54 protein-coding genes and 1 pseudogene (2 of these 55 running past the window's edge) are annotated in these 56,885 nt (G+C 56.6%); 20 read left to right on the top strand and 35 right to left on the bottom strand.

All coding sequences use genetic code 11. The features are described 5' to 3' along the window. Window positions 1-1,228: the 3' portion of an NAD(P)/FAD-dependent oxidoreductase gene (locus AC07UK_RS18860; RefSeq protein WP_494686150.1), read on the top strand. 83 nt of this gene lie to the left of the window's left edge; the window shows 1,228 of its 1,311 coding nt (coding positions 84-1,311); its start codon lies off the left edge, out of view; the stop codon is at window positions 1,226-1,228. A gap of 70 nt (window positions 1,229-1,298) precedes the next feature. Next, window positions 1,299-2,474, top strand: a complete 1,176-nt coding sequence (gene metC, locus AC07UK_RS18855; protein WP_464227476.1) for a cystathionine beta-lyase — start codon at window positions 1,299-1,301, stop codon at window positions 2,472-2,474. Between the two features lie 50 nt (window positions 2,475-2,524). On the opposite strand, the gene AC07UK_RS18850 is transcribed toward metC, so the two are convergent. Beyond that, a complete protein-coding gene (locus AC07UK_RS18850; RefSeq protein ID WP_494686149.1) occupies window positions 2,525-4,150 on the bottom strand; it encodes a 3-(methylthio)propionyl-CoA ligase in 1,626 nt (541 codons plus the stop codon). 249 nt (window positions 4,151-4,399) lie between these two features. On the opposite strand from AC07UK_RS18850, the gene AC07UK_RS18845 reads away from it, so the two are divergent. Further along, window positions 4,400-4,618 (top strand): tautomerase family protein, encoded by a 219-nt coding sequence (locus AC07UK_RS18845; RefSeq protein ID WP_111516981.1) that lies wholly within the window; start codon window positions 4,400-4,402, stop codon window positions 4,616-4,618. Window positions 4,619-4,876: 258 nt separating this feature from the next. On the opposite strand, the gene AC07UK_RS18840 is transcribed toward AC07UK_RS18845, so the two are convergent. From AC07UK_RS18840 to AC07UK_RS18795, 10 genes are all read right to left on the bottom strand, one after another. After that, window positions 4,877-5,266, bottom strand: coding sequence for a DUF779 domain-containing protein (locus AC07UK_RS18840; protein ID WP_464227478.1), 390 nt, complete (start codon window positions 5,264-5,266; stop codon window positions 4,877-4,879). 84 nt (window positions 5,267-5,350) lie between these two features. Next, window positions 5,351-6,694, bottom strand: a complete 1,344-nt coding sequence (locus AC07UK_RS18835) for an MFS transporter (RefSeq protein WP_464227479.1) — start codon at window positions 6,692-6,694, stop codon at window positions 5,351-5,353. A 196-nt stretch (window positions 6,695-6,890) separates the two neighbouring features. Continuing rightward, on the bottom strand, window positions 6,891-9,215 hold the full coding sequence (locus AC07UK_RS18830) for a molybdopterin-dependent oxidoreductase (protein ID WP_494686148.1): 2,325 nt from the start codon (window positions 9,213-9,215) through the stop codon (window positions 6,891-6,893). Window positions 9,216-9,322: 107 nt separating this feature from the next. Continuing rightward, window positions 9,323-10,843 carry an aldehyde dehydrogenase gene (adh, locus tag AC07UK_RS18825; RefSeq protein ID WP_494686147.1) on the bottom strand — a complete coding sequence of 507 codons (1,521 nt, stop codon included), beginning with the start codon at window positions 10,841-10,843 and terminating at the stop codon, window positions 9,323-9,325. Between the two features lie 91 nt (window positions 10,844-10,934). Further along, window positions 10,935-12,611: a cation/acetate symporter gene (locus tag AC07UK_RS18820; RefSeq protein WP_494686146.1), complete on the bottom strand. Its 1,677-nt coding sequence runs from the start codon at window positions 12,609-12,611 to the stop codon at window positions 10,935-10,937. Next, window positions 12,611-12,919 carry a DUF485 domain-containing protein gene (locus AC07UK_RS18815; protein WP_494686145.1) on the bottom strand — a complete coding sequence of 103 codons (309 nt, stop codon included), beginning with the start codon at window positions 12,917-12,919 and terminating at the stop codon, window positions 12,611-12,613. Before AC07UK_RS18815 ends, AC07UK_RS18820 begins: the two co-directional genes overlap by 1 nt. A 38-nt stretch (window positions 12,920-12,957) precedes the next feature. Continuing rightward, complete coding sequence (locus tag AC07UK_RS18810) at window positions 12,958-13,401, bottom strand: OsmC family protein (protein ID WP_494686144.1); 444 nt, start codon at window positions 13,399-13,401, stop codon at window positions 12,958-12,960. Window positions 13,402-13,927: 526 nt separating this feature from the next. Then, window positions 13,928-14,260, bottom strand: a complete 333-nt coding sequence (locus AC07UK_RS18805; RefSeq protein WP_494686143.1) for a carboxymuconolactone decarboxylase family protein — start codon at window positions 14,258-14,260, stop codon at window positions 13,928-13,930. 83 nt (window positions 14,261-14,343) lie between these two features. Continuing rightward, entirely contained in the window at window positions 14,344-14,679 is a 336-nt protein-coding gene (locus AC07UK_RS18800) for a carboxymuconolactone decarboxylase family protein (RefSeq protein ID WP_494686142.1), read from the bottom strand. Between the two features lie 33 nt (window positions 14,680-14,712). Then, window positions 14,713-15,507, bottom strand: a complete 795-nt coding sequence (locus AC07UK_RS18795) for an SDR family NAD(P)-dependent oxidoreductase (protein WP_494686141.1) — start codon at window positions 15,505-15,507, stop codon at window positions 14,713-14,715. A gap of 550 nt (window positions 15,508-16,057) precedes the next feature. Between AC07UK_RS18795 and AC07UK_RS18790 the strand changes: the two genes are divergently transcribed. After that, window positions 16,058-16,876: a sulfite exporter TauE/SafE family protein gene (locus AC07UK_RS18790; RefSeq protein ID WP_464227487.1), complete on the top strand. Its 819-nt coding sequence runs from the start codon at window positions 16,058-16,060 to the stop codon at window positions 16,874-16,876. Window positions 16,877-17,106: 230 nt separating this feature from the next. On the opposite strand, the gene AC07UK_RS18785 is transcribed toward AC07UK_RS18790, so the two are convergent. Beyond that, window positions 17,107-17,673: a TetR/AcrR family transcriptional regulator gene (locus tag AC07UK_RS18785; protein ID WP_494686140.1), complete on the bottom strand. Its 567-nt coding sequence runs from the start codon at window positions 17,671-17,673 to the stop codon at window positions 17,107-17,109. Between the two features lie 179 nt (window positions 17,674-17,852). On the opposite strand from AC07UK_RS18785, the gene AC07UK_RS18780 reads away from it, so the two are divergent. Further along, the gene (locus tag AC07UK_RS18780) at window positions 17,853-18,080 is read left to right on the top strand and encodes a hypothetical protein (protein ID WP_494686139.1); all 228 of its coding nucleotides are present in this window, start codon (window positions 17,853-17,855) and stop codon (window positions 18,078-18,080) included. A 237-nt stretch (window positions 18,081-18,317) separates the two neighbouring features. Here the strand turns inward: AC07UK_RS18780 and AC07UK_RS18775 are convergent, their stop codons facing one another. Continuing rightward, entirely contained in the window at window positions 18,318-19,055 is a 738-nt protein-coding gene (locus AC07UK_RS18775; protein ID WP_494686138.1) for an SDR family oxidoreductase, read from the bottom strand. 140 nt (window positions 19,056-19,195) lie between these two features. Between AC07UK_RS18775 and AC07UK_RS18770 the strand changes: the two genes are divergently transcribed. The 3 genes from AC07UK_RS18770 to AC07UK_RS18760 all read left to right on the top strand — a co-directional run bounded on the left by AC07UK_RS18770 (window position 19,196) and on the right by AC07UK_RS18760 (window position 22,053). After that, window positions 19,196-20,125, top strand: coding sequence for an AraC family transcriptional regulator (locus AC07UK_RS18770; protein ID WP_494686137.1), 930 nt, complete (start codon window positions 19,196-19,198; stop codon window positions 20,123-20,125). Between the two features lie 630 nt (window positions 20,126-20,755). Next, complete coding sequence (locus tag AC07UK_RS18765; protein ID WP_494686136.1) at window positions 20,756-21,007, top strand: hypothetical protein; 252 nt, start codon at window positions 20,756-20,758, stop codon at window positions 21,005-21,007. Between the two features lie 719 nt (window positions 21,008-21,726). Beyond that, window positions 21,727-22,053, top strand: a complete 327-nt coding sequence (locus AC07UK_RS18760; RefSeq protein ID WP_494686135.1) for a hypothetical protein — start codon at window positions 21,727-21,729, stop codon at window positions 22,051-22,053. A 330-nt stretch (window positions 22,054-22,383) separates the two neighbouring features. Here AC07UK_RS18760 and AC07UK_RS18755 read toward each other — a convergent pair whose 3' ends face one another. The 4 genes from AC07UK_RS18755 to AC07UK_RS18740 form a co-directional block, all read right to left on the bottom strand. Further along, the gene (locus AC07UK_RS18755; RefSeq protein ID WP_494686134.1) at window positions 22,384-23,112 is read right to left on the bottom strand and encodes a hypothetical protein; all 729 of its coding nucleotides are present in this window, start codon (window positions 23,110-23,112) and stop codon (window positions 22,384-22,386) included. 200 nt (window positions 23,113-23,312) lie between these two features. Continuing rightward, window positions 23,313-23,705 carry a hypothetical protein gene (locus AC07UK_RS18750; protein ID WP_494686133.1) on the bottom strand — a complete coding sequence of 131 codons (393 nt, stop codon included), beginning with the start codon at window positions 23,703-23,705 and terminating at the stop codon, window positions 23,313-23,315. Window positions 23,706-23,803: 98 nt separating this feature from the next. Beyond that, window positions 23,804-24,127 carry a hypothetical protein gene (locus AC07UK_RS18745; RefSeq protein ID WP_494686132.1) on the bottom strand — a complete coding sequence of 108 codons (324 nt, stop codon included), beginning with the start codon at window positions 24,125-24,127 and terminating at the stop codon, window positions 23,804-23,806. A gap of 5 nt (window positions 24,128-24,132) precedes the next feature. Next, window positions 24,133-24,663: an HAD domain-containing protein gene (locus AC07UK_RS18740; RefSeq protein ID WP_494686131.1), complete on the bottom strand. Its 531-nt coding sequence runs from the start codon at window positions 24,661-24,663 to the stop codon at window positions 24,133-24,135. 162 nt (window positions 24,664-24,825) lie between these two features. Between AC07UK_RS18740 and AC07UK_RS18735 the strand changes: the two genes are divergently transcribed. The 3 genes from AC07UK_RS18735 to AC07UK_RS18725 all read left to right on the top strand — a co-directional run bounded on the left by AC07UK_RS18735 (window position 24,826) and on the right by AC07UK_RS18725 (window position 26,839). Beyond that, window positions 24,826-25,065 carry a helix-turn-helix domain-containing protein gene (locus AC07UK_RS18735; protein ID WP_414215188.1) on the top strand — a complete coding sequence of 80 codons (240 nt, stop codon included), beginning with the start codon at window positions 24,826-24,828 and terminating at the stop codon, window positions 25,063-25,065. 465 nt (window positions 25,066-25,530) lie between these two features. After that, window positions 25,531-26,370: a hypothetical protein gene (locus AC07UK_RS18730; RefSeq protein ID WP_494686130.1), complete on the top strand. Its 840-nt coding sequence runs from the start codon at window positions 25,531-25,533 to the stop codon at window positions 26,368-26,370. A gap of 94 nt (window positions 26,371-26,464) precedes the next feature. Further along, window positions 26,465-26,839 carry a helix-turn-helix domain-containing protein gene (locus AC07UK_RS18725; RefSeq protein ID WP_494686129.1) on the top strand — a complete coding sequence of 125 codons (375 nt, stop codon included), beginning with the start codon at window positions 26,465-26,467 and terminating at the stop codon, window positions 26,837-26,839. Between the two features lie 178 nt (window positions 26,840-27,017). Here AC07UK_RS18725 and AC07UK_RS18720 read toward each other — a convergent pair whose 3' ends face one another. From AC07UK_RS18720 to AC07UK_RS18670, 11 genes and pseudogenes are all read right to left on the bottom strand, one after another. Beyond that, window positions 27,018-27,224, bottom strand: a complete 207-nt coding sequence (locus AC07UK_RS18720) for a hypothetical protein (RefSeq protein WP_494686128.1) — start codon at window positions 27,222-27,224, stop codon at window positions 27,018-27,020. Further along, window positions 27,199-28,794, bottom strand: a complete 1,596-nt coding sequence (locus AC07UK_RS18715; protein WP_494686127.1) for an anti-phage dCTP deaminase — start codon at window positions 28,792-28,794, stop codon at window positions 27,199-27,201. Before AC07UK_RS18715 ends, AC07UK_RS18720 begins: the two co-directional genes overlap by 26 nt. A gap of 307 nt (window positions 28,795-29,101) precedes the next feature. Then, complete coding sequence (locus AC07UK_RS18710; RefSeq protein WP_494686126.1) at window positions 29,102-29,605, bottom strand: 3'-5' exonuclease family protein; 504 nt, start codon at window positions 29,603-29,605, stop codon at window positions 29,102-29,104. A gap of 1,520 nt (window positions 29,606-31,125) precedes the next feature. After that, complete coding sequence (locus AC07UK_RS18705; RefSeq protein WP_494686125.1) at window positions 31,126-33,471, bottom strand: TnsB C-terminal domain-containing protein; 2,346 nt, start codon at window positions 33,469-33,471, stop codon at window positions 31,126-31,128. Next, window positions 33,446-34,264 carry a PDDEXK family nuclease gene (locus tag AC07UK_RS18700; protein ID WP_494686124.1) on the bottom strand — a complete coding sequence of 273 codons (819 nt, stop codon included), beginning with the start codon at window positions 34,262-34,264 and terminating at the stop codon, window positions 33,446-33,448. Before AC07UK_RS18700 ends, AC07UK_RS18705 begins: the two co-directional genes overlap by 26 nt. A 312-nt stretch (window positions 34,265-34,576) precedes the next feature. After that, entirely contained in the window at window positions 34,577-35,485 is a 909-nt protein-coding gene (locus AC07UK_RS18695) for a hypothetical protein (RefSeq protein ID WP_494686201.1), read from the bottom strand. A gap of 126 nt (window positions 35,486-35,611) precedes the next feature. After that, window positions 35,612-36,046, bottom strand: a pseudogene (locus tag AC07UK_RS18690) (hypothetical protein); the annotation flags it as partial. Between the two features lie 53 nt (window positions 36,047-36,099). Then, window positions 36,100-36,810: a TnsD family Tn7-like transposition protein gene (locus tag AC07UK_RS18685; protein WP_494686200.1), complete on the bottom strand. Its 711-nt coding sequence runs from the start codon at window positions 36,808-36,810 to the stop codon at window positions 36,100-36,102. 866 nt (window positions 36,811-37,676) lie between these two features. After that, window positions 37,677-38,921: a hypothetical protein gene (locus AC07UK_RS18680; protein WP_494686123.1), complete on the bottom strand. Its 1,245-nt coding sequence runs from the start codon at window positions 38,919-38,921 to the stop codon at window positions 37,677-37,679. 162 nt (window positions 38,922-39,083) lie between these two features. Then, window positions 39,084-39,437, bottom strand: coding sequence for a DDE-type integrase/transposase/recombinase (locus AC07UK_RS18675; RefSeq protein ID WP_494686199.1), 354 nt, complete (start codon window positions 39,435-39,437; stop codon window positions 39,084-39,086). A gap of 1,502 nt (window positions 39,438-40,939) precedes the next feature. Next, entirely contained in the window at window positions 40,940-41,482 is a 543-nt protein-coding gene (locus AC07UK_RS18670; protein ID WP_494686122.1) for an HAD domain-containing protein, read from the bottom strand. A 197-nt stretch (window positions 41,483-41,679) separates the two neighbouring features. Here AC07UK_RS18670 and AC07UK_RS18665 point away from each other — a divergent pair, with 197 nt between their 5' ends. Next, window positions 41,680-42,192 carry a DUF6471 domain-containing protein gene (locus AC07UK_RS18665; RefSeq protein ID WP_494686121.1) on the top strand — a complete coding sequence of 171 codons (513 nt, stop codon included), beginning with the start codon at window positions 41,680-41,682 and terminating at the stop codon, window positions 42,190-42,192. Window positions 42,193-42,446: 254 nt separating this feature from the next. On the opposite strand, the gene AC07UK_RS18660 is transcribed toward AC07UK_RS18665, so the two are convergent. From AC07UK_RS18660 to AC07UK_RS18640, 5 genes are all read right to left on the bottom strand, one after another. Then, window positions 42,447-43,094, bottom strand: a complete 648-nt coding sequence (locus tag AC07UK_RS18660; protein ID WP_494686120.1) for a MarR family winged helix-turn-helix transcriptional regulator — start codon at window positions 43,092-43,094, stop codon at window positions 42,447-42,449. Between the two features lie 402 nt (window positions 43,095-43,496). Then, entirely contained in the window at window positions 43,497-44,855 is a 1,359-nt protein-coding gene (locus AC07UK_RS18655; protein WP_494686119.1) for an MFS transporter, read from the bottom strand. A 94-nt stretch (window positions 44,856-44,949) separates the two neighbouring features. Next, window positions 44,950-45,897 carry a zinc-dependent alcohol dehydrogenase gene (locus AC07UK_RS18650; RefSeq protein ID WP_494686118.1) on the bottom strand — a complete coding sequence of 316 codons (948 nt, stop codon included), beginning with the start codon at window positions 45,895-45,897 and terminating at the stop codon, window positions 44,950-44,952. A gap of 13 nt (window positions 45,898-45,910) precedes the next feature. Beyond that, complete coding sequence (locus AC07UK_RS18645) at window positions 45,911-46,708, bottom strand: SDR family NAD(P)-dependent oxidoreductase (protein WP_494686117.1); 798 nt, start codon at window positions 46,706-46,708, stop codon at window positions 45,911-45,913. A 2-nt stretch (window positions 46,709-46,710) separates the two neighbouring features. Continuing rightward, window positions 46,711-48,447 (bottom strand): thiamine pyrophosphate-binding protein, encoded by a 1,737-nt coding sequence (locus tag AC07UK_RS18640; protein ID WP_494686116.1) that lies wholly within the window; start codon window positions 48,445-48,447, stop codon window positions 46,711-46,713. A gap of 523 nt (window positions 48,448-48,970) precedes the next feature. Here AC07UK_RS18640 and AC07UK_RS18635 point away from each other — a divergent pair. From AC07UK_RS18635 to AC07UK_RS18625, 3 genes are all read left to right on the top strand, one after another. Continuing rightward, a complete protein-coding gene (locus AC07UK_RS18635) occupies window positions 48,971-49,816 on the top strand; it encodes an alpha/beta fold hydrolase (protein ID WP_494686115.1) in 846 nt (281 codons plus the stop codon). Window positions 49,817-50,028: 212 nt separating this feature from the next. After that, entirely contained in the window at window positions 50,029-50,472 is a 444-nt protein-coding gene (locus AC07UK_RS18630; RefSeq protein ID WP_494686114.1) for a MerR family DNA-binding transcriptional regulator, read from the top strand. After that, window positions 50,469-51,770 carry an NAD(P)/FAD-dependent oxidoreductase gene (locus tag AC07UK_RS18625; RefSeq protein WP_494686113.1) on the top strand — a complete coding sequence of 434 codons (1,302 nt, stop codon included), beginning with the start codon at window positions 50,469-50,471 and terminating at the stop codon, window positions 51,768-51,770. The genes AC07UK_RS18630 and AC07UK_RS18625 overlap by 4 nt, the downstream gene beginning before the upstream one ends. 91 nt (window positions 51,771-51,861) lie before the next feature. On the opposite strand, the gene AC07UK_RS18620 is transcribed toward AC07UK_RS18625, so the two are convergent. Both AC07UK_RS18620 and AC07UK_RS18615 read right to left on the bottom strand, forming a co-directional pair. Beyond that, entirely contained in the window at window positions 51,862-52,074 is a 213-nt protein-coding gene (locus tag AC07UK_RS18620) for a hypothetical protein (RefSeq protein WP_494686112.1), read from the bottom strand. 201 nt (window positions 52,075-52,275) lie between these two features. Next, on the bottom strand, window positions 52,276-52,773 hold the full coding sequence (locus AC07UK_RS18615) for a hypothetical protein (protein ID WP_494686111.1): 498 nt from the start codon (window positions 52,771-52,773) through the stop codon (window positions 52,276-52,278). Window positions 52,774-53,168: 395 nt separating this feature from the next. Here AC07UK_RS18615 and AC07UK_RS18610 point away from each other — a divergent pair, with 395 nt between their 5' ends. The 5 genes from AC07UK_RS18610 to AC07UK_RS18590 form a co-directional block, all read left to right on the top strand. Beyond that, a complete protein-coding gene (locus AC07UK_RS18610) occupies window positions 53,169-53,948 on the top strand; it encodes a flagellar brake protein (protein ID WP_494686110.1) in 780 nt (259 codons plus the stop codon). 544 nt (window positions 53,949-54,492) lie between these two features. Further along, window positions 54,493-55,728 (top strand): SpoIIE family protein phosphatase, encoded by a 1,236-nt coding sequence (locus AC07UK_RS18605; protein WP_494686109.1) that lies wholly within the window; start codon window positions 54,493-54,495, stop codon window positions 55,726-55,728. Between the two features lie 33 nt (window positions 55,729-55,761). Beyond that, complete coding sequence (locus tag AC07UK_RS18600; protein ID WP_494686108.1) at window positions 55,762-56,334, top strand: SiaB family protein kinase; 573 nt, start codon at window positions 55,762-55,764, stop codon at window positions 56,332-56,334. 21 nt (window positions 56,335-56,355) lie between these two features. Continuing rightward, on the top strand, window positions 56,356-56,745 hold the full coding sequence (locus tag AC07UK_RS18595) for a DUF1987 domain-containing protein (protein WP_494686107.1): 390 nt from the start codon (window positions 56,356-56,358) through the stop codon (window positions 56,743-56,745). Window positions 56,746-56,757: 12 nt separating this feature from the next. Continuing rightward, window positions 56,758-56,885 carry the beginning of a GGDEF domain-containing protein gene (locus AC07UK_RS18590; RefSeq protein ID WP_494686106.1) on the top strand. Its footprint extends 589 nt past the window's final position, so 128 of the gene's 717 nt are visible here — the first part of the coding sequence; it begins with the start codon at window positions 56,758-56,760; its stop codon lies beyond the right edge, outside the window.

Raw genomic sequence — 56,885 nt, 5'->3', positions numbered from 1 at the left:
GGACAGCCATACCATCGTGATTGTCGGCGCCGGTGCGGCGGGCATTGCAGTCGCAGCAAGCTTGCGTTCGCGAAACCCATCGCTCGATATTGCTTTGATTGACCCTGCCTCCACTCACTACTACCAACCAGGCTGGACGATGGTGGGCGGCGGGGTTTTCAACGCGGCTGATACCGCGCGAGACATGTCAGCCTGCATCCCCCCCAACGTCTCATGGGTACGAGCGGCGGTTTCAGCGTTCGAGCCGGAGCGCAACGAAATCCTCCTGGATAGCGGCCGTCGGATCCGATATGAGCGCCTGGTGGTCTGTCCAGGTCTCAAACTGAATTGGCAAGGCGTCGATGGGCTACAGGAGACACTGGGGCGCAATGGCGTTACCTCGAACTATCGGTTCGATCTCGCCCCATATACCTGGAAGCTGGTCAACACCCTGCGTGGAGGCAATGCAGTCTTCACTCAGCCTCCCATGCCGATTAAGTGCGCAGGCGCGCCGCAAAAGGCCATGTATCTCGCGTGCGATGCCTGGCGACGGTCAGGAATGCTGCAAGACATGAACGTCAGCTTCTTCAATGCCGGGGCGGTGCTGTTTGGCGTGCCCGACTACGTCCCAGCACTGATGTCGTACGTTGAGGCATATGGCATTGCTTTGCGCTTCCAGCACAGGCTGGTCTCAATCGACGGACCCACGAAGCTGGCTCGCTTCGTGCGGACTTTGCCTGACGGAACGACCGACACCGTCGAGCAAGGCTTTGACATGATTCATGTGGTACCGCCACAGACGGCACCAGACTTCATCAAGTTCAGCCCATTGGCCGACTCTGCTGGCTGGGTGGATGTCCATGCTGGCACGCTGCGCCATACAGCATTCGACAACATCTGGGCACTTGGTGACGTCGCCAATACCACCAATGCCAAGACCGCCGCGGCAGCGCGCAAGCAAGCACCCATCGTCGCACACAACGTGCTGGCCAGTCTCGGCCAGGAATACGGAACAGCGTGTTATGACGGGTATGGCTCCTGTCCGCTCACGGTCGAGCGCGGCAAGATCGTCCTCGCCGAGTTCCTATATGGCGGAAAAGTGAGCCCGACCCTTCCCACGTGGCTCATCGACGGCACGCGTCCCTCCCGCGCTGCTTGGGTGCTCAAGGCCAACGTATTACCGGCGTTGTATTGGGAGGCAATGCTCAAAGGCCGGGAGTGGTTGGCGCGGCCAGCTATTAGCCGATAACCATTGCCGGCAGGGACTGCGCTTCGTTTCCCTGTCACCACCCTCATCCAACTCAGTCAACGTCGTACATATGCAGAGCAAAACTTGTCCAACCGGAATCGATACCATCCTGAGCCACGCCGGTAGCTCCCCAGATGACCACCATGGCTTTGTGAACCCGCCGGTCTATCGCGGCTCGACTGTTGTCTTTCCTGACGTTGAAACGATGACCCGCGGCGCGCAGCGCTATCAGTATGGGCGCCTGGGCAATCCGAACACCGCGGCACTGTGCGATGCGATCTCCACGCTTGAAGGGGCCGAAGGAAGCGTCCTGTGCCCATCAGGCCTTTCCGCCTGCATCACCGCCATTCTCACGGCCGTTGGAGCGAACGGCCACATCCTGATGCCGGATAGCGTCTACGGACCGGTGCGCCATTTCTGCAATACAGCCGCCCACCGGTTCGGAATCGAAACAACCTACTATGACCCCCGCATCGGCGTCGGCATCGAGTCGCTATTCCGGCCCAATACCATGGCGGTCTATACCGAATCTCCGGGCTCGCACACCCTTGAGTTGCAGGATATACCGGTTATCGCCGAAGTCGCCCATCGCCGCGGTGCTCTGGTAATCATGGATAACACGTGGGCAACTCCTTTGTACTTTAAGGCCGTCGCCCACGGCGTCGATCTTTCGGTGATGGCTGCAACAAAGTACATCACTGGCCATTCAGATACCTTGCTGGGGACCATTGCAGCGTCAAGCCGTGCTTGGGACAGACTCAAGGACTTTCACTTTCAGATGGGGCAATATGCTGGCCCGGACGATGTCGCGCTCGTGTTGCGAGGCCTTCGCACGCTCGGTGTACGGCTACCCCGGCACCAGGAAAGCGCTCTGAAAATCGCAAAATGGCTCGAGAGTCGCGAGGAAGTTGCAAGGGTCATCCACCCCGGGCTGCCTTCACATCGCGACCACGCAATCTGGCTCAGAGATTTTTCCGGTGCCAGCGGCCTGTTCTCCTTCGTGACAAAGCCGGCGCCGGTGGAGGCCGTTCACGATATGCTTAACGACCTGACCTACTTTTCGCTCGGCTACTCATGGGGAGGCTTCGAAAGCCTTGCGATGACCATGGATCCAAAGACTGTGCGTACCGCCACCGACTGGGATGACCAAGGGCACCTGGTACGGCTGCATATTGGGTTGGAGGATCCGCGTGACTTGATCGCAGATCTGGAGGAAGGCTTCAAGCGCTTCCGGGCAAAGCACTGAAGGCCGCAGTGGCCGCACCACGTATCGCGGTGCGGCCCTACCACCCTCCATCAGTCAACGCATGCCGCCTTGACACCGCTTTCTGCAAGCATTTCTCGCAACCGCATCTTCTGGATCTTCCCCGTGGCATTGATGGGCATCGCGTCGATGAAAATCACGTCGTCGGGAATCGACCACTTTGCGATCCTTCCCGAATAGAAGGAGAGCATCTCATCTCGCGATACCTTGCTTTCCGGCCGTCTGACAACGAAGACCACGGGCCGCTCGCCCCATTTCGGATGCGGCAGAGAGACACATGCTGCCATAGAGACCCCAGGATGCGAGGCAGCAATATTCTCGATGTCGATTGACGAAATCCACTCGCCCCCGGACTTAATAACGTCTTTCAGGCGGTCCGTGATCTGCAGATAACCATCTGCGTCAATTGTCGCGACGTCACCAGTTGGAAACCATCCGCTCTCAAGTGCTGTTTCAGCTTGACCAAAGTACTCGCCTACGACCCAGTGACCGCGCACCATCAGTTCACCGCATGACTCACCGTCCCATGGCTGCTCGGTGCCTTTCCCGGCGGAGATCTTCATATCGATCCCGAACAAGGCCCTGCCTTGCTTGTCCAACACACGCTCCCTGGCTTCTTCCAGCAAGTCCTGGTGACGTGCAAGCAGCGTTCCACAGGTGCCCACGGGCGAGGTCTCGGTCATGCCCCAGGCCGGGAACGCGTGGATCCCTGCGATTCGGCAAGACTCTCGTAGAACCGGCGGCGTTGTGGCACCACCAATTACGATACGCCTCAAGGAGGAGAACTTCGCACCGGTGTCCTCTACATACCGTAGCATGTCAATCCACACCGTCGGCACGCCGGCGGCAAAGGTCACACGCTCCTCCTCCAGCAAAGCATAAAGCGATTCGCTGTCATTGTTAGGCCCCGGTAGAACGAGCTTCGCCCCAACCATGGCGGCAATATATGGGAAGCCCCAAGCGTTGACGTGGAACATGGGAACCACCGGCATGATCACGTCTTTAGCGGAACAGTTGAGCGAATCCGGCATAGCCGCTGCGTAACAGTGCAGCAGTGTTGAGCGGTGCGTATACATCACGCCCTTGGGATTACCAGTCGATCCAGATGTATAGCAAAGCGCCGAAGGACTACGCTCGTCAAACGTCGGCCAGGTCGAGATTGGCGAGACGGACGCCATCAAGTCTTCATAGCACAGCAAGTCGAGCTTCGATGAAGCTGGCATTGCAGCTCGCTCGGCCAGGGCAACCCACTTCTCTACCCTTGGACAGTGCTGCGCAAGCTGCTCTACCAGAGGAAGGAAGGTTAGGTCGAAGAAGACGACACGGTCGTTTGCGTGGTTGACGATGTAGGCGATCTGATCCAAATGCAGTCGTGGATTGACCGTGTGGCAAACCGCTCCGCTACCAGACGTGCCGAAGTAGATCTCCAGGTGTCGGTACGTATTCCATGCAAGCGTTCCGACCCTGTCACCGAATTTGACATCGAGCTTTCCCAGCATACTGGCTAGCTGACGGGAGCGCCGTTCGCAATCACGGTAGGTGTACCGATGCAGTCCGCCCTCGACACAGCGCGTTACGATCTCCGTTCTACCGTGATGGCGACCCGCATGCACGATTGCGTCCGAGATCATTAGCGGCATGTACATCATGTGGTTCATTCAGTGTCTCCTCTTTCTCACCTTCCCCTGCCAGTGCGAAGCACCAGGCACTCCGATGCGCCGACATATCTGACGTGTGAATTCTTCTTGATCTCGCACCGGCTCACCATAGAGCCAGTCCAACGACGGAGTATTGGTCAAGAATTCAGGCGTCTCTGTCATTCAAGTCATGCACCAGAAGCACGCATACTCAATAGACGCAAGGCGAGCCTGTCTAGCGTCAACTCAAACGGACCGCAAGGAACACTTATGCCGCTCATCAACGTAAAAGTCATCGAAGGCGTTTTCTCCGCAGCCGACAAGGAAAAGATCATTTCCACCCTTACTGACGCCATGGTGTCGATCGAGGGCGAAAACATGCGCCCCGTTACGTGGGTTGTCGTTGAAGAAGTAAAGAGCGGTGACTGGGGCATTGCCGGAAACGCACTAACGACCGAGAAGGTGAAGGCACTGGCCGCAGGCAAGTAACTCACCCCGAAGGGACTCCAGCGACAACCCCCTGAAGCTCCTAAGCTTACGTCGTTGGGGCCCTTTCATCGCTTCCTCAGCTTGCGCCACCTCTAACGCGCAACCAGCGCTTGACCAGATGGTTCTGGTCGCTCATAGCAGCCAGAGCCGTAAGTCGCCCCGCCCCCCCAGCCCCGTAGCAATTTTCTCAGCCCGAAGAGGTGGGCCACGCAGGGCTCTGCGGACATTCCCCCTCTCTGACTACCGACGGTGGCCAGGCTAGGCTCCGCGCTCCGGCTCGACCCCAACCAACTGGCTGGACTCCTCGTCGGTGAACAGCCGCGATCGTGTCAAGAATCGTAAGCCGGTAGCTCGCTCGATGGAGAACATGCCACCGTTGCCAGGCACGACGTCGATGATTAGTTGCGTGTGGCGCCAGTACTCGAACTGGGATTCGCTCATGTAGAACGGCGAGCCTCCGATTTCTCCCAGCTTGATGTCGGAGCTCCCTAGCAGAAACTCATGGCGCGGGAAACACATTGGTGCGCTGCCGTCACAGCAACCACCGGATTGGTGAAACAAGACTGGCCCGTGTGTTTCTATTAGGCGAGAGATCAGAGCCAACGCTTCTTCGGTCGCGACAACGCGCGGCGGAATACCCAAATTCATAGAGATCGTCCCAAAAAAATCCGGCCGCCAGGACAGAGCGGCCGGCAAACACCATGGAGGCACCCGACACTCTCCACTGAAGTACTACACCGATTTTTTGCTCAGAGCTTCCTCATAGGTCTCCCGTGCAAGCGCGGTCGCGACGAGGCTTATGATCCCCAGTATGATCATGTAGAGACAGATACCCCATGTCTTCCCGTCGTTAATCTTGAGCAGCAAGGTGGCAATCAGTGGCGCCAGGCCTCCTGACAACACAGCACCGATGGCATAACCAATATTTGCACCGCTAAGACGAACCTTGGTACCGAAGAGCTCCGAGAAGTACACGGCTTGCGGACCGTACATGGCATCATGCAACACATTCAGGCCGATAATCATGCCGATTGTGATAAGGACTACCGAGCCACTTTGTGCCATCCAGAAGAACGGAACGACGAAGAGCATCGATGCAACCGTACCGAACATGTACACCTTTTTCCGCCCGATGAGATCGGACAGGTAGGACCATGCAGGTAGTGTGACGAAGCCGATTGCACTCGAAATCAGGATGGCCTGCAAGCCAATTGACTTGTCCAGCTTCAGCGTCCCGACGATGTAGCTCAGCATGAAGACGCTGTACAGATAGAACAAGGCATTTTGCAAGAGCTTCATGCCTATCGTTAGATACAGAGTCTTTCTCTGAGTACGCAACATTTCCATTGCGGGTGCCTCAGATACTTCCTTCCGCTCCTTCATCTGCTCGAACACCGGGGATTCACGCAGCTTGAGGCGGATGAACATGCCAATCAGCACCATCACGACGCTTCCAATAAAAGGAATTCGCCATCCCCATGCCAACAACTCATCGTTGCTCATGCTCGAGGAAACGAGCATGAACACCAACGTCGAAAGCAATAGCCCCGCCGGCCCGCCAATTTGAGGAAAGCTACCGAACAAGCCGCGCCGGTTTGCTGGGGCATGCTCAACCGCCATTACAACAGCAGAACCCCATTCTCCGCCCACAGCGAATCCTTGAATAAGCCGAAGAATGCACAGCATCACAGCAGCCCAGGCGCCGACTGTTTCGTATGTCGGCAACAGCCCGATTGCAACAGTGCTACCTCCCATAAGCCATAAGGAGAGTACCAATATGGTCTTTCGCCCTACACGATCTCCATAGTGACCGAATACCGCTGCCCCAACGGGTCGGGCAACGAAGCCTACGGCATACGTAGCGAACGCGGCGATTGTCCCGACCCACGGATCCATCGAGGGAAAGAATAGATGTGGAAAAATCAGTGCCGCACAAGTTCCGTATAGATAGTAGTCGTACCACTCCACTGCTGTACCGATAAGGCTTGCGACTGCTACCTTTCGGTGCTCGCCTCTTGATATTGGCGGAGCTGCCATTGCGTCCATCGGACGCGCTTCCGCGACGCGAGTTGTCATCCTTGTCTCCTCTAATAGTTGGTGACTGCGGTACTACCTGGTCCGTTACAGCTATTGGAAAGGCTTTACCGAGAAACTCCGATCAAGATTGCGTCAGCCTCAAGAGCCGATGCTTAGTTTGTGCAGGTGCCGCCAGGGTCGAAGCCGTTCGTAGCGTCGCTTCGCCAATTTTTTTCACTTTCAGAAGTGCAGACACCTAGGCAGGGTCAGCGATGACTGGCGCGTCAAATACCTCGATCCTCGGCGCAGATTCTGTGAATTTCGCTATCTCGACACGTGCCGAGTGAGAGGCCGGTCCTTGCGCGAGCCGCGAAGTCCGTAGATCGTGGGTAAGGACGTTGGGGTTCCCGTGGCGGTCTCGACTGTCTGGAGCTGAAAAATCGGGGTCATACCAGGCACCCGTGCAAAGGAATACAACTCCGGGCTTTATTTGACGGGTGACGACGGCCCCTGCAAGGCAACGGCCGTACTCATTCATCACCTCAACGACATCTCCGTGGGCGATTTCCCGCGCCTCGGCGTCCTGTGGGTGAATCAAGATTGGCTCGCGTCCCTGGACCTTTCGGCTTAGGCTGAACGCTCCATTGTCGAGTTGACTATGAAGCCGGGTCTCTGGCTGACCAGATAGCAGCGAGAGGGGAAACTGCTGGGCAGTCGATGACTGCCAGGCGCGTGGTGGAAACCATGTGGGGTGGCCCGGGCAATCGCTATAGCCGAACCCTGCAATTACATCAGACGCCAACTCAATCTTCCCGCTCGGCGTGGGGAGTGGAAACCTGTTCGGTTCGGTTCGGAAATCGGAGAGAAAGACCGCATCCTTATTTCTATCCTCGAGCTCAATCACATCTCCCGAAAGGAAGTCCGCCCAATCTGGCAACTCGATCCCGCTACGCTCTGCGTTACCTTGGAGCTCACTCCACATCCTTTCGAGCCACTCCGATGAGGATAGGCCCTCACTAAACTGCATGCCTAACCCGAGGCGTTTCTCCAAATCGCAATAGATGTCATACTCGCAGCGCGCCTCGCCCGGTGCGGGAACTGCTTGCGGCATGGGAATGAGCGAATTGTCCTGCGTACCACCACAAAAGTCGGTTCGTTCCAGCGGGGCCGCTACCGGCAATACAATATCGGCGTGTCGTGCGGTGGCCGTCCAGTTGATTTCATTGACGATGATGGTCTCCGGGCGCTGGAACGCCTGGCGCAACCGATTCAGATCCTGATGATGGTGGAAAGGGTTACCACCGGCCCACCACACCATCCTGGCGTCCGGGAACTGCATCTTCTGACCGTTGTACTCATAGGCTTGGCCAGGGTGAAGCAACATATCGGCAATCATTGCCACAGGGATGTACGTGTCCACAGGATTTTCACCTTGGGGAAACGCCGGCCATCCTATCGGCCTGTCTATACATCCCATAGTCGCTTCCGAAGCATAGGCAATGCCGTACCCGCCGCCCGGCAGTCCAATCTGTCCGAGCATCGATGCCAATGCAACCGTCATCCAAAGCGGCTGCTCGCCGTAGTCGGCACGCTGGAGTGCCGCGGCGGTACAGATAAGTGTCCGTTGGGCAGCCATCTCGTGTGCAAGGGTTCGGATGCGCGTAGCAGGCAGTCCGGATTGCTTCGCAGCCCAGTCCGCGTCCTTTGGCTGCCCATCGGGCTCTCCCCGAAGATATGACTCAACCTTCTCGAATCCCACCGTGTAGCGATCGAGGAAGCTTCGATCTACCAGGCCTTCAGACAGAAGCGTGTGTGCGATTCCCATCATGATGGCCGTATCGGAACCTGGGGTCGGCGGCAGCCACTCCGCCTCGAGAAAGTCGTCAGCATCGCCGCGAAACGGACTGATGTTGATGAAGCGGACCCCGGCTTGCACGCAGTTCTCGAGTTCGCGGCGCAGCCGATGCTTACCGACACCACCACTGCCCACTTGCGCGTTTCTCAACGGAAGTCCACCGAACATGACTACCAGTCGTCCCTCTTTGGCGACTGTGCGCCAACGCGTCGCTTGCTTTACATGATCCCGAAAATTGCCGACGATGTGTGGCATCAGTACCAGCGCCGCGTTGAAGCTATAGTTCCCCTCCGAGCGGACGGAGCCACCAAATGCATTCAGAAAGCGCTTCAACTGACCTTGCGCATGGTGAAAGCGTCCCGCACTTGCCCAGCCATAGGAACCCGCAAAGATGGCTTCGTTTCCGTGCATGGAACGGACTCTCAACAGTTCCTCGGACACCAGATTGAGAGCTGCGTCCCAACTCACCTCTACATACCGGTCCTTTCCACGCTCACCCAAACGTGACAACGGTCCTTTACGCAAGTATCCCTCCCGAATCGCCGGTCGAAGGACACGTGCTGTGCCCTGAAGGCTATCGGCAATGTTCTCGTTGATTCGGGATGGATTTGGATCGTCCCGGTAAGGCGCTACGGACTGTATCCGACCCCCGACCGTTTCCACTATCCCGGCTCCCCAATGGCTGGCCGTAATCGTTTTGCGAATGTTGCGGGAAGGATCGTTCATGGATCTGTTTTTCCAATACCACGGAAGCAAGTGGACGCACTGCGACTGCCGGTATAGATGGAACAACTACCCCGGGCCCCCGACGAGGGAGACCGGGGACAGAAGGATCAGAAGAAGCCGAGGGCGTTCGGGCTGTAGCTGACCAGCATGTTCTTCGTCTGTTGGTAGTGATTGAGCATCATCTTGTGATTCTCACGACCCATACCAGACTGCTTGTAGCCACCGAACGCGGCATGTGCCGGATAGGCGTGGTAGCAGTTGGTCCAGACGCGGCCCGCCTGGATTTCACGACCGAAGCGATAAGCCCGAGTGCCGTCGCGGGTCCACACTCCCGCGCCGAGACCGTACAACGTATCGTTGGCGATTTCGAGTGCTTCCTCTTCCGTCTTGAAGGTCGTCACCGACAACACCGGCCCAAAGATCTCCTCCTGGAAGATTCGCATTTTGTTGTGACCGCGGAATACGGTCGGCTTGATGTAGTAGCCGTTCGCGAGGCTACCGTCCAGCACTTTGCGTTCGCCACCGGCTAGCAGTTGCGCCCCCTCTTGCTTGCCCAGGTCGATATACGAGAGGATCTTGTCGAGTTGTTCGTTGGATGCTTGAGCACCAATCATGGTGGACAAGTCCAATGGATGCCCCTGTTTGATGGCCTCGACGCGCTTGATTGCCCGCTCCATGAAGCGGTCGTAGACCGATTCCTGGATCAGGGCGCGAGAAGGGCACGTGCAGACCTCACCTTGGTTCAGGGCGAACATCGCGAAGCCCTCGAGCGCCTTGTCGAAGAACGCATCATCCTTGTCGAGCACGTCCTCGAAGAAGATGTTGGGGCTCTTGCCACCCAGCTCCAGCGTGACGGGAATCAGGTTCTGGCTGGCGTACTGCATGATCAGCCGACCGGTCGTCGTTTCACCCGTGAACGCGATCTTGGCGATGCGCTTGTTGGATGCCAGCGGCTTGCCCGCTTCCAGGCCGAAGCCATTGACGACGTTGAGAACGCCCGGCGGCAGCAGGTCTCCAATGACCTCGAGAAGTACCATGATTGACGCTGGCGTCTGCTCGGCGGGCTTGAGCACCACACAATTGCCGGCGGCCAGCGCAGGGGCAAGCTTCCACGTAGCCATCAGCAATGGGAAATTCCAGGGAATGATTTGGCCGACAACACCAAGTGGCTCGTGGAAGTGGTACGCAACGGTGTCGCGGTCGATTTCCGAGATGCCACCTTCCTGAGCACGAATCACGCCGGCGAAGTAGCGGAAGTGGTCGACAGCCAGCGGCAGATCCGCAGCCATCGTTTCACGCAGTGGCTTCCCGTTATCAATCGACTCGGCTACAGCGAGCCGCTTCAGGTTTGCTTCCATCCGGTCGGCGATGCGTGCCAGCACGTTTGCTCGCTCGGTGGCCGAAGTCCGTCCCCATGCGTCTTTGGCAGCGTGCGCAGCGTCCAAGGCAAGTTCGATGTCATCCGCGTTGGAGCGCGCGATCTTGCAGAAGACTTCGCCAGTAATGGGTGACAGGTTATCGAAATACAGGCCAGAAACCGGGGGAACCCACTTTCCACCGATGAAGTTGTCGTAGGACGATTGATACGGGAATTCGATGCCCAGGGATTGCATCTCGGCGTGGTTCATTGTGTTGCTCCTTAGTTATATTAAGATCCGGCGTCTTACATATAGGCAGTCGTCATGGCCGGTGGCGACTGCGCTTGCTTCAGAAATGCACTCAATGTTTGCTTGCGCTCGCTGCACCCAGCCCGGTTTGGGCCCGGATCCAGCTCGCATCAAATGCACTCCGTTCCGCTTTCGAGCGTTCCGTCTTGTCGAGCTTCGAAAAAGCAAACGCTGCAAGGAAAGCGATCGGCATCGAGAAGAGAGCTGGGTTCTCGTACGGAAACACAGCCGCAACGTTGTGCAGTACATCTACCCAAACCGCCTTGGAGAGAATCACCATTGTCACGGCAGAGGTCAGTCCTGCGATGCCGCCCGCCAGTGCGCCACGCGTCGTGAGGCCTCGCCAGTAGATGGCTAACACAAGCACCGGGAAGTTGGACGAAGCTGCGACTCCGAAGGTAAGACTCACGAGAAACGCAACGTTCTGGTTTTCGAACGCCGTTCCGAGCACAACCGCTACCACGCCCAAGCCCAGCGTAGCGAAACGCGAGACACGCATCTCGGAGCTTTCCTTTACCTTCCCTTTGCAGATGATGTTGCTATATATGTCGTGTGCGATGGCAGACGCACCAGCCAATGCCAGACCGGATACGACGGCGAGAATCGTTGCGAACGCGACTGCAGACAAGAACCCCAAGAAGATGTTCCCGCCGACTGCGCGTGCCAGATGCATTACCGGCATGTTTCCGCCGCCCAGGATCTTCCCTCTGATATTGCCGCCCTCAAAGAACGCTGGATCGCTACCAACGATAACAATCGCGCAAAGCCCAAGAGCGCAAACCATCAGGAAAAAGGCTCCAATCAGGCCGCTCGCCACGAATACGCTTTTGCGAGCCTCTTTTGCGTTCGGCACAGTGAAGAACCGCATCAGGATGTGGGGCAGACCCGCTGGGCCAAGCACTACGCCGATCGACATGGAGATGGCAGAAATGGGGTCAGAAAGCAGCCCATTGGGCCCCATGATCTTTCCACCATCTTTGTGAACGTCGACGGCTTGCCGAGCCAGCTCATCAAAGCTGAATCCGAAGCGAGACATGGCCAGGAACAACAGCAGTGCTCCCCCAAAGAGCAGCAGTGCTGCCTTGACGATCTGTACCCAAGTGGTGGCAATCATGCCGCCGAAGGTCACGTAGACAACCATCAACACGCCCACGACAATGACCGCATGTTGATAGTCAAGTCCGAAGAGCAGCTTGATGAGTTGGCCTGCGCCTACCATTTGCACAACCAGGTAGAAGCACACCACCGTGAGAGAGCTAACCGATGCGAAGAGGCGCACCTTAGTTTTGTCCAGGCGAGCTGAGACAATATCCGCCAGCGTGTACTTCCCTAGATTCCGCACCGGTTCGGCAAGCAGAAACATGATGATTGGCCATCCGACGAAGAAGCCAATCGCGTACACGAAACCGTCGTAACCTTTTGCGAAGACTAGGCTGGACAGCCCCAAGAGCGTAGCGGCGGACATGTAGTCGCCGGCGATAGCCCATCCGTTCTGCATGCCTGTGATACCGCCGCCTGCGCTATAGAAGTCAGACGTCGAGTGCGTTCGCCTGGCCGCCCACCACGTGATTCCAAGGGTTGCAAGGACGAAAACGAAGAACATCAGAATTGCCGGAACATTGAGGGGCTGCTTTTCCGCCGCGGAAACAACGGGCCCACAGAGGGCACTACCCGTCCAAGCCACTAGCAGAGTTCCGACAAGGAGATGGTGCGGAGACGTCGAGCGCATCAGTGCACCTCCCTCAGAAACTGGGCATTGAGATCGTCGAAGCGATGATTGGCGCAGTAGACGTACCAACCAGTAAGCAACCAGGAGATGATGATCAGCGCAGCACCAATGGGCCAGCCTACCGTCACGAGTGACTTCTCCGATATTGGTAGGCTGAGCAGCGTCGGATAGAAGGCGGCAGTCAATATGAATCCGTAGTATCCGACCAGCACGACGAGGCTCAGGGCCATCGAGAGCCTGGCTCTCTCATATACCAGCTCTCGGAAGCACCGATTCCTCAAGAGCTTCGTGATTTCTATATTCTTCATTTGTCTCCTCCATTTCCTGGGTCTTGTAATGCCCTGGGCTACGAAATGGATACCTGCGCTTTCAGTGAGTTTCGGATGAAGCAGTTCTTGTGTGCCGCTGCGTGCAACCGAGCAAGCGCATTGCTGTCGGGCGTCTTGGTACCGCCGAAGACGACCTTGGGACTAAGCTCTACCCTTCCGATACCCAGCAGACCATCGTCCAGTTTTTCCAGGTGCCCCACCGGCGAGTCATCGTATTGTTCGACTCGGTACCCTTGAAGATCCGCGATAGCGAGAAATGTGAGCATGTGGCAACTCGCCAACGCCGTGACGAGCAGTTGCTCAGGATCTGCACACCGGGGATCGCCCTTGTACTCTTTCGACGCCGAGACGTTCACGTTCTGCTCGCCATTGAGCGATACCTGATGGTTGCGCGAATAGGTATCGCTCTCCAACGGATGTGCGATCCTGCTCCAGTGAACAGATGCGGCATGCTTTGACATCGTTTACCTCCTATTTGAATGGGGAGTCCTCGCCGAGGCGCATGTGTGTATGCGTGCTAGGATCGTAGGGCTCATCCACATAGGCGTAAAACGACATTTCTTGCGTCGATTGCTTAGGCCAGCTAAGCCTCTAGGCAACAAGCCATTGCATGAAGTAAGGTCGAGGCCTCACGCTGGCATGGGCGCCGGGCCTCAATGGTTTCGCCCTGGAGGCTAACTTCAGCGCCCAGTGTTAGTGGTGACAGCAAAGGCTGCGTGCGCTCAGAATGAACAAGGTCGGTGGCCGCGATTGGCTAGCCTAGCGCGTGTGGCTCCCTCAATCCGGCCGTGTACGCGTGAGCAGATAGTAGGAGGAGCAACCATCCGCTCCTGCCCAAATAGCGCATGCCGCGCGACAGTTCCCGCTGGCAAGCGGTCACCGCCTGGCGTGGTGGATTCCATCGAAAGTAAGGAGGTTCAGCACATTAGTTCCCCTTGCGATCGAGCATTGCATCGCAAGAGGATTTCTACCGGCAACGCCTCGAGCTTAGAGCTCTTCAAAAGCTTCGAGCGCACGAGCAGAGTAGACGTATGCCGCCCCTGCGTTAAGGGCAATGGCAGTGCCAAGAGCTGCAGAAATCTCAGCCTTGCTGGCACCAGCCTTCTTTGCTGCGGCTGCGTGCGCGGTAATACAGCCGTCGCATCGCGTAGTCACCGCGACAGCCAGGGCGATGAGTTCATGGGTTTTGGCATCCAGGATGCCGTCTACGCGAGTTGCGGCCTCCAGAGTATGGAAGGCCTCTGCCACCGGCTTGTTTGCTTTCTCGAATCCGCCAACGCTCTTGATCAGATCCGTCAGTCGTTCAGTCCATTTGCTCATAGCTCTTTGCATCCTTTCAGTATTAGCTGCTAGCTAGGTTTTACGTCTTCGTTTTGCCGTGTGTCGTTACCCAGAAGGAAACCTTACAGTTCCTCGTAGGCTTCCAGAGCTCGGGCGGAATATACGTACGCAGCGCCGGCGTTCAGGGCGATTGCGGTACCAAGTGCCGCCGAAATCTCCGCCTGGCTGGCCCCTGCTTTCTTTGCGGCAGCGGCGTGCGCCGTAATGCAACCGTCGCATCGAGTGGTCACGGCGACAGCCAGCGCGATCAGCTCATGGGTTTTGGCGTCCAGAATTCCCTCGGCTCGGGTCGCAGTCTCGAGCGTATGGAAGGCCTCTGCCACCGGCTTGTTTGCTTTCCCGAAGGCACCGACGCTCTTTACGAGCGCCGTCATTTTTTCAGCCCATTTTGCTGCCATGTAACGTCTCCTTTCAGTGAAAAATTCCGCGAATCACTTTCCCAGTTTTCGACCTGCCGACACACCGCCGTCGACGTCCCAAACCGCGCCTGTCACCCAGGAAGCCTTATCGGAAAGCAAGAAAACAATTGCCTCGGCGACATCGCGGGGCGTGCCATTGCGACCAAGGGGGTGAAAGCTATGGAAATCTTTAAGTGCGTCATCCAACTGCTCGCCGGGAATGAAGCGCTCGAAGATTCGGGTTTCGACGATGCCCGGGCAAACTGCGTTGACACGAATGCCATGCTCTGCCAACTCGGTTGCCACATGCTTGGTCATGGCTTCCAGCCCAATTTTCGCCATGGAATAGGCTGAAGCAGGCACCGTTTCGATGGCTTGTTTCGCTGCACTCGCCGTGATGGTGACGATAGAACCCGGCTGTTTTCTGGACACCAACGATGCAGCGACCTGCTTGGTGATGAAGAACAGTGCCCGGTTCAGGTTGAGATAGCTGTTGTAGTCTTCTAGCGAGTGCTCAAGGAATGCTTTGGGGTAGTAGATCCCAGCGGCATTCACGAGCATGTCAATATCCTTGTGCTCGCCTTCCAACTTGCCAATGAGGTCTTGAACGCTTTCGAAGTCGGTGAGATTGGCCGTCAGGGCGAATGCCTTACCTTCTCCCGTGACTGCAGCAAGTTTTTGGCGAGCTGCTTCTGCCTTGTCCGCGCGGTTGCCGATGACGACGACAGCAGCCCCTTGCTCGGCGACCATCAGAGCTGTCTCGAGGCCAATTCCACTCGTTCCACCAACGACCAGGAGTTTGCGGCCGTCAAATTGTTTAGCTTGCATAGTCTTTCCTCACGTGGGAGCAGCCAACTTACCAACTAGTTGGTAATCTCCCTGGTCAAAAAAAGCGCTGCTCCATCTGGACTGAATTACGATCCCGGTGGCGCAGCACCCTACCTACTAGTTGGTTAGTATCGTATGCGAGCCGTTTGGGGCTGTCAAGGGCTTAATTGCTGGCCCCTTCGGCGCACTTTTACGGCTACTGCCAAGTGGCTGCCATCTGCCGCTCTGGCAGTGAATATGTCGCACTAGGCCTTTCTCTTCGCGCGTGGGACGTTCGTTCATGCCGCGCTACGTCCTTGTTTTCATGGCGGAATCAGCCGATTCATAGCTATGCGGGACAGGTAGGCACAAAAATTGATGGCTCTACCGGTTTGGATCTTTCATGACAGGCTCTATGGCAGCGTGATTTCGCCTCGATGCCCTTGCGGCACCAGACGCTTTCGGACCGTACGCTCCTCCAGCAACTCTAAGCCGACGCCTGCTGCCTATGCGGGCGGGAGGAGGACTTCCCAGCGCCCTCCTATTCACAACGTCGGACAACACTACGTAAATGGACAGTTTTATTGGCAGCAGCGCGGCACTAGGTGCCGTAGTCGGTGTAATCCTGGCGCTAACCGGAGCAGGTGGCGCCATTCTCGCAGTACCACTGCTGCTGTTCGGTTTGCATTTGAACATCGCAGAGGCCGCGCCAGTGGCGTTGCTGGCGGTCAGCCTGTCCGCTGCGGTTGGAGCCGCCATGGGATTGCGTGCAGGCATCGTGCGCTACCGAGCCGCCGTACTGATGGCTGTAGCCGGTACAGTCGTTTCGCCCGTCGGCCTTTGGCTTGCACATCGTCTGCCGAATGGCCCTTTGACTTTGCTCTTCGCTCTGGTTCTGGCCTTCGTGGCCCTGCGGATGTTCGTGCAGACGCCCTCAAAGCCGAATCCCAGCCTTTACGCCGCGCAGCCTTTGCCGCCTTGCCAACTGAGTAACGCTACCGGCCGCTTTGTCTGGACGGCCTCCTGCAGCCGGGCACTCGCTCTCTCGGGGGTTGGCGCTGGATTTCTATCCGGCCTACTCGGCGTTGGAGGGGGCTTCGTCATCGTCCCTGCTCTTAGAAAAGCTACCAACGCCCCAATGCATGCCATAGTGGCGACATCCCTGACCGTTATCGCGCTGGTCTCCGCTTCCGGCGTTGTTTCCACTGCGATCGCAGGGCGTATGAACTGGAGTGTCGGTTTGCCGTTCGCGACAGGGGCCTTGCTCGGGATGCTGGGCGGTCGACGCGCCGCAAGCAAACTAAGCAGAAGGCGCCTTGAACAAGGTTTCGCTCTGGTCGCCGCCTTGATTGCCCTCGGAATGGTTGTACGCGTCGCCATGGGTACCTAAGGCACGAACGAAAAGCTATGCCATCCGCCAGGATGATCAGCGGGAGAGGGATTGCATTCTACTGGCAGATATTCACCGGGATGCGGCGGCTCGGAACGCAGTCCGCAAGCCAAATCGAACGGGCTGCGGGGCGCCGGACGCGGCTCCCTTATCGTCACACAAGGCAGTCCGTCAGCCAGGCTTCCTGCCGGAAGGATGCGATAGAGGACATCGGACTCCTACAAGGCCGCTCAGACCGCAAGCTCGCGGAGCGATTCCTCAAATCCTGTAAGGATCGACGCATTGTCCCTTAAGGCCCAGCCTACGAGGGAGCCGCCCTCCAGGGAGCTGAGAAGCATTAGGGCCGACCGCTTCGCTGAGCGATCAGCACGCAGTTCCCCGGCAGCAATGCCATCCTCGATAATGCGTTCTAGCCACTGCAAATGCAGCTGAAAGAAGGTAGAGGTTAATGAACGCACGCTCTCCGGTAGGACTGACCACTCCCCAGACAACGCCCCACAGAGAGGCAGCATGCCGTCATTCAATGAGTCAGCGAAAAGTTGAGCATGGGCAACCAGTTTGTCCTTTGCCTTACGGTGCTTAGCGTCGATGCGACTGAGACATTCTCGAAACCGCTCAAGATATTCGTTTACCAGAGCGACACCGAGGTCCTCTTTCGTCGGGAAATAGTGATGGACAGCGGGTTTCGAAATCGAAGCGCTTTTGGCTAGGTCAGCGTAGCTGAAATCAGAATATCCGCGCGTGCGGATCAGATACTCCGCCTGCCGGAGAAGTTCAGTTCGTCGGTCTACAGTCATGAACGGCTTATACCTTCTAGTTGGTAAGGCGTCAATATCTCCCGCAACAAGCGTGTGAGGTTGCTTGCCTTCACGGTACCTGGCGCTGCTGACGTCTGAATCCACAGACTGGATCCCAAAATGGACGACGCGGCCATCTACTGCGGCGAGGCGGCCGTCAATACGGGACTGTATTCGCCATGCGTTACATCCCGATCCGCGACCAGCAACTCACTATCCTCGCCCGCAACCGCGACGCCTTGCGGGCTCGGGCGGAACGACGCTTTGACTTCGAAGATCTCATTCGGGCATGCGTTCCGGATGCCGCCACTTGCGATCCAAGCATTGTGGCCGACGCGATCCGGGAGTGGTTCAATAGCTTCGACGACGGCATTCCGACATGGCGGCTGTCGTCGCAAGAGCGATAAGAAGTCAACGGCGGATCCAGTGCCGAGGTTCGGCGTGCCAGGGAGGGCCGTTGTCGGCCATAAAGAGCCGTTTGCTAGTGTCGTGAACCTGACATTCAGGTGTTGCTCTCCGTTCAGTTTCCGGCCGTTCGCCGGCCGCCGATGCCCGTCGCATCGGCCAATGCGAACGACCAGACCAATTTGTTGAAATGTCAGCTACCAGCCAGAAGCGATAATGCCGGCTGCGGCGGCAGCAACCTATCCCTGCGCCGTGGGGCGGACGATAATCTCGCCCACGTCAACATCGGCCGGTTGCTCGATTGCAAACGCAATCGCCCGGGCAATGGCGTCCGGCGGCATGGCGAATTTATCCATCGAAGCGGAGATTTGCGCCTTGGCTTCGGGGTTGGTCACCGATTCTGCAAAGTTCGTCCGCGTGAAGCCGGGTGAAATGACCGTTACACGCAGTTTGTCTCCCGCCTCCTGCCTTAACCCCTCCGAGATCGCGCGCACCGCACTCTTGGTCGCGGCGTAGACCGCCATGTTCGGCGCGATGCGATGAGCGGCGGTGGACGCGGTATTGATGAAGTGGCCGAAGCCCTGCGTACGAAAGAGCGGTAACGCCGCTGCAATACCGTTCAGCACGCCTTTGATGTTCACGTCGATCATGTCTTCCCAATCGTCCACGCGCAGCTCGTCGAGAGAAGAAATCGGCCCGACGCCAGCGTTGTTGATCAGCACGTCGAGCTGACCGAATCGCTCGCATGCCAGTTTTACAAGTTGCGACATGTCCTCTCGGCGCCTAACGTCCGTGCATGCCCATGCGCATTGTCCCCGCGCCTTGGCAATTCGATCGGCGAGGTCGCGAAGCCGATGCTCGCCACGGGCGCCCAGCACCACTTTCGCCCCGCGCTCAGCCAGTAGCAGTGCCGCTGCCTCGCCGATGCCGCTGCTTGCACCGGTGATGACAACGACCTTGTCCTTGATTGTCGACATGATATTTTCCTCATCACTTGTCTAAGAGGGCGAGAATCATGAAATGGCCCCGCACGCTCTGCACATCCAATGTTCGTCTAGCAGGGTCGTCTAATCTATAATCGAATCAACGTATTTATTTATCGATCGTCCGGATTCGGATGGACCCGCTCTCAGATGTCTTTCACCTGCTCAAAGTCGACAGCGTGCTGTCGGCACGGCTGGAAGTGTATGGCGCATGGTCGCTGCGCTTTTCTGCTTATGAACACATCAAGTTCGGTAGCGTCCTGGAAGGTGCTTTCTGGCTATGGTTCGAAGATGGCACCCCGCCGGTCGAGCTGAGGGCGGGCGATTTCTATCTGTTGACTCAAGGGCGGGCGTATTGCACCGGAAGCGACCCTTCGCTCACTCCTGTCGACGGCCGTGAAGTGCTTGCTACGAGCCTTTGCCCAGACGGGATCGTGCGTTATGGCCGCAGCGGGGAGAAGGTCAGTGCAGCCGGAGGCCGCTTCCTCTTCGACGCCGATACCAGCGAACTCTTGCTGAAGTCCTTGCCGCCGCTTATCCATATTCCGGCTGCTTCTGAAACGGCTCCGGCGCTGCGGGCCGTGCTAGATCTGCTGCGACTTGAAACGCAGATGTCCCGGCCGGGCGCGTCGGTTGCCGCATCGAGCCTCGCGAACATGGTACTTGTGCAAGTCCTGCGCGAATATTTGGCGTCGGGAGCGCATACGCCGGGTTGGCTTGGCGCGCTGGCCGATCCAAAGATTGGGACAGCCCTTGCCCTCATCCATGAGGACGTAGCCCGGCGTTGGAAAATCGATGAACTCGCGGCGGCGGTGGCCATGTCGCGCACGACGTTTGCCGAGCGCTTCAGGACGCTAGTCGGCATGACGCCCATCGATTATCTGACCGATTGGCGTATCGCAAAAGCTGGCGCCGCGTTGCGAGAAGGGAAAAGTATAGCTTCGGTCGCCGAAAGCATCGGCTATGGTTCAGAGGCTGCCTTCAATTCCGCGTTCAAACGTATCGTTGGACAAAGTCCGGGGCGCTACCGGCAATCGCAATCCGCGGCATGCAGCAGGAAATAAAAAGCCACGTTCTGATTGCATTATCGTTCGACGTTCAGGACGGACGGGGTAACAGACCGCTGAGGCCGATGGAACCTCGCTCGCGTATGACAAGTGACCGCCGTACTTCGGAAGCTGACTTGGGAGCCTCGCGAACTCGAATGACGCCTCGGGGTCGGCAAGAGCCACTGAGCAGCCGGGGAGAAGCCTTGCAACGAGAAGTGCGAAAAAGGGAGCATGCGGAGCAGTCTAGTTAATTCGCGCTTCTTTTCTCTGCAGCCCAGCTAATTCCGCTTCTAAGACGGCCGAGCGGCGACGGAATTTGCTGTTGAGTCATTGATTTTTCGGAAAGCGCAGTCCAACGAATTCCGGTTCCTCACAGTTGCCACCTGCCGTCGGACACCCGGGGCATCGCGCCCGCTGCCACTGAGAACGGGATTCTCGGGCAGATCCACGGTCAGTACATTGCGGCCGCCATTGGGACGTTGGGCAGCGCCACACGCGAGGCGCCGGACCGCCATGAGGTGGTAGTCGAGGCCGGGCATGCTCGAACGATCCGGTTGTTCATCGAGAAGAAACGAGCCCAGCACGGTCGGTATTCCCACTACTACTGGTCGGCCTACCGCGCCGAGCAAGCGGACCGCTAGAAGCATGTCGGCTACCACCATTTTTCTGGAAGCCCACTACTTCGGCGAGGACAGCGAAGAGCTGAGCCTGCCCTGCGAGGCTGTTGCGGCTACTGCTGGCGGGCTGGTTGTCGCTGGCATCGAGGCCAGACGCCTGCGCGCGCTTAAGTGGCGGCCTGCCTACATCTCTTACTGGTCGGATGGACAACTAGTACGGCTTGCCATCGGCGCGTGGGCCGCGCTGGACGACAAGACCATCCGGTTTGAACTGCGCTAAGTCCAATGCCTGGCAAAGACTTACCCGTGGATCTGCCGGCCCTCACGCAAGACGAACTGCGTGATGCCGAGGCATCTGTTCTTTCCTGGCATTGGACGTGCTGGAGCAGGACTGAAGGCTATCGGCGGCGTTGTGCAAAACTTCGCTCCATGCCACTGCCATTCGTTACGCACAGTGCAGGAGAGATCCAGTTGCAGTAGTGGTCAGCAAAGGAGGAATCATTGAGCACAGCTTCATGTCGGAAAGTGGAACAACAATCTGCTGTCTTTGAACCAGTGCCCTCTGTCCCAACGCCAAACCTCATAAGGAGATTGCGATGGCATCGACAAAGAAGCCCGGTGAAAGCACCGGTAACCGCGGGGGCATCTTCCAAGAGGTAGGCCCTCGCGGAGGAAAGCAATCCAACTTCGCGACTGTGCCCGACAATCGCCGCTTCCGCCGACGACCAAGCCCGGAAATACTTGGACGCCAGTGAAGGTGACGCCGAACAGCAACCGGAAGTCGTGAAGCCAACCAGCTGGCAGGCTGACGTCGATTGAAGCGGTCTGCCAGCGAGCTTCATCCTTAGCTCGGGATATTCCCTTGCGCGGGAACCGTTGTCGCAACGTTCGAAAATGGGGGCTCTGACATGGAAAGCCACGACATTGACCCTGAGCAAGACTGGCGCTTGCAGGTGACCGCGAAGCTCGGCGCGGACCTCGCCATGGACCGGACAGCGTGTGGCTGCCGGCACGAATATCAACGTCGTCACGACCATGGATCTTCCAAGCGGAACTCGCCTGACGGTGAACCTTCCGAATGCGACGGCGCTCTTCTTCAACATCGCTCTTCGCGCATATACGGATGCACGCCAGATTCTCGAGAACAACAGTCTGCTGCGTTCTCCTGGCAGCCCCAAGGAAGCAGAGCTCTCCGATATGGATGCGTTCCGGTACATCGAGCTCATGCTGACCGCAGTTGTGGCAGCCCACACAGGCATTGAAGCCTACGTCAACGAACACCTTCCTGAGAACTACGTCCATACGGGGCAGGAAAGGCGATATTGAACAGCTGATTAAGTCGGAAATCGAGCTCCGCCTTAGCTTGTCTGAGAAGTTGTCAGATGTTCTTCCAACCGTGTACAAGATTGCATCGCCGAAGCAGAGTCGCTGCTGGCGAGACTACATGGCGCTCAAGAAGGGTCCCAAAATGCGCTGCGGGTCCATTGACAGCAGCGCTGCGGATCGTTGCGTACCTATTCTGGCTGGCCATCCCCCAAAGTGATGGTCTACAGCGACCCGCGCTACGCTTTTGCTGGTGAGAGTGCCGATGCACCATCTCGCAGCCATGCGCGGGTCACTCTAAACCAGGGTGCCGACATCGGTTGATATGTCGTGTTAGTGCACAGACGTCGCGGGCAGGAGTTGCCAGGTGCCGAATCGGTTGTAGAACATTGAGCCTTCGGGGACTACGGCAGATTCAACGATCCAGACGCGAGAGCTGGAAGATTTCGTGCCGACCATCATGGTTTCACCGGCTTTCACCTTCACCTCCTTCACGACCAGATGCCAAGCAAAGGCGCCGGCGACGGTTGTGCAGTCGGGGACGTTAGATGGGACACTCACGTCCTTCAGTCCAAAATTTTGCATGCCACTGCAGTGAGCGCCACTGCCTCCAGTATCGACGGTGGCAACGAATGCCCGAAAAATTCCATCGATGCCGTCATTGGCCAGCGCCAGCCAGTTCTGTGGGGGATGGGCAACGCCGGCGTTCTCCACATACACGCCTAGAGCGCCGGCCCGGACCACGGCGCTCGCTGCGCCCATCACATGTGCCATCCGCTGCCGACTCCCTCCGGCGTCCACAAGGAGGACATGAGAGGTATGCCGAGCGATGGCCCGCATGTCTTCGGAGTCGTACCAATAGCTACCGCAACATCGAAAGTCCTCCGCAATGTTCGAGTTGTGCCCCATTTGAAAGTGGACGTGGACGCCCTGGCGGGTTCGCTGATCCACGAGCATGCCATTGGCAAAGCGATAGTTTGGCGCCTGCTTCTTAATGGCGGCCTTGAATTCGGCGAGCGATGACCAGGTTCCCGGAAGGATAAGAACTGCGAGATTTTGCATGCAACGAATGGCTTGGAGGTGGATGCGCCGAGGCCGTGACGTCGGCGCGAGGCAGGACCTTCTCGGTCCTATGGGGTTACGTGAATCGCCACGCAATAGTTGTTAGCTTGGCTGCTGCGTGGGTGCGTGGTGGTGCGAGGCACGCTGATCTAATTACAAGCCGATTTCCAATTGATCCGGTCTACGCTACAAGGCATCGGTCAGCCAGCCCATGAACGCACACCATCCGCCATGCGAAAGTGCCAGCCCGTCGCTGCCATGGTTGGCAGTCCGGCCGGCAGCCAATGCGCCAACGCGCGCCCTGCCTGCTCGGCAGTTGGGATGCGCTCGACCGGCACGGGCGGATCGTCATAATGGGGGACGACTGCCCGGGCGACGTCGTCGATAGTCGAAGGATTCGGGGTCTTGACGCGCTCGACGTTGCGCAGGATCTCCTGCGTGCGAAGAAATTGGCGCTCGGAGATTTCGCGACTCACCCTGAGCCGTCGACTCGACCTGTACAACGGTTCCAGCGGATATTGATGAGCGAGCTTGACCACATCAAACAGGGTCGGACGTGCGAGGATGATGGGAATCTCTGCTACGGGTACCACGCAAATGTGGGCTAGATCGAAGGTGCGCCCCCGCGTAAAACTCCATTTCTCAGAACACGAGCTTTTCGGTCATGGCCCCCCGACGGGTTCGAGCCGCGTTAAATGGCATCGCGCGTCAGCACGATGCCCTGCGGTTCGTTCTGCGAGCTATGCATGGTGCGCTTGACGGGGGCGACGACGCTGAGCGCCATGCCGACCAATTGCATGGGGCGAACGAGGTCGCGCTCCACATTGTCCAGTGACGCAATAGTCCGGAAGGTCGAGCGCTGCGCTGGGATGCGTCCATCGAATTCGTCCATGACGATGCGATAAGCGCCGGTGGTCAGGGATTCGCCCAACACATTTTCGATCTCGACCCGCCCAAGTGTTCGGCAGTATTCCTCCTGGCCGTCTGGAATAAGTTCCACGGTCACGCGTAGCATCGGTATTAGCTCCCGAGCAGGGCTTTAGCGGTCATGCGTTGCAGCCGCTGCGCCAGTTCGGACTGCGCAGACGCGCTCGAGAGGCCCAGCACGCCATCCGTCTCGACCAAGTAGTCGCGCAGCTCGGCGGGCCAATCCTCGCTGTCGTCATCGACGGCCAGCCAGTGTTCGGCCCGCAGCCCGGCCCGCGCAATGTAGCGCGCGATCTGGGCATACCGCGAGAGCTCGTTGAACCAACTCGCGTCTACGCGATGAGCGCCTTCATGATGTCGCGCCATTGCCGAATGCCAAGTCGCGCCGATGACACGTGCTTGCAGCGCAGCCGGCAGATAGGCACGTGCGCGACTGAAGCTTTTGAGGATCCGAACCCACGACGTAGAAAGGACAATACGGGCTTGGGGGTACGGTGCGAGAATTTCCTCAAGAGTCGGCGCCCACATGAACAGCGTTCCAGCCGCGCGAAGCTCGGGGCGCCCGTTCACCAAGTAGGCGGCGTCTGGATGCAAGACACCGTCATAGTCCAAAAACACAATCATCGCCTTCTTGGCTTTTCTCTATTACGAAGGGAGGCAGTGCAGCATTGGTCCCACTGGTGCACCTACCAACCACGGCATTATAGATTCACAACCAGTAGATGTATATCCAGTAGAGCTGTATGTGTGTAGATTTTTAGCCGTGGTTTGCGCACTCTGCGCCCCATGTCAAAGAGTGCAGAAAAGACCTACGCGCGGCTTAGGGTTGCCTCCAACCTACGGAAGGCGAGGGAGGCTGCGGGCCTATCTCAGGAAGACCTAGCCATCAAGGCAGGATTCCATCGGACCTATGTAAGTCAGATCGAGCGCGCGGTGAACAACGCAACAATTGACAATATCTGCAGGCTTGCAGAATTTCTCGGGGTCGATGTTCACGAGTTGTTCATCGACCCTCACCAGCAGTAGTTCCCAATTCGTTCAGCGCCTGGTGTGCCGCGGCCCTTGATGGGTTCCGCCACTTTCGGGTTGCTAGGGCAAGTGTCGCGGGTATCATTTATTACGAGAGCCAGAATCTCAAAAAATCAATGACTTACGAGCGCTCTCGCCATCCTCCTTGGCGGCTATTTTGCCACCTAGCCCAAGAGTCGATTGATTTCGCGCCACTTAGCCACAGAGGCCTTCGAACGTCCCTGCAGACGGGCCTGTCGAGGCAGGAGCACGGGCGGAACGGTGCGTAGTACTCCTGCGTGAAACTCCTGGTCATGCCCTAGCCTGAACGGAAGCAAGCTTTTGCCACCAACAATCAGTAGATGTACGCTATCACCCCTGCCCAACTCTGACGAGCCGCGAATGTCACCCTCTAGGCTTGGCGACTGGGGCGGTTTTGTCACTTCCTAGTATGCCTACTTGTTGGTATTACCGGAGAGGGTCTTGTTAATCTACTTTTTACCCTACAGTCTTGTACAGCCGAACGAGGTCGATGAAAAGGACTGGCCATTTGTCGATCACCTGAATAGATTGGACAGACAAAAGACATTTTTCCGACGCGCATTTCGCCTAATTCAATGGAACGAGTCTGATTTCGAGCGCGAGCACAAGCGCCTTTCGGAGACTGAGGCCGGTCGGCAGGCGTTGGCTGCACGCAATATAAAGTTGACTCGGGACGAGAGTGGAAAAGTCCAGGTGACCGTGGAGAATAATGTACTGCCAAAAAAAACAGCGCTCGATGACGTTGTGATGAGCTTTATCGTTGAGTTTCACCGCCAACAAGACGAAGTCAGCAGAAGCCTCTCGTCGGCCTTAAAATGCATTGCGCCAGCACTGGTTACCGCACGCATTACGCAACTAGAAAGACGAGCGGCACGCAAAGGCTACCACGTCGTCTTAATGGAATCTGACCGAAGCGTGGGTGAAACTAATGACAACAAGTTTTCCGCATATCTCGACTATGTAAGCGATGCCCAACGATTGCTTCACTACTGGGAGACCTCGCTAGACGATATCGAGGATGGCATCGCTGCAACCCTGTGGAAGGTTCGAGAGCAAAGGGAAAGTGCACGGCGTAGCGGCTACCTTTCCGGTGAAGCGCGGCGCGCAACTGCTCGCGTGTCGGCACAAGAAATAAAGCGAGCAGCTGAAGCGCTGTTGACTGAAGGACGTCATCGGCGCGAAATAGCAGGTATCTTGGCTAAACGTTTCAATGTGACTTCCGACCATGTACGGAAACTGTGGAAGCAGCCTGACCCGGAGCTCGCAATAAAGCGCGAATGAACGTCGTTCAGTTCGCGATTGAAACTCGCTCAGTCGCAATCACTTCTTCAAAGTGCTGTCATGATCAACACCGGAAAAACCCGGAAAAAGGTTCATGATGGCAAAATACAACAAAGGCAATCCTAGCGAAGACCGGTTATTTCCAGCAGGCTGGATCAATGAATCGCTACCACGCCAAGTTGCCCTAAAATCGACCACTCTCGAAAAAGAAAGCACTCTCAAAAAATTGCGCGATCAGTTTATCGGGACAGAAGCAGAGACCCAAGCCAAGCTCATGTTGGAGGCATTGCGACTGTTTCCCGTAACTACCTTTGAGGCATCCCGTTTCCTCGACATCTATCACCCTGCCGGACGCGTTAAGGAATTGCGGGAACAAGGTCACAAAATCAACACATTACGCACTTATTCTTTTACAGAGGCTGGAGTCAAGCATTGCATTGGAAAATACGTTCTGCTGATGCAAAGCTAAGAACCAGACGGCCTCAAGAGTCAGTCTGCAGGTGTTCGCATCCGGAAGCTGATTGCGGTACGCCAATGTGCTCGACATCGGAAGCCTTGCAAAAAGATAACAGTTGCCAAAAGCAAAAGACCCGCCAATTGGCGGGTCTCAAGGCAAGCAAAGCATCCGACGGCACGTGCTGTATCGATCAAGCAAAGTGCCTAATTGAATCCAAAATGCTCTTGTAGAGAAGTGTTGTATCAGTCGCATCAGCACCTTCCGAACGCTCGTTACGGAACTGCTTCAAACATACCACTGTTGCTTTAGTGGATTGCTTCTCCGGCGCAACCCGGACCGAGGGAGTGTCATCGTCTGATTCGAAATCAAGACTAAGCTGCAGCGGGATCCGGTCCATCTTCAGCTCCTCCGTTGGCGTCCACTAACTTCTTGCTAGCCAGCGATGATACGACAAAAGCTTCGAGAACAGCAAGCGCCTCCATGTTCTTCTCGAGCTTCGGTGTAGCCGACTTCGCATTGATCTTGATGATCTTCCCATCTCGCTTACGGCCGCCACTCGGGATCCTGAAGAGCGAGAGATATCGTGAGGGTGCAACTCCATCGTACGCCAAAATCCGCACTTTTTCGAGTTCAGATTCATGCTCCGTCACAGCGTCGTGGTGCAACTTCATGGCAAGGCTCTTCCGGTAGGGCTCGATGTAGTAGACCTCCGAGACGCCCGCAGCCACAATGTGCCGCGCACAGGAATGACATGGATAGGTCGTCACAAAAAGCTTGCCGCCAACTATGGCGCCCCCGCTGGCGCGGGTAGCATTGATGATTGCATGCATTTCAGCGTGGATGGCGCGCGAGAACTCAATCAACCCCTTTAGCTTGCTCGCCTTCTCCAGCACTTTCCGCGCCTCGGCCTCCTTCTCCGCCGGAATTATCCCTCGCAGGGTCTCCAACATTTCTTTTGCGAACAGCTTCTTTTCCGCATCGTTGAAGCATTTACCCCCGTCCAAGTTCCAGCATCGAGCGTCGTCGTCCGCGTCGCCCAAGAGGGCAGGCGAAGCAGTTTGATATAGCCCCCCACCGAATTTTGGTACGTCGTTCCAACCTATTCCGAGAACCTGGTACTCACTGTTAGTAACGGCCGCACCAACTTGGCGAGACAAGCACGCAGAATTTGTCGCAGCCATTGCTGCGGCATACATCGCAGATTCGCTGGGTGTTGGTGTGATTAATTCAGTGCCCAGGACCAAATGAAGGAATCGTTCAACACGCTTCTTTAGCTGTGAGTCCTTGTCGCTATCGACCCTTAAGAAAAAATCTGACTGAGGGAATGTATCCCGCACGGTTTGGCCATGTTCCGACTCCTCACCGGAGTCCTTGTCAATCAGGCGATATATCTCACTCAGCTCCAGGTCCTTTCGAAGCGCTTTCTCCCTCACAGACATCGGAGAAAATACTCCGATCATATACACCATATCTCGATAGACATCCCGCAAAACATCTAGCTCTTCTTGATTCTTAATTGAATCAATAATGTGACAGACTCGGCGCGGGTGATATTGACCTGTCTCTTCGTTTTTGGCTTGCTCGCGAGCCAGGCGAATTCTGCTAATGGCGACCTCAGCGAGAATTCCAGCGCCGTGCTTTGCTCGAAGTTTATTACCGGCCTCAATTAGCGCCTCGACCTTGTCGAACCGAGACCCCTCAGGAATGGTAACCCCTACGCTGGCCGCATGCTCCCTAATAAAATCGCTAAGCCTCAATATCCGCGGCTTTTCATAACCGAAAGTTTCTTCGAGCACTTGGCCAATTTCCACACCTACTTTATGAAGAGGCGAGCCGATTGGGCCACATAGCGCGATCACAAGTTCCGGCGTTTTAAATCTTGCAATATTTTGACGACCCGTTAGGGTTTTTTCTGCCTCGTCCCTGACTTGATTTTGTACAGACCTTTTTCTTATTGCAGTAGCCATTTCTTATCAATCAATATTAGCTTAACCCGACTAACCTAAGAGCCCACTTTTTGGTCCACTATCCGGGGGAAGGAACACTAGCAGAACCCCTCCAATGGGGGGTGCCAGCAGGATCAGCGCTCGGAATGCTGACAGCGCCCGGGGGCATTCATAGCCATAGGCGCGGGGCGCGGGAAACTGCAAGTCCTTGGTGACGGACGGAAGTACCAACGGATTTTTTTGCGCCAAATATCTGGTCACCCATCTCACCTCCGATCGCTAGCACTCCTCCATTCTCCACCGCGAACTTGACAAAGAGCACGTCCTATCAAAAACCGTAGCGGGAAGGCTTCATGTCGACAATCGAAACAACATTGCTTAAGTCCTCCGGTGATGAGGCTCGCAACGCGCGCGCATCATGGAGGGCATGATGTCTTCCACCATATTCGGAAAAGTATGCTTCCTGTCGTTCACGATCAATCAAGTGCGCAACAAGAAGTCCTCGCCATCCACAAGGGACCTCTCCCAGCAGATCGATGAGCAGGTCCCAATCTGTAGCATTGTCCACACAAATTAGGCACTCCTGACCCTGCGCAGAAACTGCACTCCACCAATCCAGCAATGCCTTGCGCAGTTCAGTAGCTGCGTAGATGTACCTCGAAAACTGACCAAGCTGCGGCAGTACAGCCGCGCGAACGAACTCACTACAGGCCGACGAATCGAAATCGCACCGTTCTCCGTAAAACTCCTCGCCTGTCTCGCTTACCAATGCGACGCTGATCAATTCACAACAAATGAAGTCGGTGAACTCGCAATCGACGTATAGCCTCATATGAGCCCTCCATTAGATAGTCGAACGTAATAGCCTCCGGCTACCACATTCTTCTAGTTACCGGGACCTGACTCCAACTGAACCAGTTTCTCATCAAGAGTCTCCTTAGCCCAGACCAAAAACAACGACCAGCCGCAGTCGCTGATCGCAAGGCCTTTCGGTCCCTCGTCTATCACACAATCTGGAGAGTCGTGCTCAACGAGTTCTGGGTGAAGGTCCAACCACCGCAAGATAGCACTCTCAAACTCAAACGGAACATCGCGAAGGTGCAAGTATTGACGACCCGCGTGATCGAAGTATGGTAGGCCCGCGAGAAGCCAGGCCTGGAGGAGACGGCCCTTCTCTTGGATGCTCATGCAATACTCCTCCCTTTAATCGTTTCGATGGTGGTACGCCAAGCCGACTCAGTCCGTTCTACGCGGCTATCCGATTGGAGGGCCTTCTCGACCGTGGTAGCACGGAAATCGGAACCTCTCGCCGCTCGACGACATACGTCGCTGTTCCATGGTGAAGATGGGCGGCGACAGAGGAACTGAGGCTTTGCAAAAGGCCCCGGTGATCGAAGAAGTGAAATAAAGGTAGGCGGCTCTTATTTCTTTTAGCTAGGGGCGGTGGGAAAGCGAACGTTCAACATGTCCTGTAGAAGCAGCTTTGGACCTCCGCCAATGGCTGGGCAAAGGCAAAGCTACCCATCCACGACCGTGAGGGCCAGATCGGCTGCGTCATGGCTTTGGCCATGACACCTGCGGCGTCAAGGGCTGAGGCCTGCCTGTGCGGACCGCGGCGCGGCTGACCAAGGGCGGACTGCTGGAATGGGGCAGCGACGGGCGAACTCGCGAGGGCCCATACTCGCCGAAGCAGGTCGACTAGGTGGAGGTGGACAGAGGGCCGGTATGCGGAGGGATATTGGCCATCTCGCTGAGTTCAACCCCGTTATAAGTTACTTTATGAGCACTTTTATTCCAGGCGAACGGACTCCGTTTGCTAACTCTGCCAAAAATTTGGTGTACTGCCAGCCATCTGCCTGACCTGTCAATAAAGCCCGCGAAGCTGCAGCAGATGCTGGTTTGCAAGTTTTTTGCTCCGCCTTTCTCTGACTTTATTGTCGCAACTTCTACGACTTTATTTTCCACGCACAACTTCTGGCAACGACAAACACATACGCGCATTCGCTGACAAAAACTTACGCTCACCGGCTCATAACTCTTTGTTTTTACACACAAAATTTAGGCCCTGCCGAGCAAAATTTAGGCAGTTCGGCGCCCCGAAATGCGTCCGGGCCGCGTGACTTGCCGACAAATTTCCTCCTGCGGCAACGTCAAATAGATAACCGCAAAACACCGCGAAAGCCAGAACCGGCGCGGCTTCCAGCATTTTGCACACTCGAATCTATGTGACAGAGGCTGCCGGAACACGCAGGCAACGCTAGGCCGGCCTTTGATAGCAAACGCCCCGCCAGCGACGTTGCCCCCTCTCAGGGCGAAAGCGCAGCGGGGCCTCTTTGTAAAGGTCGCGGTACCTTATCTATTTTTTTCCTTGCCTTCATGAAGTTGGCTGAGGAACCACGCTCCCTGTTTGGAACGATGATGCTGCGGAAGGGTGGGAGCAAGGATATCGGTCCCTTTCTCAGCATCGTCGCTCGATTCCGCGGGCCTAGGGACATCCAGAGCGGCGCCGTCGACTGCCGTATAGAACTGCTCTCGAAGCGCCTCCTCGTGGAGAGCTGCTCTAGCGGCTGGATCGCGAGGCACTATCTTCGGCAATTCCCCGATAGCCACAACCTGCTCAACAAGAAGCTTTTCGACAGGCTGCTTCAGCCGATTTCTCTGTGGCGGCTGCCTTGGTTGCCCGCTACCTTCGACAGCTGCATCAACCCGGTTTTGGAAGCGAATGCTAACATCACTTGCTGGGTCATCTACACCGCCGAAATGTTCTTCCGCCAAGCTCGTTGGTTCCAGCACGTCAATCCCCCCGCCTGGCTTCAGCCACAGGAGAGTGTTGCTGTCTGGCGGAATAATGTAGGAGATCGGGATACCTTTACGGTGATTGATCCCGTTTTGCCCCCGGTATACGACCTCATACGCTCTTAGAGCATCCGAGCTGTATGTGTTATTTCTGGCGCGGACCTTGCCACTGCGGATGGCACCCGGCTCCTCTTTGAGGAAGCGCCGGTGAATTTCCTGGGTATCCCTGGGCACCGAAATGTCACCTCGACGCCGCCTCTGATTTTGTTGAAACAATGTGGCGGGGGTAAGCCCCTTATACTTGGGGGAAATCGTCCCGCGAGATACGTGGCTCTGCCGGTACCGTCTGGTATTGATGATGTTCACCGCTGTGGCGATAAGGAGTTCCAGCACTTCCGCGGTGACCCGAGCCACGATACCGGGCTTGCGCGTACGCCCGTTGCCCTCCGGTTTCGTTGGCGAAATAACCCCGCCTTTCAGATTCGACAACTGACGGAGCACCCATCGAAGCATTGCTTTGAAATTCCCGAAAGAGCCTTCAACCCGTCCCTTTCCCTCAGGAGTCCTGGGCGGTGGCGCTACCACGCCAATCCTCATCTCCTTGGAAAGCAAGTTCCTGATTTCAGACGAGAAGCCTGGTCCGCGATCAGGACAGACGGCGTCAATCTGTCCGTGGACGAATCCGGACCTGTCCCCGGTGTACTTAATCCGGTCGAGCCACGGGTCCTTTGACAGGAAGGCCCGCAGGACTAACTGCCGGTAAATCGTGCTGTTTTCCGCTCTCCCATACCAAGCGACCCAGCTCACGACACAGCCAGTGTCTCTATCGACCAGGAATGCCAAAATTGGGTTACCTGCGCTAACGGGACCAACCCCTGGAGCCTCAACTATGACTTCCACAAGCTTCAAGTGACTGCAATCGATATCACCAATTTGCCTGCCAAGCGTGATATCGATTGCGTGACCTCCCTGCGCGCCAATGGTATCCGCTTTCGGAGCTGGGTACTTCTCGTCCAGCTTCATCTCCACAATCAGCCGCTTTGCGTGGTAGATGAAGGTCGTGCGCAGAGGGATACGCCGCCGCCTTATCTTCGCCGCTCGGCCTTGGGTCGCGTCCACCGGAACACCCTTCGTCAAGTGTTCAACCATCTTCTCGTACACAAAACTCAATGATGTCGCGTGGAGACCTCGATAGAACATCTCGAGCGCCTCGCAAAAAACTTTAATCCAGTAGCGCGTTACCCTCCCGTAATTCGTTACACGACAGAGCTTCCCTCCGCGCAACTCCTCTCTGGGCCGCCCCACCTTTTGTCCGTTCGTATTAGTACGGGTCTCCCCGGGCGCCCCGCGTCGCCGATAATGCGGCATGATGGCTCGCTCCCCACCCTCCAGCCACCCCCCAAACCAAATCCACGCGTTGAATAATTCACGCACGGCATCCTTGCGTTCGCCGGTCCGTTTCGCCTGTTCTGCGATCAGTGACTCGCGCAGCGACTCATTCGTATAGACGTCATAAGGCTGAATTTCGTAGCCGAGCTCACGTGCAAGCTCGCCATTGAGCACAGGCAGCAGAACGGCTTTTCTTTCCGAAAGTTTCTCCGACTCTGCGTCGGTTAGCTCAATGCTTTCCGACATGAACCAAAACCGAATGAACTCTGGAACTTGACAAATCACCGTCCCAAGCAATAGTGCCACCTTGTCATATGGCCATACGACAATCTTGCAATCAGCGTCTGGGATGCTCGGCTTCTTCCCCAGCGGCATCACATAGAATCGTCGCAGAGTTTTATCGTAGTGCACGAACCGAAAGAAATGACTGCCTTGCGGCGCCTTCCACTCCAACGGTGCCATCACATCGAATGGGCACGTGAACTCCTCAATGGTGTCGGTTTCCGCCAGCATCGCCTTTCTCCAAGAGTCTCAATGGATATTCAGGATCGAGCCGATAGTCATCATCGACAGCCAGAAGTCCCGTGCAAATCGCGGCACCGAACAAGCGATACCCGTCTAGAGATGAATAGTTCATGCGTCCCGCCACCAGCGAAATACGGCGGTCTAGCGAGCCCCTTGCCTCACTTCGCTTAATACGTCTTGCAAACTCGACGGCGTCGTCATAAAGCGCTGACACATTCGAATCGAGACAGCAAGACCGTATGAAGGCAAGGTTCCTTGATGTAAACTTCCTATGCCATTCACCTCCGACTGTTTCCCAAGTAGCGCCACGAGACTCGGCATATAGCCGCTCCCGCTCATGTCGTCGCTTCACCTTGTCCTCCGGGAGCAACTCCTCTGGTTTGACGCTCACAGCATGAAGGTGGAGTGCCAATGTATCGCGGCGCTGTAGCGTCACCACTCTGTCGATTGTGGCAACATCCGACTTACGGAGACGCTCGCCCCACCCAAGCCGCCGAAGAACCTTCTCTTCGAGTGTCATTGGGAAGTGAGGTCTGACTTCAATCACAAACGGGCTTAACATCAGTCGAAAGTCGAGGATGCTCTCAAGCAGGGAATGAAATACCGTCGCTTCGCCGGACTTCATGTCAAACTCACAGCCAGCTAGTGCTGTTTTTCCTTGCTCCGGTCCAAGCATTGGCTCGTACGCTGTCCCGTGTAGAACTCCGAAAACATCGCGCTCAGGAAGTTCGACGCGAGGGTTAGGTACGAAATAATCTGCGAATCGTTCAATGCAAATCATGGCGTTTCTTCTATTTGAATTCAACAAGACTCCGCCTGCGGCTTAGCCGTCAGGTACCTGTGTGACGCTCCAGCGCAACTCTGCTGCGCGCTAGAGCGCCACTACTACCTACTCAATGGCGACTCGGTCCGCCTCAGGGCGGTACATCACGCAAATCCAGCCGCCAGAAAACCTCCGGCTCTTGCGCCATCGGGTATTGACGTCTAATGTCTATGACAGATGGCATCTTCATCAATTGGAAGTCTGGAGTGCTCGCGGGGAGCTCGTTAAGGAGTTCTATCCATAAAAAATTTTTGGATTGCGCAAAAATAATCATTTGCTTTGCCTCCACTTGAGAATCATGAGACGGCGAACATGGTGCGGTATCGTTTCCGGCGAGGATATGTGCGGCAACCAAGTCTTCATTTGCCGCAGGCTGTGTTGCTCTTTCGTTTCGACAAGGCTGGCCACCAGCTCAATAGCTCTCGGCAGTCTTTCCATTCTTGCGTTCGTACACCACGTACTTTCGCTATAACATCCCTCAACTAACGCCCGACGAGTGAATCTTGGTAGGTTCGGATCTGAAGATAACTCCCGGAATCTGCTTTCGATTCGGTTCACAGCACGCGCATCAATGTCCATGGGTTTTGAAATTCCCCTATTATCCCTACATGGGATTACGACTGGATTTCGCGGCACTTTCTCTTCCAGCCAGTCATACTTATATTGGTGCAGGAGCTTCCTGGCCTGAGAATGGAACAGCCGTCGGAACTCGGCGCGAGTCAACACCCCGCGATCGACACAAAGTGCTTCGATTTTGTCCATCAGGTTTTTGAGCCGCCGCTTTTCCTTCTCGCTTGGAATCGGCATATGTCTCGGCGCATCCGGACGAGCAGCATCGACGAAGTTCTGAGGAGTCGCGAACAGCATGCTCTGCACAATCGCGTTGACCACCGGATTTGTACTGAAACTTTTCCCAACTATGCATCGTCTCAGCACGCTTCGCGTCCCCGTCTTCAGGCCCAGACTGCGTGCGAGCTCACCTGCTCCAGACGCATCAAAAAGACCCTCTAGACCGCGAGCGTTGGCTGGCCCTCCAGCGGATATCAGCCCGAGCTTTCTAGCTTGCTCGCGGTATGCATGCCGTATTCGCTCTGGTGAGAGATGACTCAATCCACCTTCGATTGTGAACTGGATGAACTCAGACATTCGTATTGAGGCTTCTTCACCAATCTCCGACATGATCGGCACCGACAGCCGAAGGGGGCCGCCACAGAAACAAGTCTGTCGTAGCAATCGGACTGTCACGCTATATCTTGAGCCCTCGACACACCGACCGCACAGATCCCAATACCGTTGGCCATGGCGTGGACAATGCAGGACGCCGGGAACCAACGATGCGCGACGCCAGATTGGAATCCGTTTCTTGCTATCATCTTCCGCCACACATGCATGGCAAACTCGGACCCGACCGTTCGGCTGTGGAAATGTCGCCATGCCTGTCATGTGGGCGATCCGGTCCTGCGTCGAATCGCTCGTATGTGCTCCCAACCTCTTTCGCTGTGGCTCCGTCAGGTACGGTTCAAATAGTGGGTTGTGAAAATTTTCACTTAGCAACTTATTAATTGGCTTGAGGGAAAGAATGCTTGGGAAACGAAGCTTGACCGCCGACGGGAATAGGAGTGAGAACCTTTTTCCCGGCCGATGTAGCAGTGATTTTTGTGCAAACACAGAGATTCGATTCAAATAGCTCACATACGCCTCATCCTCATCAATTGGAAGTAGAAGAATAGGAGTAGGCATCAAGTCTTCGCTAATGTCAGAAGTCATAAGTTCCTTGAATTTTGATTGATGGCTTATACATCACCACCGCTAAGCGCCTTCACACGGGCATGGAAGACGGAAACCGATTCCTCCGCTTGAGCTACAGCGTCAGCCACTCGCTTCCATCGCAGAGCGTCCTCAAAGCTGGACTGGGTGAGTCCGGTTTCGACGACGAGAAATCGCCTACTACACCGCACTGCGGGAATACGCTGGCGTGTAGCTCTACCGATTTCGGCAATGCGCGATGCCAGCTTCGCGTCAGCCCCATATGGGCGGCGTCGATGGCTCCTAGGGGCGCAACTCCACGTATGCACGCCAGTTCCGTGCTCCCGAAGCCAATCTTTGTCATTTTTATAGAGCCATCGATATATGCGTGGCACCCTGTTGCGAACGTAGTTTGTGCTTCTATCCGGCCAGCGCTTCAATGCCTCTAGCCAGGCATGGCGACGCTTCTCGCGCTCCCCTTCCATACGCAGCGCATTCACGAGTCCCCATAGCCCATCTCGACGAATTAGGTGGTAGACCCGATCAACGGGAATTGAGAGCAGCGCCGCCACACGCTTCGGCGAGTAGCCCTTTCTCAGCAGCTCTGTGATTCGTCGACCGTATGCCGTCCACCTTGGGTGGACTACCGGCTTGCTTGCCTCCGTTCGTTCCTCTCGGCGAGATATCTGTACGCATTCACGACTTACTACAGTGCGAATTCCGAAACGTTCAGCAAACTCGGAGTCTTCCAATAGCATTGCCAGCAGGACAACAAACACAGGGTGTTGTGACCGCACTGCATCCAGGAGCCAATGAACCGTGTGACTGGCCCGCTGCTCCCCAGTTGCAAGTGTTCTTAGGCGTACGTCGAATGCGGAGCCCTCGTAATAGGAGCGCATAGCCTCGTCGAGCTGCGAGGCCCTAAGGCTTCCATTCGGCCTATAGAAGCCTGCGGCAACCAAACGCTCTCTCAGCCCGGCGCGAAACTCGGCAATCGCTTCCGGTCCCGTTAGACTCAATAATCCGGCGCTCATTTGTGCAAATCGGCGTGCCGAGGTTATATAAGCGGTGGACGGCCTCGCCAACACAGAGCCCTTCTTTGACCTCGTCTCATCAACCAGCGGGACGTCCTTATGCACGGCGCACATCTGCACGAGCGGCAGCACGTGATACGTCAACTGTCCGGATCTTCCATAGGCGGCCAGCTGTTCCCTCCTGCAGGCTGGGCAATAGAGACGCGGGGTCCGCTCCAGTTCAATCGGCGCTAGCAAGCGCGGAAAATGCAGTCTTGACGACGTGCTGTCCATAAGCCAATTCCAAAGCGCAGTTTGCGTTTCCGTGCTGCATGCCGAAGCGTGGTAGCGGTATATGCTGTGATTCTCGATAAGCTCGTCAGGAGTTCCCAGGATGCCTTCGGTGACGGAACAGAACTTCCTCACACCGATGGCGACGCTGTGCATAACCGGTCCGCCAATCGGTGGCCCTTCTAACGAAAGCCGATGAGGTTGCTGGCCAGACTCGCCAAAAACCAAAACATCCGTGCAGTAACTGCTCATGGCCTCGGCCGGAATGATGGGTGGGATAAATGGAGTCATATGGAAGCTCGCATAGCGCAGCGATCGGTTCACTTGGCATTCTTTTTGCCGACGCTGATATATTGGGTCGACAATGGCAGAAACTCCTGAAAGCGGGTCTTGTACTCGCCGGAAATTGGATTTCCCTTCGCTGCTTCCGAGATGGCGATGAGTACGCCCTTGTGCCGCGATAGAGCGGCATCTGCGACAGCAAGCTGGGCATCTTTTGACGACATTCCGCTATTCATAATTTCGTCCACTACGGCGGTTGCCGCTTTCACATAAAGACGGCGCTGAAACCCACTTTTTTGAAGAATGTCCGCCATCGTCTGTTCGCTGATTATTTCGCGAATTGCAGGTGGCAGCCCCGCCCAGTAAGAGCTAGCGGCGCGGCTTCCATCGTCGAACCCATAAGACGAAATCTCGATATGCTGGTTATGGAGAAGCTCGCTTCCTGCAGCCGGTTGTTCGCGCAGATGGTTCAACAACGCGCAGCTTCCCGAAAGCATTACCGGAATGCCCGTTGCCCTCGGAATCTCAGCTAAGAACGAAAGCGCGCGATTGCTGGTGGGTGAGCGAACGTTGTCCGAATTTACGCCGTAGACATAGAGCATCCCGACATTGAACAGCTGAAGCAAAACCTCAATGAAAGATTCCGGGTTTCTCCGAGAGATGCCTCTCAACCGTTGCCCGATGAAAAACCGCGTCTTGCCAAGCATCTGGTCCAATGCAACCAAGATTCTGTCGGCGAGCCCTGGCATGGTTCCGCAGTTTGGCCACAGTATGACGAGAGCAAAGATCTGATACAGAAGCAATCTAATCCCGCCTAGCTCATCATGGGCATGCTTGTAAGCTACGTGGCTTTTTACCCGTTTTGCGAACCGCGATTCGTCCATCTCAGTGGTAAAAATCGCAACTTGCGAGAATTGACCTGCCATTAGAGGCGGTGGAATAGGGGTGTAAATGTTATTCATGACCGCTCGGGCTTGCGATTCGCGGGCCGCTATAAAGTCGCTCTCCACGGCTAGTGCACGCAAAGAGCTAGCGGTGGCGTCAATGCCCTGTGCCAAGAAGAACTCTTCAGCTTCTGTTGGCTCAAAGCCCTCTCTTAAGCCGGTTCGGACTGCCGTCACCTCATCCTCAACCAGCCTCTGGCGGGCCGGGGCCACGGCCGGACCATCGATGCGCAACGCCGCCTCCGGGCTAAGTTCCCCGTTCAGCAGCTCGAAAGGTCGCAAAAACTCGTCGCCCAGCAGTCGAGGTACGAACGAGGTCAGTTCCTTGCCTGTAGACATGATTCCCTCTTGTGTTAAGTTGGTTTTCAAAGACGCAAGGCGAGCGCGTTCCACCACTGCGTCCGTGGTTTGCTAATCTTTTTGGTGATATCTGTGCGAGCCTGGATTACCGCTCAGTGCGCGAGTAACCCTTCACGAGCGGCCGGAAAAACAGTTTCGGTGCTACTTTGGCCAGTTCATGCGTGAACTGCCCTTGCAGACGACCAGTCCGTTGGTATTCAGCATTCGATGAACCCTTCTCCCAGAAAGGCCCGAGCTTTGAGCGGCGTACACAACCGAACCAGGTGCTGGCCTGCGCAGCCGTATCGCCATGCTCAACGCGGAGACTGCCAGCGCCTTAGATCTTTCTGTGGCCGTTGCCCAGCCGAGGACCTCGCGTGAGCAGAGGTCGAGCACCACCGCCCGATAAATCCAGCCCTCTCTCGTGCGGATACACGCGACGTAGCACATCCAAGCCTGGCCGGGCCCTCGAGGTGACACCGGCGTCGGCCGGATATCTGAACCTCGTGAGTCCATCTGCCTGGTCCTGATCGAGCGGGCAGGTTTTTTCGCTTTTTGCTTTGCCATAAATTCCTCGTTCGCAGATGCGAAGAACGTTCAGGCAAAACTCGACTAAGGCACCCTCTTCTCTCAGAGGTTGCGAGTCAGAGCCTTGGCCCGAACTGACGAAGCTTGCAATACAAGCTTCGGTCCAAATTGACGCGCAAACGCGACCCACCCGCCTTGTTATCAGGCGGAAGGAGTTGTCGGCGTCCGACGTAGCAAATAGCGACTAGGCTCTCGGCTTAGCGCCCTTCAGCGGGTTCCGAGGATTCCCGCTCTTCCTCTGGGAAAATACTTTCTCGACGATCGCTTTTGACGACAGGGCCGGACCTCCGTCAACAACGCATCTATCGATTTCCAGCGCATTGGACAGCGGATAGCTGCGAGGCAGATTCAGGGACTCGACCAATCGGGCGAGGTCTTCCTGAAATTTCGTGCTCGGCAACGCTGACGTAGATCTGGCGTCTGCACGAACCGCGGCCCGCTTCAGTTGAGGTTGACGCGCCACGCCAGGGCTACCTTGATATGGCCGTCGCGTCTTGCGCTTTGAGGGTTTCGGCGAATGGACCGCGCCGGGGGAATGCGTTGACGGAATGCCGTCTTTTTGCCACGCATTCGTACTCCAAGCCGCAACTAATTGGCCGGACGACTGCAGCCAAAGGGCGCGGCAGTTCGAGCAGCGCACTGGACCGCATTCGGGTGGCGCGATGGCAACCGTGGCAGAGCGAACGGGAGTAACGGAAGAGTTCGCCCGAGAATGCGGGCAGGAGGTTGCGCTCACGGGGCGTGAGCACAGAGAAGCGGCGGTAGCAAGCATAATGACTCCTTTTGTTGCGTCAACACAACGAAAATAGGCGTGTGTTGACACTCGGAGCATCATTGGCGACACTAGGGGTCCTACGCCGGTCGTGTCACTAATGATGCTTCCGAGGCGAAAAGCGGGATTGGCCCTGGCCATCCCGCTTTTTTCCTTTACGGGGCAGCCATTGGCCTCTCTCACTACATCGATTCGAAATTGCTCAGCATGAGCAGCGGCGAGTATTCCACATCGACCATAATGCTGGGAAGAGGCAGTACGCAAAAAAATTTCTGCCACGGATATTGCCAGCCCCCGGACATTTGAGTTAATCGCGAGCAGATGCAGCCTTTGTCAAATCGCGACTTAAAAACTACTTAATAAAAAGAAAGTCCGCGTAATCAATCCGAAAATCCGACTTCAAAAATCTGCGGATTTTCTCGACAGGCTTTGGATTCTCATCGCCCTCGATCCGCGTAATGTGCCCCTTTAGGCATTTGAGATTTCGGCTTTACAAATCCCTCCCCTGACTTCGCCGCCCTTTACAATGCACAATATGCTGTGCTCAACACACCGCTGAAGGGCGACCCGTTTCAGGGCGGGATACCAAACACGGAAGTGGTTTTATGCGAAGCCAAGTCATGATTTTGCGTTGCCATTAAGCAACAGTTGACAAAATTCAGTTCGGCAGGCCTACGTTACATGCCCCTACTTTTGGCTCGGCGAGCGCTTCAAGTGACCCGGAGTCGGGCATTTCCCGCAGAAGGCTAACCAACAATCCGGCCTGTTCGGCCGTTATTAGGCCGTCGGATTGAACGATCACTGTGCAATCCTCTAGTTCGGGCAACACCTCTTGCCGGTCTGAGTCCAGCACGGCGAGGCGACAGGGACCGCGTCGCCGGATATCCGCGCGCAACCAGGCTCGCCGATGCGTCAACGCATGCTTGTGAAATCTGCAGAGGCGATTGCCGCCATACGTCGCCCCAATCACGTGCGAGCGAATTTGGGGCGATAGCTGTCTGACCGTGCACTGGTAGCCGCAGGTCATCACGCCATACGTATGCAGCACCACTGTTGTTTGCGGGAAAACGAGCAGAAGATATTCGAGCAACACCGTCGGATCAATGCCCTGCGTGCCCAGTTCAAAAACGAGCTGGGACTCCGGCCGGTCATCGGTTTGCGGTGGGCGGAGGACTTCCGGGTTGAGGTACAGAGTCGTCACGGCGGACCTCATAGTAGGAGGCACCGGCGCCTTGGCGCGAGATTCCGTGGTCGACGAACTCACGCTAGAATGCGCATATACCGTTCATGGAAGAGGCAACTCCGCCGTGAATTGGCTTCAGTTCTACTTTTGAGTCGCCGAATTCCGTCTCGCTTCCAATTGTTTGAAAGCGACGCATTTCTATTCCGAGACCTATTGTGGCCCTAGTCGAAACTTCCTGGACGCGCCTAGCCTCACGCACAGCTCGTGGCCTGTTAGCGCGAAAGGGATTCACCTACGATGAGGTCTCCCGGGCGCTAAGGTCCATGGGCATTGAAGAATCGCCCAAGTCCGTCGAGCTGCGAATCCAGCGCGGAGCGTTTCGGTGCGAGTTTTTCTTTCAGCTTATCTGCGCGTTGCATGCCGACCTACCCGAAGGCCTCCAACGGACTCTGGATAACAAAGGGAGCTGGGAGGATGCCTGTCGCGAAATTGCGCTCGCCCATTTACTGCAGAGTGCCATCTCTTTTGACAGCTTGTCCAAGCAACTCGAAGAAACTGGTATCCGCGTCAGCCCGACTCAAATCGAATCGCGAATTAGTTCGGGAAGCTTCTCGTTCGCATTCCTCCTACAAATTTCGCATCTGTATCCTATCCCCGGTCTCGAGCGATTCGTGGACCGCTCGGATCTCGCCCAAGCTGCTAACGAAGCCGACGTCGCCCATCCTTGAGCAGCCTTCATTAGCAACGCTGCGTTTCGCGTTCTCTTCTGTTCCGACTCACCACCGCGACTTGATTGGTGAGGGGAACCCCTCACCAAAAGCATAGCGCAGGATGGGCGAGTGTCAAGGTCTTTGTCGCGACGACAGCTTTGATGTTTGCCGGCACCGCGTAGGCCTTCTGTATTTCGCCTGCTTCTCCCTTGTCGAGTTCCATCGGGCCCGCTGGCATGGCCTCGCACCGCCCTACCAAACCCGCCGCCAACTCATCGAACCCGTTCCTTAGCTAGGTCGTCGAGCCTGCTTTCGTACAATCTGAGCATTTCAGCGAGAGCGTCCATGGCACACGGCACTTCAGCGAGAGGCGCCAAGAGCAAGTTAGAAGAGTTAACCGATGCCTCAACAGCGGCATCAACCACCTTGCTGCCATGTTCGGTTAGTTTGATCAGATAGCCGCGCCGGTCTGAAGGATCGGGAATTCGGTCTGCCAGTCCCTGTTTGACCAACTGGTCAATTCGGTAGGTCACTGTTCCCGACGTCACCATCGTTAACGCCTGTATGTCTGTGGGACGTAGACAGTACGGTGGGCCAATTCTGCGCAGCGCAAAGAGCAACAGCATTTCATTCGGTTTGATCCCGAGTTCTTCGCACTCCCTTGCCAACAGTTCGTCGAGCAGCATGCCAATTCTTCGCACACGCAGCGAGAGTCCAAAGAGGGACAGATCTAGGTCATTTCTCTCGGCCTCCCACTGCTTGATCAACGTGTCCGAATTTGCTCGCATTGTGTCACTGTCGCGCACACCGTCCTCGGTGGTTGCATCGGCATTAAGCGCGCGGAGCCGATCGATGAACTCGTCCGCAGCGGTAGGTCGTGATTGCTTCTTGGGAGAGAGCTTCCTCTTCTGTACGGTCATGACGTTCCTGCGTACATGAGATGGTGTGTTCCGGTATCAATCCCGGGATGGCTATGTTGTGTGGATTGTATCGGATGTGCCGCACCGGCAGTGCTTTACGCCGGGCGCCGCGGGTACGCGCAAGTCGCCTCGCAGTGCACGGCATGCGTGTACGTGCCCTAGACTGGCGGCGCTGAAAACGGCTGGGGATGGAGTTCGTGAGGCTGTCGGAGCGCCGGTGGAGATGTTGACGTGCTCCCCACCCTTTTTCCTTGACGCGAAGGCGCAGGATACGTAAAGGTTGGAGTATGAGAAGTGGCTATCATTCCGAGTCTGAGACTCGGTTTTAGCCTTCCCAATCATAGGTCCTAAGCCGCCTACCCCGCCCTGAAGAGACGGGGCTTGCGCGGCGGTTCTATATGGTCACCGCATAGCGGCACGTCTTCCTGTGCCTCGCCAAACAAGAAGGAAAAGGCCTCCTGCCACCAGCCAGCCGACACTCGCTACTGGGCCAAGCGCAAGGCCAATTGCACCTTCTCCGGCATTGATCTGTTTGGCCACGAACGGTATTGAGATTGGCCCAACCCCTAGTCCGACCACGTTGAGAAAGAGGAAGCTACACGCCGACAGTTTGCCAATCATGCGACCTGGTGTGACATTTGCGATTATCAATGCCAGAGCCAGCTGCACTCCCATGGCAAAGAAGATGTTGAAGCCGAGGCAGATCCACGTCAGGGCTGGCGAGATTGCGAGAGGACCGATTCCGGTGGGGATTGCTACAGCCAGGCAGGCCACGCCAGAGAGCAGCGCCACACGGTTCGAGAGGCCGGCCTTGGCGAGTCGATCAAAGATGCGCGAGAATATCAGCGCCGCCAACGGCGCCAGGCACATGGTCATGTATCCATATTGAGAACCAATCTTCGCAATAGGTACATGCCAAGCGCGGCTTATCGCAGTAGGGATCCATGCGCCATAGCTGTAGATACACAGGCCCCAGACTGCATAGAGAACGAAGAGCGGAACATAGATACGTGAATTCCCGCTTGCATGCTGAACTACAGCCGAAAGTGTGGCCGCGTTGCTATTTCCAGTATCGCCGCGCAGGGGTTCCCGAATCAGCATGCCAAGCGCTGCAATCGGAAGACCCGCGCCGCCAATGACGATTAGGACTTGTTGCCAAACTGCCAAGGCAGAGAACCACGGCATCACGCTAAGGTCGGCACCGCCAAGCCAGCCGGCGAGACCGGTAGTAACCACTAATGCTGCGCCGGTACCGACGGATGAGCCAAACAGGTAGAAGCCGTATGCTTTGCCGCGGAGATGATCGGGGAAAGAGTCCTTGATCAGCGAGTACGCAGCGGGTGTCAGTACGGCCTCACCCAGCCCTACGCCCATCCGGCCGATGAACAAAGTAGTGAAATCCTGCGCGAAGCCGCTTAGGACGGTCATCAACGACCAAATTACCACTCCTGCCGTCAGGAGGTTGCGCCGGTTGTACCGGTCGATCAGATAGCCGATCGGGAGCCCCGCCGTGCTATAGAAGACTCCAAATGCGGTGCCGAGTAGCAATCCGATCTGTGTATCAGTGAGTTGCAAATCCTGCTTAATGGGACCGACCAAGACGGTCAACGCGTACCGGTCGACGAACGATAGCAGCAGCATGGCTGCGAGTATCGCAACCATCCTCCATGCCCGGGTTGGGTGGAACCCCAATCTGGCCGGCGTATTGGGTTGAATACCATTAGGACCGAGGGATGCCTCGGATATTTCGGATGGTTGCATCAATGTCTCCTGATATTTTCGTTTTATGCCGGAATGCGCCTCAACGCTCTCCGGCGATGTGCTCCCCGCTGAGACGCACGTCCGCGCAGCGTGGTTACTCACCGATACAGACGTGGACCTTGATGTTTCCAGTGCCGAGTTGGCCGGTAACCATCGCGTTCAGCGTATCGGCTGCTGCCCCGAACGCGATCTCTCGAACCCACGACGTATCGAGCATCGATGCCATACGGCTGGCTTCAATGAACTCCGCTTCGGTGTAGGCGAACGACCCTTGTATAGTCCGCTCGCCACCAATCAGCGGTCCTGCGGCAAGGACAAGTTCGGCAGCATGCAGACCGACCAGGACAGCGACACCGCCGGGGCGCAAAATCGACGCGGCAATACGGCGGGTTTCCTCGGTGCCGACTGCATCGATAACGGCATCAAATTCACCCTCCGGAGACAGCCCAACAGCTGTGGCGCCGAGGCGCTGTGCAAATTCGCGTCGTTCGGGCACAACATCTGACGCAAAGATTTCTTCCACTCCGTCGGCTTCGAGAATTGCCACTGCGCACAGGCCGATCGCGCCTGCGCCGATCACCGCGACGCGCCGGCAGGAACGCCGCACCAGCCGCCAGGCGTGCAAGGCTGTTGCCAACGGATCTACCAGAGCCGCTTGCGCATGGGTGAGATGTTCGACCTCAACAAGATTGCCGGCGGGAACGGCAACGCGCGGTGCGAAGGCGCCTTGCCGATGCACGCCGAGTACCTTCCGTTTTGCACAAAGATGCGTCATGCCTGATTGGCAGACACTGCAACTCCGACAGGAAACAATGGGATTGCCCACCACGAGCGCGCCTGTATCGGTACGCCTCCCCACGAATTCGTGCCCGAGCACAACGCCGTGCGGCAGTTTCGGTCTGCCGTGGGCTACTGCGCCGACGTCGGTGCCACAGATGCCGGTCCGCACCACGTCAACAAGGACGTCTGTGTTTTCGTCAAACGTCAATTCGACGTTCGAAATCTCGACCTTCCTGTCTCCGGCATAAACAAGTGCCTTCATTTCCAGATACTCCTCAGTTAGATTTTTTTGCGGAACGGCGGTGAAGTTCAGGGTAGCGCTGTGTCAGCGCACCGCCATCGACATAGAGCGTGGTGCCGGTGATATACGACGCGTCGTCAGAAACCAGGAAGGCGACGGATGCTGCCAGTTCCTCGGGCCGCCCAGCGCGCCGAAGGAGGATGTTCTCCGTAAATGCCTCGCGGGCACCGGGCACGGAAAGCACGCGATCGACCATGGGCGTCGACGTGAGACCGGGCCCCACTCCGACGACGCGAATTCCATGAGGTGCCAGCTCCATGGCCGCCACCTGGGTCAGCATGGCCACACCCGCCTTTGCCGCACAGTAGGCTCCCAGTCCCTCAGCAGGCTGCAGGGCATTTGTTGATGCGAAATTCACAATTACCCCGCCGCCGCTCTGCGCGAGCATCTGCCGCGCTTCTGCCTTGACCGATACGAAGACGCCGGCTAAGTTGACATCTTGTAAGCGGCGGAACTGTTCAAGAGATTGGTCGAGCAGCAGCGCGCTGGCACCGATGCCGGCAGCGTTGATGCCGATATCGAGCTTGCCGAAACAAGAAACGGCATACGCCACGGCCGCTTCCATGTCTGTCTCGCTAGTGACGTCCGCCGCAAAAGCAGCAGCCGACGAGCCGATGCGCTCTGCCGCTTCATGTGCAGCCGTGGCGTGCTGGTCGACGATTAAGACCTTCGCTCCTTCGCTGGCAAGGCGCCTCGCCGTTGCCAGACCCATGCCGGAACCGCCGCCGGTGACCAATGCGACGCGCCCTTGTAGTCGTTGGTTGGCGGACATGGTCAAACCTCCAGCACGTCGGCATACGGCACACGCGACAGGCCGGAATCGCTGACGAGACCCTTGGCGGCAAGTCCCACGAAGCGCTGGGTCACGGGCGCTATGGATTGCGGCCGGGTGAATACGTTGATGCAGGCAGGCCGATTGGATTTCAGCGCCCGGTCGATGGCTGGCGCGAGTTGGTCGATATGTTCGACATGCTCGGAATAGGCGCCAAACGCCTGCGCGGCGAGGTCGTAGCGTGTTTGGCGGAGTTCCGAGACGACGCGGTTGCCTTGACCGTAGACAAGATCCTGTCCATGCGCGGACATGCTCCACTGCGCATCGTTATTGACTACCACGACAACGGGCAGGTTGTGGCGGACCATAGTGTCGAATTCGGCAAAATTGAAGCCAATTGCGCCGTCTCCGACAAGGCAGATGACACGTGCTTCCGGACGAGCAATCTGGACGCCGACGGCAAGCGGTAGCCCTTCGCCCATGATGCCCAAGTAGCCATGTCCAAGCCAATGATTCGGCTCGAGGCTTTGAGCTTCTGCGTCAAGCCACGCCGGCGTTTCACCGCCATCCGTTACGAGAATTGATTGCGCAGGCGCTGCTGCGGCCAGATGGGCTGCAAGCTGCGCAGGAGAGATAGGCGCGCTAGTTTCGCCATGCTTAGGAGCAGTCTCGGCAATCTTTGTCGGTTGCGGGACCAGGGTTGATGCCCATTCCGACCAGTCGGGCCAGGCATGGTCCGTGTCGCCGTCCAGTAGGGCGACCAGCATTTCAGAGCAATCTGCTGTAATGCCCAGCTGGATATCGCGCAAGCGGCCGATTTCCTCGCTCCTGATGTCAACCTGGATGACAGAGGCCGAGTCAGGAATGACGGATGTGCGGCGCCCCCCGGTATAGAGCCCAAGTCGCGCGCCTAGGATCAGTACGACGTCGGGCGAACCGCCTCCACGCGCGGCGTTTGCCGCGATGCTGCTGAAACCGCGCCCCCAGAGGCGGTGGTTGGTGGGGACTACACCGCGAGACTTGTTGTTCGTCAGTACAGGAATGCCGGACCGCTCGGCGAAAGCTAGCAGTGGGTCAGCGGCACCGGAATAGACAATGCCTCCGCCGGCCAAGATCACCGGGCGCTGGGCGGACTTCAGAAGTTGCAGCGCTTGCGAAACGGCTTCGTGCGTTGGGGCTGCACGAGATACGCGCAGTGCGCCATTCGGGTACGACAATGCATCGTCGTTGATCCGCGCGAACATCACGTCGCTCGGGATCTCGAGATAGACCGGCCCCGGCCTACCTTCACGAGCGATCCGGAAGGCCCGAGCGACCATTTCAGGCAGCAGTTCGATATGGGTAACAGCGCAGGCCCACTTTGTGATGCCGCGCATTACCGACAATTGTTCATAGCCACTGTTGACCGGAAGCGCGTCGATGTCGCGAAGGGGCGGTGCACCCCCGATGATTACCATGGCCACGCAATCCACATAGGCGTTTGCAACTGCGGTGACGATGTTGGTGACTCCGCCCCCTGCCGTCACCATGGCTACCCCAACGTTGCCTGTCGCGCGGGCCCATCCCATCGCTGCAAGGCCGGCGGCCTGCTCATGCCGTGTATCGACCAGCCTGATGCCGGCGCCGACAGCCGCGTAGTAGGCGCTCTCAAGGTGACCACCATGAAGGGTGAACACCGTGGAAACGCCGAAGCTTTGCATTGCCTTGACCAGTACCTGGCCTCCGTCTACCACTGACATAAGAACTCTCCTGAGTGTTGTGCGCATGACGGACCGGGGCTGGAAACGAACCCTGGCTCTGGTGCGCGATCCCGTGCCGCTTACTTAACTTGACTTGACGATCAAGTATCTTTAAATTCAAGATTAATTGGGCGGGATAGCCTCGGAAACTAGGACTTCTACGTAGCCGCCCGCCGAAGCACATCCGGCACCGGCGTTCTGCCGAAGCAAGGCAACGCGAAGACGCCAAGCTTGGCCGGGCGCGCGCCGTGAGGAATGGGTTGTCAGAGGCGGACTCGGGATTCGAAACTTGGAGCGCGAGTGCGCCAGAGCGCACGCTGTCAACGGGGAGGACAACAGTAAGCAGTGCTTATGTGCGCCACCACCTTCGGGTAGGTGGTGATCGGCCCGCCGTCGTTGTTCCGGTCAGATAGTGTCCAAGTGAACTACGCCGAAATGCTTCGCCCAGGCGAGATTGGTTGGCCGCCGCTACCTTAGTTACCACCTCCGTTGAAGCTGATTTCTAAACATCAAGACTGAAGGTATGACTCAACGAATTTCCGTAAACGGAATCCATCTTAATGTCCTAGATGTTGGCTCCGGGCCGCCGGTATTGCTGCTGCATGGATTCCCAGACACCCACCGTGTGTGGCGGCATCAGGTGCCGGCCTTGCTCAATGCCGGGTTTCGGGTGATCGCACCCGACCTGAGAGGATTCGGCGAGTCAGACCGCCCCGAAGGGGTCGATGCCTACGCAATGCCGACCATCGTGCAAGACATCGTTGCGCTACTGGATCAACTCGGCCTGCCGAAGGTTCACCTCGTATGCCACGACTTCGGCGCAGCTGCCGGCTGGGTGCTGGCGGCATTGCATTCTTCACGAATAGACCGCATCGCGGCACTGTCGGTAGGTCACGTCAACGCCATGCGCTTGAGCGGCCTCGACCAGCGAGCGATGTCGTGGTACATGCTGCTGTTCCAGTTCGAAGGTTTAGCGGAAGAGTTGCTTCGAGCCGACGGTTGGGCTTTCCTACGCAATTGGGGGCGCCACCACTCAGAAGCTGATCACTGGATTGAAGAGCTGAGCAAGCCTGGAGCTCTGACTGCGGCGCTAAACTGGTACCGCGCCAATCAGCATCCCCGCCGATTGCTGGCACCACCGGAGCTGATTCCAACGGTCGCGTCGCCTGTGTTGTCGCTGTGGAGCAGCAACGATCCCTACCTCGGGGAAGCACAGGTTGTACGCACGCGCGATTTCGTCACTGGGCCGTGGCAATATCTACGCATCGAAGGGGCGAGCCACTGGATGCAACTCGATCGGCCCGAAATCGTGAATCGCGCCCTCGTCGACTTCCTGGCAGAGAGGAAGGCCTCTTCCGCGTCGTCGTAAAGTAAAAGCCGCGCCAGTCAATCCCCACGAAACTGCGCGCACGATTTTGAGTAGGGCCGCGCAAGGTTACTCACCATCCATACCGCCGCCATCGAAAGCGATGGTGATTCGCAATGGCGGCGAGTCGCGCAACGCACTGGGTATCCAGCTGTATATGGATAGGGTGTGCAAACCTAATCATGCGCGTTTAAAACGCATGCCTATACCGGTTTATGAACAAACCGGAAACGCACCTTCTATCAATCGGCGAAGCGGCAGCCGCGCTTGGCGTGGCCGTCGCGACATTACGGCGCTGGCATCGCCAGGGCCGGCTGCTTCTTGCTACCTGCCATCCGCACATTAAGCGGCCATCGTCATTACGAGTCGGATGTGCTGCGAGCCGCGTCTGGCGCAGCACACGCCCCCGGGAGCAAGACAGGACTTCAGCGCGCCCTCCTGGACATTCTTCGCGAGCGCGTGAGCCGCTTTGTCATCGTCGCGTTGAGGATCGAAGCCGCGCACGTGATCAGCCAAATGGTTCCACGACCGCAAATGTAACCAAATGTGAAACACCGGCCACGCCTGGAAGACACACGCCGCACAGCGTGCCTCCAACTTACATACATTCCAGAATGTATGTAAAATTACCGAGAACTACGGACCATTTATTAGCATGAAGCACAACAATCCACGCAAAAAAGTATTGATCATCGGCGGCGGCGTTGCCGGATTGACATTAGCTACGAAACTTGGCGACCAGCTCGGCCGCTCAGGCAAGGCAGAAATCACCCTGGTTGACCGCAGCCCCACACATATCTGGAAGCCGATGCTGCATGCATTAGCGGCTGGCACATGGGACGCTCAACAACAGCAAGTCAGTTTCCTCCCCCACGCTCGTAGACATTGCTTCAACTTTCAGCCTGGCGACATTTGCGACTTGAATCGCAGCTCGCGCACGGTGACGTTAGCACCGTTCACACTTGCGAGCGGCGAGGTTGTCGTGGAACAGCGTACGCTTGAGTACGACGTACTAGTGCTCGCCATCGGTAGCCGCGCTAACGATTTCGACACGCCGGGAGTGGCCGAGACATGTCACTTCATCGATAGCCAGGTTCAGGCCGACGCCTTCAACGAGATGCTTCGTGCCCGCTTGCTGCGCTGCGTTGTGGAAAAAGAAACGCTTCGGGTCGCTATCGTTGGCGGTGGAGCTACCGGCGTAGAGTTATGCGCCGAGCTGAGCCGACTCTTGGATCTCGCGTCCAACTATGGCGATAACGAACTTCGCCAGCGCCTTCACTTGACTTTAATTGAAAGCGCACCGCGCATCTTGGCCGCATTTCCAGAACGCATCTCCGCTTCGTCCGCTGAACAACTGCGCGGTATCGGTGTAGATATCCATGTGGATACGCGTGTAGTCAGCGCGGAACCCTCAGGATTTCGCCTCGGCGATGGTCGCCTCTTACCGGCAGAGCTAATGGTTTGGGCTGCCGGTGTCAAGGCAGCGGACTTCCTCGCGAGGCTTCCCGACATTAGCACTACACGCACTAATCAAGTGCTTGTGCGCCCCACACTGCAGTCGGAGGAAGACCCGAACATCTTTGCCATCGGAGATTGCGCCAGCTTCGTCCCGACAGACGGCGGCAAGCCATTGCCACCCACAGCTCAAGTCGCGAATCAGCAAGCCGAACACCTATCCCGCCACCTCGGGCAATGGCTCGAAGGGGCCGCCCTTCCTCCTTTTGTATTCCGGGATATGGGTGCGCTCGTTTCTCTCAGCAATTACAATGCTTTCGGCACGCTAGGAAAGTTTGGCTTCTTTAGAGGCGCATTTCTCCAGGGCAGCTTCGCGCAAGCAAGCCACGCTTTTTTATATCGTCGCCAACAGGTAGGGCTACATGGTCTTTGTCGAGCCAGCCTAATGTGGTTGGCAGAAGCATTGAACAAATTGGTGCGTCCACCAATTAGGCTTTCTTGATCCCGTTGGAAGTCTGTGCCAGCGGCGCTCCCTTCGACATGATCATCGAGGTGGCCATTCCGGGTCCCCGTGTAAGGCGGCCTGGTCGTCCCTACTTCGCCGGCGGCAAGGCATCGAACCTCACCCATTTGAACGAGGAGATGAAGCAGGCGCTCTCCCGGACGCTTGGCGCGCGCCCGACCTCCCAGGAGCAGGTAACGCAGGTGTTGATGTCCTCTCCGTCTTTTAGGCCATAGAGGACGTCGTCGATTCGCCGGGTCAGGGCTAGTGCGATCATGAGTTTCATCCAGTCGGACAAGCTCATTGGGCACGATCCCCTACACTTGCCCGAAAGACGTCCTCATGAGACTGCAAAACCCAGAAGACCGTCGATGTCGCTGAACTCCTGCCCCATCAATGGTCTGCTTCTGTGCGAGCGCGGAGGCGTTCACGTACCGATGAAGGTGGCGCCCTACCGTCTCGGTTCGACTCGCGTGTTCGAGAGCGAGCGGCGCTTCATCGAGGCCTACCAGCAGACTTCGTCGTGCTTACGCAATTCAAATTTTATGCATGCAGTCCGTATCAAGTCGACCATTTGTGAGCGCGATCGTGAGCGTGCGTATGCCCTCAGTTCGCGAAGGCAACCCCGAAGATCATGAATTTCCTCAGCAGCAAGAAGTTTCCCGGCACCAAGCTTCCCTGCCATAAGGAAGAGGTTTCCGCTGCTAGGACAAGATGCATCCCGCATTTTAGCTAATTTGAATACCTCCGCCATGCTAAGCATTCCAGAAACCGGATGATAGATTTTCCCATCTGAATGATAATTCAACGACAGGTCGGATTCTGGCACATCCGAATTCCCACCCTTTTGGATATGCTCAACAAAACATTCGAGCGGCCCAAAATATTCGTCTAGCCACCAGTCCGGGATGCGCAACGCGGCAATTTTCCCGAGATTTACCACATTCTTGCCCTTTCTGCGCGCTTTCAACTGCCTCACGGAGTTTATCTTTACCTCGAGCATTTCCGATTTCCGCCAAAATTCTATAATTGGATTCCAATAATGAGGTCGACGCAAATTTTGCAGACCACGTACTACAGCCGGAAATTTCCGACCGTGGTCAAATCGCGCAGACAGCTCGGTAGCTGTCTCAACTTTTAACGCTTACGGCCATATTAACGGCAATAGAATGAATGGAGTTAATACCCACATATGTAAGCGTATTCTGAATTTTATGGCGGGGCATGCCTACAGCGTTCCGCCACGCTATTCCGCGTTGACCATCGTTTCGTCAGGCGCGCCCTGACTTACGAGAACTGCGGCGAAAATCTGGCTCTTGGGACTTCAGTCTCAATCGGTACCTGCCGTTAACCACCAATACGCTTCCAGTCAGAACCCACAGAGCGCCGTCACTCAGAATGATCATTTCTGATTCCAACGACCCCCATTATGAGATATCACCGGAAGGACATCGATCGGTGCAAACTCGCCACCCGCCTGACCCTACGCGAGTCAGTCTCGCACTGCAGGACCTTGCCTGGCTGAAATGCAGAGGTAAGCTATATGGGCGCCGCGGATATTCGTTAACGACCACCCTGTTGTCAGTAAATTCTCGAACAAGAAGCTATATCTTCGAGGGTTGCCGAACCCCTGCCGAGCAGGACTTTCTCCTCGCCTCGGGAGAAATCATCTTCTCCGCTGCGCTACGCGGAGCACCAATTCGCTTCGCCATCAGAAATCCCCGTACCGTTGAGTATCGGGGCGGACTCGCGTGTCTCGCAGACTTTCCAACGCAACTTGAATACGCAGACAGACGACGCCATCCCCGCGTGCTCATCGCGCCGACCATGAACTACACCTGCAATCTGCAGACGGCAAATGGTCAATTGCTAGATTTTGGAGTAGATAATCTGTCGCAGACAGGCGTTGGTTTGCGGACAACTTCTATCGGCTATCGAGAACTGCCAACGGGTACGATCATGCATGATTGCACACTCAACTTTGGCATTCATGGAGTAATGAAAGCATCACTTCAAGCGGTCGGATGTGGCACTGTTCAACGTAACCGAGAAATTTTTCATTTCATTGGCTGTGCCTTTCTCTCGCTCACCTCCTCGCAGAGGACCTTTCTGCAGCGTTTGATCTACCAAATCGAAAGGGATGGCGAAACCGATGGACGCCTTGCTGCAGGCTACTGAATTGCCTCTTGCTCACAAAAAATGTCCGTCTAGGGCCCTGCGATGAACTCGATAGCCGGTTCGCGCCCTACGCTTCTGCGCCTGGAAAGCGCCCTGTCTGCCCCTATGCCAAGAATGACCTACCAAGTAGGCCACCTCACCGAAATCGATCCGGAGGATCCGGAATATCCTAATATGAGCCAGGCAGCAGCCCGAGCGACACAGTTATCCAGTCTGCGCCCGGCTAGCGGCTTTGGCATTTGGAAGCGCACGAAAGGCGATACACGACTCCTTGCGATTGCCTATGCCGGCGAACTGTTCTGGAACGATACAGCCCCATCGGATGGTCTGGCGGCAGCTACGTAGTACTCACCGCACCGCCGTTCATGCTCATATTTCGACATTTCATCAGAAAATCCCTATTTTTTTGCGAAATTTCCTACAGGATGTAGGAAACGTAGATTTTCATTTCTCGGTTCGGTTACGGCAGCATATTAACCGTCACGGATTCGACACGATGTGCGCATATACTCCGCGCCATTAGTTTTCTCCCGTTCCATCCGCCATGTCCGGAGACCTTGTTGATCCGTCCGCTGCCCGACCGCGCTTCCGGCAGCCTTGTGCCGAGGATCTGGCCGCGCCAACGCCTTTGGTTACCGCGGACCAGACCAACCAGGACGTGCTGGAAGTGTTCGCGACGTACCGCGACTTAGCCTGCCTGCCAGTCACCGACCAGGGACGGCCGATCGGCTTGATTAACCGATCGATCTTCCTGTCGCAGATGAGCAAGCCGTATCACCGCGAACTCTACAGTCGCAAAAGCTGCATCGCGTTCATGGACAAGGAACCGTTAGTGGTGGATGCAACCACGAGTATCGATGCGCTGACCTTACGTACCGTGGAATACGGTGAAAAGGCGCTTACCGAAGGCTTCATCGTAGCTCGCGAAGGCCAGTTCATCGGGCTCGGCCATGGTCTTCAACTGATGCGTGTGGTTGCCGACATGCAGGCCGAGCGCAACCGCCAAATCATGCACAGCATTGACTATGCGAGCACGATACAGCGCGCAATGCTGCGCACCTCGCGCGACACGCTAACTACGACGCTGCGCGATGTCGCGCTGGTTTGGGAGCCGCGCGACGTGGTCGGAGGTGACTTTTACCATTTCGCTGCTTACGACGACGGCTGGTTTGGCGCGCTGGCCGACTGCACCGGCCATGGCGTACCGGGCGCCTTTATGACGGTGCTAGCCTCGTCGCTGCTGACGCAGGCATTGGATAAACTGGGCCCGCGCAACCCAGCAGCCTTGTTGATGGCCGTGAATCGTGGCATCAAGCAGATGCTCGGCCAGAACGACCGCGCGCCCAGTGTCTCAGACTCCGACGATGGCATGGACGCAGCGTTCTTCTGGTTCGACAACGCCACGCGCGAGCTGATATTCGCAGGCGCCAACTTGTCGCTATTTGTGCTGCAGCAGGGACAGCCAGATGGCGAGTTGATCAACGGGGCACGAATGGGCGTCGGCTACGTCAACACCGACATCGAATTCACTTGGCAGAACCACATCGTGCCGATCGGCCTAGGCACGCTGGTGTTCGTTACCACCGACGGCCTGATCGACCAGATTGGCGGCCCGAAGGAAATTGCCTTTGGGAAACGCCGCGTGCGCCAGGCGATCTTTGCACATCGCGACGCGCCGACCACCCAAATCGGCCAAGCCGTTCTCGACGTGCTTCGCAAGTGGCAGGGCCAGCAGCGCCGCCGAGACGACCTAACCTTCTTCTGCTTCCGCGCGCAGTAAAAAGCCAGTACCCGCCCGCCAAAACGCCTGCACATGACCGCTGAACAATCGATTGACAAGGAATATGGGCCGTTCTTCCAAATGGCTCAGGAACGCAACGTGATTTTCTACTACGTCGGCTACTTTTCTCAGAACATCATCGCCGCTATGTCCGACGCGGTGCGTCTGCAGCTTACCATCAGCGGTGTCGATTCCACTACACGCCGCAAACTGTTCTCGTCATTCGTTGAGATGGCGCAGAATATCGTGCACTATTCGTCCGATTCGCTCACACCAGCATCGCAACACGATGCTCAACTGCGGCACGGCTCAGTTTGCATCAGCATGGTGGACGAGCACTACCGCCTGATATGTTCAAACCCGATCGCCACCACGCGTGTCCAGCAACTCCGCAGCACACTAGAAAATCTGCGCCTGATGACGCTTGACGACATCAAGCGGGCCTACAAGGAGACCCTACGCTCCGAGGCACCCGAGGGAAGCAAAGGAGCTGGGCTTGGTTTCCTGACGATGGCGCGCGATGCCAGCGCGCCCTTAGAGTACAGATTTGAACCGATCGACTCAGACCCGGTCTCGACGATGTTCCAGCTCGTCGCCACCATCTAAGCACAGAGCAAGAAGTCACCCATGGAAAACCTGTTCATTGCCGCCACACCCAGCTCGCCCGAAATAAACTTCGAGTTCGCGCGGAACGTCCTGTCTCTCAAGGGCGAATCTTATCCCGAAAATGCGGCCGTTTTCTACGGCGAAGCCATCGCCCGATTGCGCAAGTACCTGGCCGCGTGCGAGAACACCGCCATCACCGTCAACGTCGCGTTGACCTATTTCAATAGCTCGAGCACCAAGATGCTGTTCTGCATGTTCGATGCTCTCAATGAAGCGGCGGAACGCGGAAACCACATCTGCCTGCACTGGTTCCACGACGAAGACGACGACACGATGCTGGAGTTCGGCCAAGAACTAAAAGACGACTTCCCAGCCATAGATTTCCTTGATGAAGTCACAATCAGCAGTTGAACGCTTAGCCTGATGCCGGAACCGGACCTCTTCGAATCCGAGAACAGCGTATTGGCATATGCCAAAGCGGTTCTCTGCGATGTCACCGCAGGCGAAGACGCGTATCGCCGTACACTGGGACACCTGATCAGCCACTACGA

It is taken from the genome of Cupriavidus sp. GW821-FHT07C08, from assembly GCF_059419025.1.
Note: the sequence above shows the minus strand (reverse complement) of the source record. Positions and strands in the feature narration are given on the sequence as shown.

Excerpts from the sequence above, each read along its gene's own strand:
- metC (WP_464227476.1), top strand. The coding sequence starts at position 1,299 with ATGCAGAGCAAAACTTGTCCAACCGGAATCGATACCATCCTGAGCCAC.
- AC07UK_RS18850 (WP_494686149.1), bottom strand. The coding sequence starts at position 4,150 with ATGAACCACATGATGTACATGCCGCTAATGATCTCGGACGCAATCGTG.
- AC07UK_RS18845 (WP_111516981.1), top strand. The coding sequence starts at position 4,400 with ATGCCGCTCATCAACGTAAAAGTCATCGAAGGCGTTTTCTCCGCAGCC.
- AC07UK_RS18840 (WP_464227478.1), bottom strand. The coding sequence starts at position 5,266 with ATGAATTTGGGTATTCCGCCGCGCGTTGTCGCGACCGAAGAAGCGTTG.
- AC07UK_RS18835 (WP_464227479.1), bottom strand. The coding sequence starts at position 6,694 with ATGACAACTCGCGTCGCGGAAGCGCGTCCGATGGACGCAATGGCAGCT.
- AC07UK_RS18830 (WP_494686148.1), bottom strand. The coding sequence starts at position 9,215 with ATGAACGATCCTTCCCGCAACATTCGCAAAACGATTACGGCCAGCCAT.
- adh (WP_494686147.1), bottom strand. The coding sequence starts at position 10,843 with ATGAACCACGCCGAGATGCAATCCCTGGGCATCGAATTCCCGTATCAA.
- AC07UK_RS18820 (WP_494686146.1), bottom strand. The coding sequence starts at position 12,611 with ATGCGCTCGACGTCTCCGCACCATCTCCTTGTCGGAACTCTGCTAGTG.
- AC07UK_RS18815 (WP_494686145.1), bottom strand. The coding sequence starts at position 12,919 with ATGAAGAATATAGAAATCACGAAGCTCTTGAGGAATCGGTGCTTCCGA.
- AC07UK_RS18810 (WP_494686144.1), bottom strand. The coding sequence starts at position 13,401 with ATGTCAAAGCATGCCGCATCTGTTCACTGGAGCAGGATCGCACATCCG.
- AC07UK_RS18805 (WP_494686143.1), bottom strand. The coding sequence starts at position 14,260 with ATGAGCAAATGGACTGAACGACTGACGGATCTGATCAAGAGCGTTGGC.
- AC07UK_RS18800 (WP_494686142.1), bottom strand. The coding sequence starts at position 14,679 with ATGGCAGCAAAATGGGCTGAAAAAATGACGGCGCTCGTAAAGAGCGTC.
- AC07UK_RS18795 (WP_494686141.1), bottom strand. The coding sequence starts at position 15,507 with ATGCAAGCTAAACAATTTGACGGCCGCAAACTCCTGGTCGTTGGTGGA.
- AC07UK_RS18790 (WP_464227487.1), top strand. The coding sequence starts at position 16,058 with ATGGACAGTTTTATTGGCAGCAGCGCGGCACTAGGTGCCGTAGTCGGT.
- AC07UK_RS18785 (WP_494686140.1), bottom strand. The coding sequence starts at position 17,673 with ATGACTGTAGACCGACGAACTGAACTTCTCCGGCAGGCGGAGTATCTG.
- AC07UK_RS18780 (WP_494686139.1), top strand. The coding sequence starts at position 17,853 with ATGCGTTACATCCCGATCCGCGACCAGCAACTCACTATCCTCGCCCGC.
- AC07UK_RS18775 (WP_494686138.1), bottom strand. The coding sequence starts at position 19,055 with ATGTCGACAATCAAGGACAAGGTCGTTGTCATCACCGGTGCAAGCAGC.
- AC07UK_RS18770 (WP_494686137.1), top strand. The coding sequence starts at position 19,196 with ATGGACCCGCTCTCAGATGTCTTTCACCTGCTCAAAGTCGACAGCGTG.
- AC07UK_RS18765 (WP_494686136.1), top strand. The coding sequence starts at position 20,756 with ATGTCGGCTACCACCATTTTTCTGGAAGCCCACTACTTCGGCGAGGAC.
- AC07UK_RS18755 (WP_494686134.1), bottom strand. The coding sequence starts at position 23,112 with ATGCAAAATCTCGCAGTTCTTATCCTTCCGGGAACCTGGTCATCGCTC.
- AC07UK_RS18745 (WP_494686132.1), bottom strand. The coding sequence starts at position 24,127 with ATGCTACGCGTGACCGTGGAACTTATTCCAGACGGCCAGGAGGAATAC.
- AC07UK_RS18740 (WP_494686131.1), bottom strand. The coding sequence starts at position 24,663 with ATGATTGTGTTTTTGGACTATGACGGTGTCTTGCATCCAGACGCCGCC.
- AC07UK_RS18735 (WP_414215188.1), top strand. The coding sequence starts at position 24,826 with ATGTCAAAGAGTGCAGAAAAGACCTACGCGCGGCTTAGGGTTGCCTCC.
- AC07UK_RS18725 (WP_494686129.1), top strand. The coding sequence starts at position 26,465 with ATGATGGCAAAATACAACAAAGGCAATCCTAGCGAAGACCGGTTATTT.
- AC07UK_RS18720 (WP_494686128.1), bottom strand. The coding sequence starts at position 27,224 with ATGGACCGGATCCCGCTGCAGCTTAGTCTTGATTTCGAATCAGACGAT.
- AC07UK_RS18715 (WP_494686127.1), bottom strand. The coding sequence starts at position 28,794 with ATGGCTACTGCAATAAGAAAAAGGTCTGTACAAAATCAAGTCAGGGAC.
- AC07UK_RS18710 (WP_494686126.1), bottom strand. The coding sequence starts at position 29,605 with ATGAGGCTATACGTCGATTGCGAGTTCACCGACTTCATTTGTTGTGAA.
- AC07UK_RS18705 (WP_494686125.1), bottom strand. The coding sequence starts at position 33,471 with ATGCTGGCGGAAACCGACACCATTGAGGAGTTCACGTGCCCATTCGAT.
- AC07UK_RS18700 (WP_494686124.1), bottom strand. The coding sequence starts at position 34,264 with ATGATTTGCATTGAACGATTCGCAGATTATTTCGTACCTAACCCTCGC.
- AC07UK_RS18695 (WP_494686201.1), bottom strand. The coding sequence starts at position 35,485 with ATGTCGGAGATTGGTGAAGAAGCCTCAATACGAATGTCTGAGTTCATC.
- AC07UK_RS18685 (WP_494686200.1), bottom strand. The coding sequence starts at position 36,810 with ATGCTATTGGAAGACTCCGAGTTTGCTGAACGTTTCGGAATTCGCACT.
- AC07UK_RS18680 (WP_494686123.1), bottom strand. The coding sequence starts at position 38,921 with ATGTCTACAGGCAAGGAACTGACCTCGTTCGTACCTCGACTGCTGGGC.
- AC07UK_RS18675 (WP_494686199.1), bottom strand. The coding sequence starts at position 39,437 with ATGGACTCACGAGGTTCAGATATCCGGCCGACGCCGGTGTCACCTCGA.
- AC07UK_RS18660 (WP_494686120.1), bottom strand. The coding sequence starts at position 43,094 with ATGACCGTACAGAAGAGGAAGCTCTCTCCCAAGAAGCAATCACGACCT.
- AC07UK_RS18655 (WP_494686119.1), bottom strand. The coding sequence starts at position 44,855 with ATGCAACCATCCGAAATATCCGAGGCATCCCTCGGTCCTAATGGTATT.
- AC07UK_RS18650 (WP_494686118.1), bottom strand. The coding sequence starts at position 45,897 with ATGAAGGCACTTGTTTATGCCGGAGACAGGAAGGTCGAGATTTCGAAC.
- AC07UK_RS18645 (WP_494686117.1), bottom strand. The coding sequence starts at position 46,708 with ATGTCCGCCAACCAACGACTACAAGGGCGCGTCGCATTGGTCACCGGC.
- AC07UK_RS18640 (WP_494686116.1), bottom strand. The coding sequence starts at position 48,447 with ATGTCAGTGGTAGACGGAGGCCAGGTACTGGTCAAGGCAATGCAAAGC.
- AC07UK_RS18635 (WP_494686115.1), top strand. The coding sequence starts at position 48,971 with ATGACTCAACGAATTTCCGTAAACGGAATCCATCTTAATGTCCTAGAT.
- AC07UK_RS18630 (WP_494686114.1), top strand. The coding sequence starts at position 50,029 with ATGAACAAACCGGAAACGCACCTTCTATCAATCGGCGAAGCGGCAGCC.
- AC07UK_RS18625 (WP_494686113.1), top strand. The coding sequence starts at position 50,469 with ATGAAGCACAACAATCCACGCAAAAAAGTATTGATCATCGGCGGCGGC.
- AC07UK_RS18620 (WP_494686112.1), bottom strand. The coding sequence starts at position 52,074 with ATGAGCTTGTCCGACTGGATGAAACTCATGATCGCACTAGCCCTGACC.
- AC07UK_RS18615 (WP_494686111.1), bottom strand. The coding sequence starts at position 52,773 with ATGCTCGAGGTAAAGATAAACTCCGTGAGGCAGTTGAAAGCGCGCAGA.
- AC07UK_RS18610 (WP_494686110.1), top strand. The coding sequence starts at position 53,169 with ATGATCATTTCTGATTCCAACGACCCCCATTATGAGATATCACCGGAA.
- AC07UK_RS18605 (WP_494686109.1), top strand. The coding sequence starts at position 54,493 with ATGTCCGGAGACCTTGTTGATCCGTCCGCTGCCCGACCGCGCTTCCGG.
- AC07UK_RS18600 (WP_494686108.1), top strand. The coding sequence starts at position 55,762 with ATGACCGCTGAACAATCGATTGACAAGGAATATGGGCCGTTCTTCCAA.
- AC07UK_RS18595 (WP_494686107.1), top strand. The coding sequence starts at position 56,356 with ATGGAAAACCTGTTCATTGCCGCCACACCCAGCTCGCCCGAAATAAAC.